Here is a 57671-nt window from a genome sequence, read left to right on the forward strand (position 1 = left end):
GTCATCGTATTTGAACAATATTTTGTGAGAGAAAGTAATTTATATGACTAGTGAAAAATCCTATAGCGTTCTTAACGAACTTATGAATATAGAATTCAAAGCTCATTATTATTACATGCAAGCCGCATCTTGGGCTGCATTCAAAAACCTTGAAGGATGTCATAATTTTCTCTTAGGACATGCCAAGGAAGAGTACTCTCACGTCATGAAAATATTCACGTATTTGATGGATCTAGGTGGAGAAGCAAATTTTTCTGGCTTATCACAACCTGATATTGATGCTAATGATATCGAAGGGCTTTTCTCGCTAATATATAAACACGAATGCGATGTAACAAAAGCGTATGATGAAGCTGTTGCAGTTGCCTTGGAAGAAAAGGATAATCAATTGTTGTTCTTTTTGCAATGGTTTGTCAGTGAACAAGATGAAGAAATGATCCTTTGCCGTAAAATATTAGACAAGATAAAGCTAATAGGATCTGGTCCTCATTCTCTTTATCTATTCGATCAGGAAATGGCAACACTCGCGAATAAAAGTTAATACTTCTATAGGTTAAACGTTTTACTCAATAATAATCCTAGAATATAGAATAAGAATATTTCTATAAATGATTGTTGGTTTTTAATAAAATAGGAAGAACAATTCTAACTTTTGTTGCAATATAAACAATATTTAATGAATTTACTGAATATTGATCTCTAGGAATATTGTTCTCATAAAAAATGCACGCCTTCTCATCTATAGGTTATTGTTTCAAGGTATCCATAATGTTCAATACTGCTGGACCGAGAATAATCAGCATTAGAACAGGTAAAAAGAACAAAATCATCGGAACAGTCAGTTTAGGCCCTAATGAAGCAGCTTTTTTTTCTGCTTCCATTAAACGATCTGTTCTTGTTTCTGCAACTAAAACACGCAAAGCATCACCTATTGATGTTCCATAACGATCGGATTGCATCAAAGCTTGCATCACATTTCTTACACAATCCATTTGAGTACGATTATAAAAGTTTTCAAATGCCACCTGTCTATTAGGCAGGAATGAAAGCTCCGCTACAGTTAACAACATTTCTTCAGAAAGAGGAACTGATTGCCCCCCGATTTCATCCGCGATACGACGAAAAGACTGCTCTATAGAAATACCCGATTCAACACATATTAATAATAAATCAAGAGCATCTGGCCAAGCGCGCCTTATAGAAGCCTGTCTTTTATGAACAATATTAGAAATAAAAGCAGCTGGAGCATAGAATCCAAGGTATCCTATTAAAATAGCTGCTCCTACACGAGCTGGATAAGGATATTTAACTAATTTATCAAAGGCAAATATCCATATAATTCCACCAACAAGGGCAATTATTGGGAGAATCAAACGTACAATCAACAAAACATTCAATGCATATTCTGATCGAAAACCAGCGGAACGTAATTTATTTACTATCTTTTTGTCAACCAGAATTTCTTTTAGATTAAATTTTTGCACAAATTGTCGTAAGGAAATATTATCGTGAGTACGTAGCTTAGAAGACTTCTTCTGCAAATACTCTTTTTGTTTTTGGCGTAATAAATCTTCTTCAATGGCAATGGATTTCATACGTTTCTCCAATTCATTACCACCTAACAAAGGAAAAATAACTGCATAAAACAATGAAAAAACCGAAACCGCAGTTGTTATGGAAAATACGATACTAGCGGCATCCAAAATAGAGAAAAAATCAATCATCTTATACCCAAAGATCAAATATCAAAATTAATCATAATCCGCATAATCATAATACCTAAAACCATCAAAAAAGCCGCAACCCCAAGGATCATATGTCCTCTCGGATCCGTTATAAGAATACCAATATATTCTGGAGACGTAAAATGTACAAGAAGAGACACAAAAAAAGGCAAAGATCCTATTATCCATGCTGAAGCTTTCGCCTCCATCGAAAGAGCCTGAACTTTTGCTTTCATTTTTTTCCTCTCACGCAATATTCTCGATAAATTGGACAAAGCCTCCGAAAGATTACCTCCTAATTGCGCCTGAACAGAGATAACTGTGGCAAAGAAAGACACTTCTTGAAGAGGCATGTAGCGAATCATACGAGACACACTCTCAGAAACACTCAATCCTAAATGTCGCGCCTCAACCACACGACGAAATTCTGATCGAACAGGATCAGAAGACTGACTAACAATAACAGAAATAGCATCTGAAACCGGCAATCCAGTGCGCACTGAACGAACAATAATATCTAGAGCATTAGGAAATTCTTCCAAAAAACTAGCAACTCTTTTCTTTATTACATATTTTAAAAACAAACGTGGCATCACAAGAGAACATGAAATGGATATACAAAATGAAACAAATAAACTACCGGTCATTGCCCAAAAAACAACGCAACATACGAATGCTAGAACACAACTGCCAATGTAATAATGTTCTTTCGAGATAGGTAAACCTGAATAAGATATTAAAGAAGATAAACTTTTGGTATTACCGGTTTTTTTCTTGTGACTTACTTCTATATTTTGTATTGCCTCTCGCAATGCTTTACGACGTTTTATATTAGCAGAAGAAGCATCTTTATCCGCGACCAAAACCTTTGAAACATCTCGCGAACCAGAGGTGGATTTCTTAGATAGAAAACTGCTTATTGTATACAAAAAAATGAATACTGATAAAACAACCGAGCCTACTACAAATAATTGCATTGCATCAAAACCCATTTAATTCCCCCTATGCACCACTTCGTTTGTCAAGAGATTCGAGAACTTCCGCTAAATTACTCTCTTCACCATACTGAGCCGCTCTACTCCAAAACTGCGGACGAGAAATGCCAGAACCGGTATGACAACCAATCAATTTACCCGTTTCATCTTCTCCAACCACCTCATATTTAAGAAGATCTTGAGTAATGATAACATTTCCTTCCATTCCAACAATTTCACAAATATTTGTAATCACCCTAGAACCATCTCGCAAACGCTGTGTCTGAATAATCACATCTAAAGAAGAAGTGATAATCTCTCTTACCATCTTGGATGGGAAAGTAAATCCACCCATAGCGATCATTGCTTCGATCCTACCAAAGCTCTCACGAGCATTATTGGCGTGAATAGTACCCATAGAACCATCATGTCCCGTATTCATCGCTTGTAACAAATCCAATACTTCTGGACCACGAACTTCTCCCAAAATGATACGTTCAGGGCGCATACGCAAACAATTCTTCACCAAATCACGCATGGTAATCTCACCCTCACCTTCAATATTAGGAGGTCGTGTTTCCAAACGAACCACATGCGGTTGCTGAAGTTGAAGCTCCGCTGTATCCTCACAGGTAACGATCCGCTCATCTGTATCTATATAACGAGTCAAGCAATTGAGCAAAGTTGTTTTTCCAGAACCAGTTCCACCTGAAATCAAAATATTACACCTAATACGTCCTATAATTTGCAATAACCTCGCACCCTCAGCTGTCACAGCACCAAAGCGAACAAGATGATCCAAGGTAAGCTTTTCTTTTTTAAATTTACGAATAGTTAAAGTCGGACCATCAAGAGCAAGAGGTGGAATAATAACATTTACACGAGAACCATCCAACAAACGTGCATCACATATAGGACTTGCTTCATCTACACGACGACCAACTTGATTAACAATGCGTTGACACACCGTAAGGAGCTGTTCATTATCTCGAAAGCTAATACCCGTTTCAACAGTTTTTCCATTAACTTCGATAAATACTTTTTCTGAACCATTAACCATGATATCCGCAATATCATCTCGCGCAATAAGAGGCTGAAGAGGCCCATACCCTAAAATATCATTACAGAGATCTTCTAAAATATCCGTTTTCTCCTCAAATGATATAGCGATATTTCTAATAGAAACAATCTCATTCATAAGAGTCGATATTTCTTCTCTCGCCGATTCCGTATCGTATTGGGAAAGCTGAGTTATATCTATCATTTCAATCAAAGTTGCAAAGATAGTTGATTTAATTGCATAATAATTCGAATCACGCTTCCCTGAGTTAACAATATCTCCGTCTTTAAAGTATGACGATACTGGCACAGTTTCTTTCTGATCATTAACTGAATTTACAGCTACTTCACCTAAAGAAGAGCGGGGCGCTTCTTTTCCTGCTGATTCTGTGAAGGTCTTGTTCCGTCTTCCAAACATATATGGCTCCTAAAGCATGATCACTTCATATTAAAAATATTCTTGATCTTTGTGTATATAACATTTTGAGGTTTAGACATAGTTACTCGATCAGTAAGAATGCGCGAAAAATCTACAAATAATTCTGCAATAGAAGATTTAGGATCTACTTCACGTATCATTTTACCTGAATTAGCTGACATGCCAAAAACAGAACTATCAAAAGGGATAATAACAGAAGGCTCTATACCCAATGGCGCACAAAAATCACTAACAGAAATTTCAGGTTTTTTAGGAGTCTGAGTCTGATTGAGAACAAGATAAGGAGTCTTATAATTCGGCCTCAATTTTTTTAAAACATCAATTAAATTTTTAGCATTACGCAAACCAACAAGATCAAGAGAAGAAGTAATGACCACTTTATCACTTGTAGAAAGAACTTCACGTGTCCAAGAATTCCAAACATGAGGAACATCCAGAATCGTCAATGGAGACATCTTCTGCAATAAATTAATGACTGGCATAATCTTTTTTTCATCAAAATCATAGGTACAATCCAACATAGTCGGAGCCGTTAAAATTGAAAGATTCTCCACATAGCATATAAGTAATTGACTAATAAACGCTTTATCAATTTGCCTTTGGGAAGAAATGGCACTTATAATACTATCCATTGGATCTTGATCGAAATTAATATTAACTGTTCCATATGGAAAATCTAGATCTGCCAAAATATTTTCCATTGCCAAAACAGACGCAATACTAAAAGCACAATTATGAGCTATAGTTGAAGAACCCACCCCCCCTCTAGAACCTATGAAAGATATTGAACAACATAATTTAGGTGCTTTTTCTTTTTCTGTTTCTCGGGATTCTTTTTGAATAGTAGTAGATGTAGATACATCACTAATGGATTTAATAATGTCAGAAACAGATAAAGGTTCAATTAAATATTCAGATACACCATTAGCTATTAAATCTCGATAAAGCATTATATCATTAGTATCTCCTACTATAATAACCTTCGTATCAGGGTCACAAACATCCGCTAAAGGCTCTAATGCAGAAAGCACTTCTCTAGGATTTACTTGAATTTGAACAATAATAATATTAGGCGTAGGATTATGACAAAAAAAACTCGCTGCTTCTGCGATTGACCCTTTAGTAATTTGCATATTGACGAAATTCCTCCGATCGTCAATTTTAGATCTTTCTACCACAGAATAAAGAGTATCTGTGATACAAAAAACATGCACCGATATCAGTGGCAGAGGACATGTTCCCCCAGAATTTATACCATCATTTCCTTTAAGGGAATCCGAATTATTTACATTATACTCATTCATAAATCGTTCCCCCCCTTCTGTGAGCTAGATTTCCCAGATTGATAATTCCGATAATTATCAACAGATCGATCACGATTATAGGCATCAGGAGGAGTCATCGCACGTGGAGAAAATAAATCAGAAGGATTCACTACTTGAGCTGCTAAATTATTTTGAGATGCACATCCATAATTAAACCAATTATCATTCTCTGAATAACTTCCTAAAATATCTTCTGGCCAAAAACCACACTTCCCAGCACTAGGCTTAACCGCAAAATAACTTATTCGAATAGTATCAATGTCCAATCCATAATCAGCATCATATAGTCTTTCGGAGATAGATTTAGATGCAACACCCCTAGCAATGATAATTTTGCGTATTTCTTTTACAGCATTTTTTATAGAAACAGAAGAAACCGTCGGACTTGGAATCATTAACAAAAGAACACCGGCGTTATCCTTTTGATATTGATCTAAAAATCCATTGATCGTATCATGAATAGGGTACTTTATTAACCCTCTTCCTGCCAATAGAGGTATGTCGACGTATTTCTCTACTTTTTGCATCAAAATTGGATGTCTACTACGGTAATCATTATTGCTTACAAAAGAATATGATGGCGAACTCATTCCATAAAACAAGACGATAAAAAATGAGACCCTTAGAATCAAAGTTTTCATAAAAAATACCTTTCTAAGGATTGATCTCAAAAAAATAATAAGCTCTCTCATTCTAATTAACCTTTTAAAACAGGCACCTCCGAACAGATCCTTCATCATACATCCCATCGTCATTTATAAATAAAACCAATCGCACCTTTGTAATTATTACTCTCAATTTCTTCCCTAGTCCCATAAATCTTATTAACCCGATTAAGGAAAAAAGACTTGGAATCATTTTCAACTGCATAATGATCATCCGGACGATCTAAAGAATTCATTGCAACAGGTCGAACAAGGAAAGGAGTCGCCGAAATGAATATTTCCGCTTCTTCCCTAACAAAATCACTTTGCCTGAACAGAGCTCCTAAAATAGGAATTTTCGATAACAATGGAACCCCTTGCCTCGTTTGCTGTATATCATCTTTTAACAACCCTGCTAAAACTATTGTTCCGCCAGAAGGCAATTCAACAGTAGTCTCAGCTTTACGCAGACGAAATTCTGGCACCTTACCTGCACCAATACTCATTGAAGGCTCAGAAACTTCTGTTTGAATCCGCAATCCAATACGTCCTGGAGATAAAACAGTCGGAGTAAAAGTCAAAGAAACACCATATTTATGAGAGCTCAAATTAGCGACACCATTTCTATCCTGACTTTGATACAAACGCTCTCCACCAGATCTAAAACTAGCACTTTGGCCTGAAATAGCCGTCAAAGTTGGCTCTGCTAAAGTACGGATAGCATTTGCTCGTTCCAAAGAACGCAAAACACCCTCAAAGGCAAATTTATCAAGAAAACCCGCCACAGAAAAATTACTGAATCCTGCTTGATCAAAAAAAGCACCACCTTTCCCTGAGCCAGGAGTGGCAGAACGCATAATATTATATTGAAATCCTATTTGTTTTAATATTTCTCTCCTTACCTCTGCAATGGTAACTTTAAGGGTGACTTGATCTTCACCTGAAATATTTAATAGGTTAATTACTTGGCTACGGTTATGATTGCCCCCTATATTATTAACAGAACTCCGATGGTTTTTTGCAAAGTAAGTCTCAGCAAGTTCAACAGCTCTCTGAGAATCCTGAATATTACGCACGACTCCATGCAAAACAACACTACCAGAAACCATTTCAACATTGATTTTCGAATCAGGTATAAAACGTCGCAAAGTCGCCTCAAGATAGACAACATCATGTTCCACTGTAATATCAAGGTTCAAAATTTGCTTACCATCATGCCCGAGTAAAATAACATTCGCTTGACCTATATCTTTCCCAAAAAGATACATAGTATTTGAAGAATGCATAACAACATCTGCTTTACTTGGATCAGAAACTAAAACATCTTGTACAACGGATGGTACGCGTAAAATAACCACCTTATTTAAACCGACATTTAATCGTTTACTTTTACCTATATCCGCATAACTGATGTTAATGACAGTATTATTACCATCCTTAATTGGTGGCAAAACTGCCAACAAAGAATCAAAACTGAAGAGGAAAATACTAAGTATAGTAAATAATGTGCGTAGAAAATACTTCATTGTACCACCCCGTCAGCATCTTTATTAAAAATAACACCAGATTTGATAATTTGAATATCTCTCACCATCTGAGCTTCCCCATTAGAGTTAGCATCCTTTCCGCCCTTAAAATCTGCCACAGATCGCAATGCTAGTGACAACTTCGCAGCCATTTGTTGTGCCCCAATGAGCACACTTGTCTGCGCAGACGTCAATTCTAAAGTAGCAACAGATCCAATAAGAGCTACCTGACCACTCTCTGAATTAATATTTTGATCTATTGCAAGAACACGTATATTATTAAGAATCACTTCTACCTTCGGATGCCTTTCAGAAGACGAACGAACCATTAATATATCTACACGATCATTAGGCTTAATCATTCCCCCAGCTGCACTAGAAGGAGAAATATCGATAGAAAAAGCACGATTACCTTTTGCAAGAAGAGAAGAAACTCCGCCGTTTCCTTGTGACGTTAACCTCTCTACGCGGATCGGATCACCTTTAAAAATATGATCACGGACCATTAAACCCTCTAATTCGCTTATCGCATTAGGCCTGTGGACATCATCTATAAAACCATCGAATACATTATCTTCCGGTAAAGCAACCCATTCTAGAGAATCAGATGATACCATTGCCCCCATTTCTAAATTATACTTAGCCATTAAAACGTTAACAAACTTCATAGAAGGTTGAGAAACAATTTCGTCTTTTTGAACATGATGATGAGATACAAAATGCATTGCCACAATACCTGCTAAAAGAGCAAAAATACCTGACACAATCATACCCGTCATTCGAGTGAATTTCATTTATCTGCCTATCAAATAAAAAATAAATATAATTAATTAACTAATAACAACCATTACAATAACATAACTCAACCTAAATATGGTTAAAAAAATAAAACTATGAGGAAATCCCTATCAAAACAACTTTAAAAAAATATGAATCTGGATAACAAATTAACCCGCCTATAGATATCGCAATACCATAAGGGATTTTACCTTTCATAAGAAAACTTTTTGGAATAACAGCATAAAATAAACTGCTATAACCATTAATCATCCTAATGAGCAAAATGCCAATAGATAATACCCCCCCCAGAATAGCAACATAAAATACAAAGTTTAATAAAGAGATCGTCCAACCAAACCAAATAGATGTTGCCGTCAATAACTTTACGTCCCCTCCCCCCATAATATTAAATATAAATAAAACAAAACAAACAATAAAAACAAGCAAACCAACCAACAAATGTAGAGCTATTAAATGATACGCCATACCTTCCCAGAAAGCGATTAATATAAAAGAACTCATCATAACAATAGAAACCCGATTAGGTATCAATGCCTCGAAAAGATCAGTTAATGCCGCCAAAATTAGGCAAAAAGGAGGGATAATAAAAATAGCAGAAGCAATCATTTTACTCTTTCTCGTAAATTATATTTTAGTGCATGATTATGTACAAAATATAATCAAAAGGAACTTTATAATCTTGAATTGATAAAAATATCAATAAAAATATCAATAAAAATAATGAATATTATATAAATCAAAATATCCTTTAAACAAGAATATTTTGAAAAAATTTTTTATTACAACAACTAATATACACGGTATTTTATCAAAAATTACACAAAGAAATTCCTATACTCAAAATAAAAAAATAACATACCTAATATCATTCACATCCTAATAGTTTTTTAATAACATCAATCCCTCTCAGACGTATTAGTCATTATTCTATGTTAACCTTGAAAAGAATCATGTAGCAAACTTATTTTAATTCTTCTTACCAACATACTTTTACCTATTCTTTTTACCCCTCTTTGTATTATTCTTTCCATTACTCTTTGTATTATTCTTTCCATTACTCTTTGTATTATTCTTTCCATTACTCTTTGTATTATTCTTTCCATTACTCTTTGTATTATTCTTTGGAGGCGTATTTGAAGCTTTATTGGGTGTAGAATTAGAAGTCGATTGATCACCGATTCGAGCGCGAGGATGTTCCTGCCCTTGCAAAGCATTAGAAACCACCTTAAAATCGCCCTTCAATACTTCTCCAATCTTGGTAACAGCACTAAAAATCACCACAGCAATAAGAGAAACAAGCAAACCATATTCAATAGATGTTGCCCCTGATTCATCCTTTAAAAATTTTTGTATAATATTCATTGAAAATATTCCGAATTAAAATAAAACTAACTTTAAAAATTTTTTAATCTGCTATATCATATTTATTACATGCTGATGTATAATTTTAAAATTCAAATGCGTGTAAAATAAAAAAAAATTCAATTAATTTTATATGCCATAGAATATATCTAGAAAAACAAGATACAACACAGACACAATCAACATCTGTTCGCTATACTGGATTCACGAATTACTCTTCTACATTTTGGAAAGAAACAAAATATTCAACAAACAGACATATAAATGATAAAAAAATTCTGCTAAAAGTTAAATTTAAGATATTGCGAATAGTTACAATAACATTATGGTTGTCATTGTAACTATTGGCTATAAATTACTCTAATTTAGTTGTGAATATCCGCTAACTTGCTAGCAATATTTGAGAAAACAGTAGTCAAATTACTTCCAAGAGTGGTAACAGCTGCAATGATTGCTACTGCAATAAGAGAAGCAAGCAAACCATATTCAATAGCCGTAGCTCCCGATTCATCCTTTAAAAATTTTTGCATAATATTCATTATCATAAAAAAATATTCCCAATTTAAAATAAAATTACTTTTAAAAAAATTTTGATACGCTATAACTCATCAAAATAGGTTCGTACGTAATTTTAAAATGTAAATAGTTGTAAAATACGCAACACAAAACATATAATTAATTTATTATGCAATCTATCACTATTAAAAAATGAAAATAATTCTTATTTATCATTGCGTTACTGTATAAAAAGATATTGTGATAATACTGAGATGATTCCACCTAAAGCACCACTAAAAATCGTAAAAGTAATAAAAAACAGACACACTAAGCATCTGTTAACTATAATAGATTAACGCACTATTACTCTTCCTCACTTGGAAGAAAACCAAAATATTAAACACATATGAAGGATAAAAATACGGTTAAAAGTTAAATTTAAAATATTGCGAATAGTTACAATAACATTATGTTGTCACTGTAACTATTGGCTATAAATTACTCTACGTCTTTAGTTTTTTGAGGAATCCGATAACTTGGTAGCAATATTTTTGAAAACACCAGTCAAATTAGTTCCAAGAGTGGTAACAGCTGCAATGATTGCTACTGCAATAAGAGAAGCAAGCAAACCATATTCAATAGCCGTAGCTCCCGATTCATCCTTTAAAAATTTTTGCATAACATTCATTATCATAAAAAAATATTCCCAATTTAAAATAAAATTACTTTTAAAAAAATTTTGATACGCTATAACTCATCAAAATAGGTTCGTACGTAATTTTAAAATGTAAATAGTTGTAAAATATGCAACACAAAACATATAATTAATTTATTATGCAATCTATCACTATTAAAAAATGAAAATAATTCTTATTTATCATTGCGTTACTGTATAAAAAGATATTGTGATAATACTGAGATGATTCCACCTAAAGCACCACTAAAAATCGTAAAAGTAATAAAAAACAGACACACTAAGCATCTGTTAACTATAATAGATTAACGCACTATTACTCTTCCTCACTTGGAAGAAAACCAAAATATTAAACACATATGAAGGATAAAAATACGGTTAAAAGTTAAATTTAAAATATTGCGAATAGTTACAATAACATTATGTTGTCATTGTAACTATTGGCTATAAATTACTCTACGTCTTTAGTTTTTTGAGGAATCCGATAACTTGGCAGCAATATTTTTGAAAACACCAGTCAAATTAGTTCCAAGAGTGGTAACAGAAGTAATGATCACTACTGCGATAAGAGAAGCAAGCAAACCATATTCAATAGCCCCCACACCTTTTTCATCTTTTAAAAATTTTTGTACAACGTTAATCATAATAAAAATTACCTCTAAAAAATTAAATAAAATACGTTTAATAGCAACCATACTTTATGGCAAAGATCAATAGTCCATACAATAAAAAAATCACAAATGTGATATCAATCCAGTTGTTTGAAAATATAAAAAAAATTGTGCAAAACCGCTACAATCAACATCTAATCATAATATAAATAGATTCACGAATTACTCTCATGCACTTGGAATAAAAAACATCAAAATATCTCAATAAAAATCATATAAAATGCGAATAGCTACAATAAAATTGTAGCTATTCGCTGTAAATTACAACTATTCAATGTAAATAGAAATGTTGTTATTAAGATTTCTATTTCTTAATCTCGGTTACTTTGAGACTATCACTAATCCCTCCAAAAACCGCCTTTAACTTCTCTCCTAGCGCAATAACAGAACTAATAATCGCTAACCCCAAAAGAGAAGCAAGCAAAGCATATTCAATAGCTGTGGCCCCTGATTCTTCTTTTAAGACTTTTTTCAAATAACTGATCATGTATTTTGACTCCTTAATAAAGAAGCGCGCAAAACCATTCGCTATAAACTACATATTGACAAATACAAAATATTTGATTATCCAGTCCAATGGTAGCACACATGTTGTGTCTAGCAAGGGGAGATCATGATTTTATAGTTGCATGATGAGCACATATCGCAATTAACAGTCTTCGAACACCTATGCGACGTGATTTATCACCAACCGAGAAATCATGTACTGCCCCGTTTACTTTTTCTACCCTAAGTATTGTATATAAAACGTTTAAAAGACGTTAAAATGATAGAAAAAATAGATAATACTGTTTTATTTTAATACAATTAAACGCGCATTATTGGTGATTAATAGTCGTTATTTGTAACACAATTAGTAATCATTGTTTATATTTGAAGACATCCTTTGGGGAACATAGATATTAGTGTGCAAAAGATAATATCTGCAAATTTAGCGGTTGAACAGCTGGCTACATTAAAGATTCATAAACAATACTTAGCGAATGAATAATTTGATTTCTAAGAATAACATATATTCGTAAAACACGTAATTATTCGTTCAAATAGAAAAAAATATTAATGATATAGTATATAGTTGACAAATAACGTAATGGATTGTGTTATCAAAGAATCTTGAGAAATTTACCTCAATTTAAACAAAGAAGGTTTACAGTCTTTATACCTATATATTAACGTCTTATTTTATAAATTTTATTTTACAGGCTAAATTTATGGCAAATATTCGAACTACACTGGCTTTATCTATTTTTATTTTTATAGTAGCGCGCATTTATCCTGCTTTCCCGCAAGATCAAATCCAAAAAGCCCCTCCCCCAATACCAACACCAAACTATCCCATACCAGATAAAAAAATAATAAAGCAAAAACCTCCGCTACTCCCCACACACCGAAATCATCAAGAAGCAATAAAACATGCGAATCCAAAAACAAAAGTAAGACGAATACCACCGCCACATTCGCCAATCAACAAAACTCTTCCAACAAAACCCCACGAAAAAGAAGAGGCCAAGAATCTTCGTGTAGCAATCGGACAGTCACTTATATTGGGATTCAATACTAAGATCACAAAAGTAGTTGTCGGAAATGAGAAAGTAATAGATGTCTTAGCCTTGGAAACAGAAAACAGCGTAGTAGTTACAGGGAAAGAGATTGGAATAACTAATCTCATCGTTTTGGGGAAAGACAACAAGGTAATCCTTGATATAGAGGCGACAACGTTTGCAAACGAGAAAAACACCGTACGCGTTTACTCTCCGGGGAACAAAGCTTTTTTATCCTGTACGCCAAGATGCCTTCCTTATACCAACACTTGGAATGATATAATGACTAAATAACAAAAATACTAAAAGTATTCCCTTGCCAAAGAAAAATTCCAAATAATCGCCTTAACACGGCAATTGTTTGTAAATTTCTCTTTGTTTTTTTATTTAATATTTCACTTCTAATTATTATCAAGACTCTGGAACAATCATATTAAATAATAGATGCGCCAAATAACATCGGCTATACACGAGATACTCTTTTGAAATAACCTTCTACATTTTAAAATAAGCGTAAGATCACTTTTTGTCCAGTAATCCCAAATCTATGTCGCAAGTATATGCATTACTAATAATCTATTGAATCCTATTATTCATGTGAGAATAATCGCTTGTAAGAATAGTTTTCATAATTGAAATCAAAGTCTGAACACGAGATCTAAAATCAGGAGCCTCTAATAACGCTTGTTTTTCCTCTTCACTGAAAGGAGAAAGCATCGCAAGTGAATTCACTAGCACCTCATTACTCGCACCTTCAATACTTTCCCAATCCGATTCCAAATTATTAGCCGCTAAATAATTTCGAAAAACTTCCAACAAAGCTATCCTATCAACACCATCATTATCATGACCAATAAGATCAGACATAAATGGAGCAATATAAAAACAACGCCAAGGATTCAATTGATAGGATTCTTCTAATAATCGGAACCGACAAACGCCTGTTACAGTCATAACATAATGACCATCATCTGTTTCCACAAAAGATGTGATACGACCAATACAACCAATTTGGGATAAACGATTATCGCTATTTGTCAGGAAACCACTTATCGCTGGCTGCACTAACCCTATTAATCTATCCCCAGCTAAAACGGAATCAAACATAGCCACACATGATCTCTCATAAACGCTAAAAGAGAAGCGACTGCCTGGTAATAATAACATACCTAAAAGAGGGAAAATCGGTAATAAACATGGTAAGTCTTCACGATTTTTGTATACTGTATTACCAATTTTCATCAATATCACCACTCGCACATGCATATACCATTATTATAAAGAGTAATATAATAATTTAATTTTTTCACTAAAGAACGTATGATAGACACATCTATTATCAAAATACAAGGACTAGCAAAGTCAAAAACGCTATTGTATACAAAGTCAGGATGTTGTTGGATGAATTTTGCAAGATATAACATAATATCAAAAAAATGCGAACATTATGGATATAGTTCCTAGTATCATAAAACATAATATAGGTCTCAGAATAAAAATGTCAAATGATTGATTTTACGAAAGATTTTTAAAACATCATGATTAAAACGCCTTACTATTTAATTGATAAACAAAAACTTTTGAATAATTTAGAAGTAGTTTCACGTATTCGAAAAAACGCTGGAATAAAATTACTTCTAGCGCTCAAATGCTTTTCTACATGGGGAATATTTGACACGTTAAATCAATATATGGATGGGACAACTTCTTCATCTCTCAATGAGGTTATACTAGGACGTAAAAAATTCGGCGGAGAGACACACGCTTACAATGTAGCATATAAAGATTGTGAAATTGATGAGGTTCTCTCTCATTGCGATACCATAATTTTTAATGCCGTTTCTCAGCTGAATAAGTTCAAAAGCAAAGCATCTAAATTTAAAAAAAATATTGGATTGCGCATCAATCCATCCGTATCCTATTCCAAATTCATCCTTGCTGATCCAAATCGACCTTTTAGTCGCTTAGGAGAAAAATGCAAAGAAAAAATCGAATCTGAAATAAAAAATATTAATGGATTGATGTTCCACAATAATTGTGAAAACAAATCTTTTCCTTGTTTCAGTGCAATGCTAAAAAATATCGAACAAGAATTTGGTCACTTCATTTCCCAAGTTGAGTGGATTAGTCTCGGTGGAGGAATTCATTTTACAGAAAAAAACTACCCAATAGAAGATTTTTGTCGACAGCTCAAAGAATTATCAGAAAAACATTCTGTTCAAATATATTTAGAACCAGGAGAAGCTATTGTAACCAATACCACAACATTAGAAACCACTGTTCTTGATATATCCGAAAACATCAAAAACCTAGTCATTGTTGATTCCTCTGTCGAAGCTCACATACCTGATTACTTACTTTACCAAGAATCCGCAACTATGTATCCCAATACAGGCCCTTATACTGCTCTAGTATGCGGAAGATCTTGTCTTGCAGGCGACATATTTGGTGAGTTCAACTTTGCGAAACCAGTCCAGATTGGAGATAGAATATCATTTGAAGATGTTGCAGGTTATAACTTAAACAGGAAGAACTGGTTTAATGGAATAAATATGCCTACAATCGCAGTAAAAGATTTAAACGGAACAATAAAGACTATACGCGAATTTTCTTATGATGATTATTATAAAAATCTCTCCTGATAAGGGATACAATAGCAAATCAATACATCCATATATAGAGAAATTATACCATGATGAAAAAAAATGTTTTAATTATTGGGGCCGGAGGTGTTGCACATGTCGTAGCTCATAAATGTGCAGAAAACAATGACATTCTCGGAGATATCAATATCGCATCACGCACACTCCAAAAGTGCTCACAAATAGCTGAAAACATCCACAAAAAGAAATCACTGAAAGTTCCTGGCAATCTTACAATACACCAAATAAATGCTTTAGATATTGAATCATTAATGGGACTAATCAAGAAAACAAATTCTCAAATCGTTATCAATGTCGGCTCATCTTTCCTGAATATATCAGTGTTACGTGCCTGCATTAACTCAAATGTAGCATATATTGATACTGCGATTCACGAAGATCCTCTTAAAATATGCGAATCTCCTCCTTGGTATAATAATTATGAATGGAACATGCTTGATGAATGTCGTGCAAAATCTATTACTGCTATTCTAGGGATAGGATTTGATCCTGGAGTAGTCAACGCTTTTTCACGTTTAGCCAAGGATGAATACTTCGATGAAATAACAGATATCGATATAATTGACGTTAATGCTGGAAAACATAATAAATACTTTGCAACAAATTTCGATGCAGAAATCAATTTGCGCGAATTTACAGGAGTGGTTTATAGCTGGCAAAAAAACCAATGGTGCGTCAACAAAATGTTTGAAATAAGCAAAACATACGACCTTCCTATCGTTGGAAAACAGAAAGTTTATTTAAGTGGTCACGATGAAATACATTCTTTATATAAAAATATGAAAGGTGCCGATGTACGATTTTGGATGGGTTTCAGTGATCATTACATTAATGTATTCACAGTATTAAAAAATCTGGGACTTTTATCAGAACAACCAATAAAAACCGCAGAGAACATCGAAGTAGCGCCCTTGAAAGTAGTAAAAGCTGTATTACCAGATCCTTCTTCATTAGCAGAGCATTATCAAGGAAAAACCTGTATTGGTTGTCTAATAAAAGGAGTATATCATGGAGAAAAAAGAGAAATCTTCCTGTACAATATTTGTGATCACCAAAAAGCATATCAAGAAATAAATAGCCAAGGAATATCTTATACTGCTGGAACGCCTCCCGTGGCAGCCGCTGTTTTAATAGCAAAAGGAATTTGGGATGTTGGGAAAATGGTAAATGTCGAAGAGCTTCCCCCAAAGCCATTTCTAAGCGTCCTTCAAAAAATGGGACTTCCCACATCGCTCCGCATAAATAACACAGAACACTTGCTACAATTTGATGAATAAAAGATTCATCAATAGCTTCCTTAGCTCTAATAAAAATCTGAAAAAAATTTATTCTTATTTTTCTACAGCTACATTAAAATTAGATTTTGATATAAAAGACTCTTTCCTCGACGAGAACAGCTTTGAAAAGTAACGACGTAACTTCTAAACGCACATTATCACAAGAGCAACTCTTAACAACAGCGCTCTTTTATGCAGATTCTGGAGTCTATTGGCTTTTTGATGAACTTAGTCTTGATAAAGAAACCTACAATCTACAACAAAAAGAAAGCCCTATTAATACCATTACACAACCAATAGAAAATATTTTTCATGAAAATAATCCTTTAGTGCAAAACGCTTATTCAATCGCTAAAAAAGCTTGCTCATTGCACGAACTAAAATCACTCCTTTGTTCTTTTCATGACTGCCATCTTTGTAGCACGTCTCTTTCTACTATCTGCGATACAGAACACGACGAAAAACGCGACGTCATGATTATAGGTTATACACCTAGCGATAGCGATAATATTAGCGGAAAACCTTTTTCTGGAAAGACTGGGAATATATTAGATAAAATGCTCCAGTCCATCGATCTCATGAGACAGCAAACACATCTATCTATGATTTCCCCATGGCACCCTTCAGGAGACAGAAAACTTTCTGACATAGAAATGGAAATATGTCGCCCTATCATAATGAAACAAATTGAGTTTATATCACCTAAAATTATTTTTTTGCTTGGGAATAAGACGACTAGTTTTTTTTTCAACAACGGTGATAAACCAACCTATCAAAATCTTGGAGAATGGCGAGATATTCACATCCAAGATCGCATTATCCCAACATTAGCCACAGTACATCCCCAAGAACTTATTCAATATCCTCTTATTAAAAAAGCTGCCTGGAAAGTTTTGATCACCCTCAAGAAAACACTAAACGAATTATCATAAAGCATCCATCTCGTGAGATAATGCAATTTATGCATTACTATTATCCATTAATATCACTTCTTTTTTTGATGTTATTTATATATCATATTGCTGTGTTTATTGAGATTTTAGTGATAATAAATGTAAATTGACCTGTTTTTCTTTAGTTTATTAGATTTTTTATAATTGAATTTAGTAAAGCTTAAAATGATGAATTTTTTCGTTTTGTATATTTTTCACGAATGTAATAATTATTTTTAGTAGTTCTATATAACAATAGATTTATATAAATTATTTTCTATATCGTATATTATAGATGTTTTATATTTGTAGTAAAGAATTTTTTCGATTTTTTTCTCATAAATTTTCATAAACAATTTTTATAGTATGTTTTTATCGCGCATGAGGACACCTAACAAGGTGTCCTCACTTTAATAATTGCAAAAACGTTGCCTTTGTAAATCATATAAAACGCTTGGCCCTTATCTTAATATAAGCGCCTCCAGTAGATTTTCTCTATAATGCAAATCTATCCCCCAAGTATAAACGTCGCACATCTTGATTATCTATAATTTCTTTCACTGTGCCATGCGCGAGAACCCCTCCTGCATGAATTATATAAGCACGATCAATTAATTTTAACGTTTCATATACATTGTGATCTGTTATCAAAACACCAATTCCACGAGCAGCTAAACCTCGAATGAGAGTTTGTATGTCAGATACAGCAACAGGATCTACTCCAGAAAATGGCTCGTCAAGCAATATGTAAGAAGGACAACTAACAAGAGAACGAGCTATTTCCACCCGTCTTCTCTGCCCCCCAGATAGCAATGGCGCTAATACATGACGCAACTCGGTAATTTTAAATTCTTCTAAAAGGTAATCTAATCTTTCACGACGCTTTTTGGGGTCTTTTTCATGCACCTCCAAAGCCGCAAGAATATTTTCTTCAACAGTTAATCCTCGAAAAATAGAAGATTCTTGTGGCAAATAACTAATTCCAAAACGAGCACGCCTATACATAGGCATTTGGGTCACATCATTCCCATCAATCTTAATTGAACCATTATCCGCCGAGATTAAACCCGTTATCATATAAAAAAAAGTAGTTTTACCTGCTCCATTAGGACCAAGCAATCCCACAATTTCACCGGTTTTAACATCTAAATCTACATTTTTTACCACATATGCTGAATTATATTTTTTAGTTAAAGAACGTGCAGACAAACAGTTTTCTTGTACCATATTACTATGCTGAGATTCTCGCATCTTAAATTCCTAATCAAATAATAGCCGTCTAATTATAATGGATTATAGATTTTACCTGATCAGATCCGCATCCTTGCAAATTAGCAAGATTCGTATCTAGATTCACAATTAACTTACATCCCCAAAATGTATTTTTATTTTCTCGTAATACCACTTTTTGTCCATGATCCCCAACCAATACCATAACCCTCTTTTGAAAATCAAAATAACCATTACTAGCCATGCTTGTAATGTCTCCTGATTTTATAACAATATTCCTTTCTATATCCATGCGATCAATTTTATTCCCATCATTATGATTCTTATTTTGATAATAAACAGTCATTTTTTCAGATTTTAAGACAAAATCACCTTGCGTTACCAGGACATTCCCCAAAAAAAGAGCCTCTCGAGCCACATCCTTAATCTCTAATACATCACTTTTAATATGAATTTTTTCATTTCCAAATACTTTAAATCTTGTCACATAAGGATTTGATGCTTGAGATAAATTAAATGTCAGTAATACAAATGCTAAAGTTACTAAATGTTTCCGTATATTATTCAAAAAAAAACTCATAAAAAAAACACTTTTATGCCCTAATTATTTTTTCCTCTGCAATATTTCAGGTTTCATTATGACCGACACATCCCCTACAAAAATTGCATTTCTAGAATTTTTGTCTATTTTGACGGATTGTGCGGAAATTACAAAATCTGAATGTGTAACTATCACAGGACTCGCACTACTTATAGCCAATTTATTAATATCTAAATATGCATTTTTAAAATCTAATTGAACATTATCCTTCAATATTATTTTAAAAGGTTGAGTAATATCCAAAACATTATTACGTAAATCAAGATTAGCAGAACTCGCAACAACCATCATATTATCATCTTTTTCTATAGGAATGCTTAGTTCAAAATTTTTTAAAAAAACAATATTTTTACTATTAAAACCAATTTTAGCATGCTCTGCCATCAATGAATATCTAACTTGATTTTCACTATAATCAGATAGAATAAATTTTTTCATAACCATCGGCTCAAAACCCAAAAAATCTACCAAAGGTTTAGAAAAATTGCGTGCATATTCCCACGAAGAAAAAGAAAGCCAACATATCATAAATATGGTTATAACAGGCAAAAAAAAATTCAAGAACCCAATAAACTTGACATGTTTACGATATTCCCTTCTTTGCGACGATATTTTACCTATTCTATCCAATTGATCTACATCATTCATGGTCATGGAGATAATTCCCTTAATGCCGTTGCGGTTACCTTTTTCAGTTATCCATATCATAATCGGAAAATTTAAAAATTTAAAACTTCAAAATAAAATTTCAAAATAAAATCAAGAATAATAACTTCAAAATAAAATCAAGAATAATATATGTGCAGAAAAATAAAATTCTTAATTTTTCATTCATGATACTGTGGCATGCATGTACACTATCATAGAAAAATTTTTGAACCACAAATAGGCGAGTTTTTTTTACATGAACATGATTTTAAAAAAAATGAAAACCCGACATTTCATATTCCTGTTAATAGCACTAGGAATATTGTATACCTTTCGGAATTCAATTATTGAAGATAAGACTCCCCATGTGGCAAAAATTACAATAGAAGGATTAATCGAAGAGAACAACGAATTATTAGATAGAATAGACAAAATTGATAAAGACGATTCTGCAAAAGCTCTCATTATATCCATATCATCCCCGGGAGGAAATGCATATGCAGGAGAGACAATATTTAAAGCCATCCAAAAAGTAAAACGTCATAAACCAGTAATTTCGGAAATTCGTGGCGTTGGGGCATCTGCTGCGTATATGATAGCTTGCGCCGGCAATTCTATCATCGCATCCGATACATCAATAGTTGGATCTATCGGAGTATTAGTCGAATATACAAATTATAAACATCTCTTCGACAAATTAGGAATATCACACAATTCCATTAAATCATCTCCGTTGAAAGGTGAGCCTTCTCCCTACTCAGCGGAGAACCCAGAAGCAACAAAAAGGATTCAAGAGATGGTCAATGATTGCTATTATTGGTTCGTGAAAATTGTTTCTGAAAGTCGTAATATTCCATATGATAAAGCATTATCTTTGTCCGATGGACGTATTTGGATTGGATATAAAGCTAAAAAATTAGGACTAGTAGACATCATAGGAGGACGTAAGGAAATCTGGGGAAAATTGAGAGATCTAGGACTAGACAAGAATGTTAAAATAATTAGACAATGGGATCCTCCGCAAAAATATTGGTTTTCTGGTTTGAAAAACCACTTAACATCCGCCCTAAAGGATGCTATCCCTTTTTATAAAAGTACAAATACTACGGTACTATTGGCGTTATGGAATCCTCAAGATTCGTGATATTGTTTAAAATAGGAAAATTATTATGATAAAGTCGTCCTTAATAGAGACAATTTCAAAAAAAAATCCTAAAATAAATCTCCTCGATGTTGAAAAGATAGTGAATATGTTGTTGGAAGAGATGACAAAAGCTCTCGCGAGTGGTGGACGAGTTGAAATACGAGGATTTGGAACTTTTTCTATCAGAAAGCGTGCTGCAAGATTAGCAAGAGCTCCACTCGCTAAAAAAGTAATCTCTGTTGAAGAAAAAATGGTTCCTTTTTTTAGATCTGGGAAAAATTTAAAAGAACGTCTCAATTGCTCAACAGTGGATAAGAATAAAAATTAGATACTTGTTGAATAATTTACGTTTACTCAACTTTATCTCAAAAAAGTTGAAGCAATAATTGCTCTAGTATGGTTTTTCCTCTTAGGTGTATACATCAAATGAAAATTTAGTTTCATCCCGGATTTTTTGTGCTATAAAATTTTCCGTCAAGATAGGATTTTCATCGAAAATTATTGATAAATATTAATCTGAAATTGGGCATAGTTACTGCAAAGTACTTTAAAGGTTTTGTAAAATGATTTCTAATCGTCGGATAATAATTTTTTCTCTCATATTTATTCTTTTGACATTAGATCAATCAAGTAAAATAATAATTAATTCTTATTTTAACTTACATGATCCTAAGCATATTTTCCCTTTTTTTACTTTGTATTTAACACATAACACTGGCATATCTTTTTCAATGCTTTCAAATATATCACCTATAATAATTGTAGGTATCCGCATTTTAATAATAGCTCTCATTATTTTTATATGGAATAAAAATACTACGAACAGAATCGCTGATCTAGGATACATCCTTATCATAGCTGGCGCATTGGGGAATATAGTTGACCATTGCTTATATGGTTACGTTATCGATTATATAATGTTACATACCAAAACATGGTCTTTTGCAATTTTTAACCTTGCAGATCTTTTAATATCTCTCGGGGCGTGTTCTATTTTGTATAATGATCTTATTATTAAACACAATCAAAAAGAAAAAAGCACTTCCCATCATTAAAAAATTGATTGTCAAAGAACAAATTATCGAATTGTTCCTTTTCCAGATTACCCCCCAGATATACAGGAAAAATTATCATATATGACAAATGATTTTTCAGATCCACTAAAATTTGTCTCCCAAGCAATGAATCAAGAAGACTTAAAATCTTCGACGCCGATGATGCGTCAGTACATCGAAATAAAATCTATTAATCCTGATAGTTTACTGTTTTATAGAATGGGAGACTTTTATGAGCTATTTTTTGATGATGCTTGCGTGGCATCTCGTTGTCTTGGAATAACTTTAACTAAAAGAGGCAAGCACTTAGGAAAAGACATTCCAATGTGTGGAGTTCCAATACATACCGCGAATCACTATATTCAAAGATTAATTAAAACAGGATATAGAATTGCTATATGCGAACAGATTGAATCCCCTCTTGAAGCAAAAAAACGTGGTAATAAATCTTTAGTGCAACGCAGTGTAGTTCGTCTTGTAACACCTGGTACAATTACCGAAGACCAACTACTTTCTCCAACAGATTCTAATTATCTAATGGCCGTTGCTCGTATTCGAACAGAGTGGTCCATTGCGTGGATTGATATATCAACAGGAACTTTTAAAACATCAAAATCAAATCGCCATAGATTAATTTCAGACATCATGCGCATAGATCCACGGGAAATAATTTTTTCTGAGAAAGAACTGTCGCATGCTGAATACAAGTCACTCTTTGAAACACTGGGGAATATCGCCATAGCACAACCAAATGTGTTTTTCGACCATTCAATTGCTGAAAGGCGCATCGCTGATTACTATAACATAACAACAGTGGATACTTTTGGGTCCTTTCCTCCGGTTGAAAAAACAGCAGTAGCAGCAGCAATTTCTTACATCAAAAAAACACAATTGGTAGATAAAGCAACTATTGGATATCCTGAACGAGAAGATATAAATTCTACATTATATATTGATTCTGCTGCTCGTTCCAATTTAGAAATCCTACGCACTCTTTCAGGAAATCGCGAGGAATCTCTTTTAAAAACCATTGATTATAGTATTACAGGCGCTGGAGGAAGGCTTTTTGCCGAAAGAATTGCATCACCTTTAACTGACTCTAAAAAAATTAATACTCGTCTTGATTCAATTGATTTTTTTATTCAAAATCTAATGCTAGCAAAGTCTATACAAAAAATATTAAAGTCTTCACCCGATGTTCCAAGAGCTCTTTCTCGTCTCAAAATTGGACGAGGAGAACCAAAAGATCTTGCTGTCATCCGCGATGGTATACGTTCTGGAAGGGATATTCTCAATATCCTCTTAAACAATAACCTTCCAGAAGAAATACGTGACGCAGTGGAAACATTAAAAAAGCTACCTGAATCTCTGGGAAAAATACTATTTTCAATGTTATCTGATAACTTACCAACTTTTAAAAAAGATGGGGGATTTTTACGCGATGGCGCAGATTCAACCCTAGATGAAACACGGTTGCTACGCGATCAATCCAAACGTATTATTGCATCTTTACAATGCAAATATGCCGAAGAAACAAAAATTAAAAATCTAAAAATAAAGCATAACAATCATCTAGGGTATTTCATTGAAGTAACTTCCAGTAATGCGAATATTTTAAAAAAAACCTCAGAACCTACAAATCGCTTTATACATCGACAAACTATGGCTAATTTAACTCGCTTTACCACCCTTGAATTGATTGACCTAGAGAATCGTATTGCCAATGCCATAAATAAAGCTCTATTAATTGAACTAGAGGCTTTTGATGCGCTCTCTAATGCTATAATAGAGAAATCAGCCGAACTGATCAATGCCTCACAGGTGATATCTATCATTGATGTATCTATTGCTTTAGCAGTATTAGCTAATGAACAAAATTATTGTCGCCCTATCATTGATAATTCAACAAAATTTATCGTACAAGATGGACGTCATCCAATAGTTGAAAAAACATTGAAAAAAAAATTTTCCAAACCTTTTATAGCTAATAATTGTGATCTATCCTGTCCTAAAAACAAAAATTGTGGAAAAATTTGGCTTATAACAGGACCTAATATGGGAGGAAAATCCACTTTTCTACGCCAAAATGCTCTTATTGTTATCATGGCACAAATGGGATCTTATGTCCCTGCGTCTTATGCCAATATTGGTATAGTAGATAAATTATTTTCACGCGTCGGTTCCGCAGATAATTTAGCAACTGGACGCTCTACCTTTATGGTAGAAATGATTGAAACAGCATCTATTTTAAATCAAGCAACCAATCAATCATTTGTTATTTTAGACGAGATTGGAAGGGGGACCTCTACATTAGATGGACTTTCTATAGCGTGGGCTACTATAGAATACTTACATGAAACTAATCGCTGTCGTGGGTTATTAGCAACTCATTTCCATGAATTAACGGATTTATCAAAAAGCTTAGAAAGATTGCATAATGCCACATTACAAGTTAGCGAAAGCAAGGAGGAGCTCATTTTCTTGCATAAAGTAATCCCAGGGATTGCTGATCACTCCCATGGAATACAAGTAGGAAAATTAGCAGGATTACCTTCTACAGTTATATCACGAGCATATGATATTTTGAAAATATTTGAAAAGTTATATTCCCATGATCAAAAAGAGATACATCCTCCAAAATATCAGATAACGGAATCGCAAAATGACATATCAAAAGAAAGCTCTCTTTTCATCGAAAAAATAAAAGAAATAAACCTTGATGAACTGACTCCGTTACACGCATTAAAAGAATTATACTCTTTAAAAGAGTGGGCTTTAGAAAAGTATCCCCAAGAAAAAAATTAAAACCACTTGTTCCATCTCTAAAAATCTAAACTACAACACACCATTACGAGATAGAAAAATATTAGTTACACTTGGTACAATAAAAAATAAATCATCCTATAAAGAGAAAGACATATTCCTATCTTCTAAATATCTTCTTCTCATGAATGTATAATTACTCTCCTTAATCCATATTATGTGCGACGTGTCCACCATCTTGTTTTCTTGACAGTAGAATCTGCACTATAACTAACATTATCCGTATCGGAAGTATTATCCAAAGTAATCGGCATAACATCAGAATTTTCTATCAATTCATGTGTGCTCTCTTCCGACAAAGAATGATTTATAAAAGCAGAAGGCTCAACCTCTGGCATATCGAATGAATCATCGACGACATTTTTAACAGAACCTAGCACATCAGATGCAACAACATCACCATGATCCACGACAGGACGTTTACGTCTACGTCTCCTTCTTCTTTTACGCACAATACCCGTAGATTCCTCAGATAAATCTTTCATATCCTTTAAATCTATATTTTGATCATTTGTACCTTGAATATCTTCCGATGGTTCTAAATTAAAAAATGGCGATAACATATCATCTTGCTGCGAACATTCAATGTTTTCATTATCCTGTATAGAACAGTTCTCTAATATTTGAGAATCAAAAAAATCAACCGTTTTATGCTCAATCGTTTCCGGAGACTGAACAGGAGAACCTTTTTCAATATAAAAAAGCTTATCGTCTAATTTTATATCAATCACAACATTAATTGAAACACCAAATCTGTTTTCATATTCAAAAATTGTAGCACGCTTCTGATTCAGTAAATATAAAACAACATCCGAATACGTATGGACAATAATATTGTGTGTGGCGCATCTTAGCAAATATTCTTGTATGCTTCTTAAAATACTTAATGCTATAGAAGATTGCGAACGAATATATCCCGCCCCTTTACAATTACTACACACTTTGGTGGTACTTTCTAAAACGGACGACCGAGTACGTTGTCGAGACATTTCCAAAAGTCCAAAATGAGATATAGATCCTATCTGAACACGCGCTCTATCCTTTTTCAAGCTTTCTTTAAACTTCTTTTCAACAGCACGATTATTCCTTTTATCCTCCATATCAATGAAATCAACAACTATTAAACCTGCTAAATCCCGGAGACGCAATTGACGCGCAATTTCTTCAGCCGCTTCTAAATTAGTTTGAAGAGCCGTGTCTTCTATACAATGTTCTCTGGTCGAACGACCTGAATTCACATCTATAGCGACAAGCGCTTCTGTCTGATTAATGATAATATAACCTCGCGATGGAAGCGTAACTTTCTCATGATGAAGAGAATCCAATTGAGCCTCAATGCCAGAACGCAAGAAAATTGGATGTGTCTCTTTATATTGCCGAACTATTGTAGCATAACTAGGCATTAAAAGCTTCATAAAATCCTTTGCTTCGCGATATCCCTTCTCTCCCGACACAATAATTTCTGATATATCTTTACAATAAAGATCACGAATCGCTCTCTTAATTAAATTACCCTCCTCATACACTAAATAAGGAGCAACAGAACTAATTGCCAATGCACGCACATTATCCCAAAGACGCATGAGATACTCAAAATCACGCTTTATTTCAATCTTCGAGCGTGATGCACCTGCTGTGCGCAAAATCACTCCCATACCTGCTGGCAACTCAAGTCCGCGAGCAATTTCTTTAAGATTATTACGATCGATAGGATTTGTTATCTTACGAGAAATAGTCTCTCCTTTAGGAGTATTCGGCATTAAAACAGAATAACGTCCTGCCAAAGAAAGGTATGTCGTAACGGCCGCACCCTTGTTCCCACGCTCTTCCTTAACGATCTGTACCAATAAAATTTGACGATTTTTAATAACTTCCTGAATGCAATATTGTCGCCTAAGCTTCTTAGAAACATTCTCTAAAGAATCATCTAGAACATCTTCCCCATTAGGAGACAAATTATTGTTTGTGCATATTGGAGATTCTTCCTGTGTTTCCTGAAGAGGGTTCGTTGCAGGAGTAATTCCCTCCAATTGATGGTCACTACCCAATTCATCGGGTGTATTACCATCATGAACTACATCATCACTATCCACTTGCGTAATATTGGACACTTTTAATAACGCCTGTCGATCAGAAAATGGTATTTGATAATAATCAGGATGAATATCAATAAAAGGAAGAAAACCATGACGATTTCCACCATAATCCACAAAAGCTGCCTGTAAGGAAGGCTCCACACGTGTCACTTTCGCTAAATAAATATTTCCTTTTATCTGTTTTTTATGCTCAGATTCGAAATCGAGCTCTTCGATGCGATTATCTCGCAAGACGACAACGCGTGTTTCTTCAACATGCGAAGCATCAATAAGCATCTTATTAGCCATAAATTTATCTCTCCTATGCATCAACCTATAAAAATCTGTTATATTTAAATAATCAGAAAAACGATTGATAGCACTTGATAACAAAGATATTTTGGACCTCAAATGCGCACTTAGTTAAGACACAAGGCACCTCCTTTTATAGCGCCACACAACTCCAAAAAACTCATGCGCATGAGTCAAACTAACTTGTAAATATATCCAAAGACCTTCCTAGCGGAAAAATCCAACGAAAACCTTCCTATCAACCATCAACATAAAGAAGACAGGAAACCCGATTTTTACATCGGGGAAACTCTTAGAAAACAACATACCACCTAAAAAAAAATGTTTCCAGATACCATATGTAGCCTAGTCGCAAAGGTAAATCCTTACTCTTTAAAATAACCACATAATTTTACCAATACATTGCTAAAAATAACAAAACCACTATCTACTAGTAAGTTCTATGTCCTAATATAGCAAGGGGGAAGAGACGTTTACTGATTATCAGGAATTTAATTGATTAATTTAGCAATAATTCTTTTACATAAAATTAAGGCTGTACAACAAGATATAGGGAAAATATTGTGTTTTTCTTGACAATCAAGCATAAAAACCTATCTTGGATAAAAGGCTACTATGGAATACCTAATATACAATTACATTGAACAAAACTTAGTTTTTAATCAAATACTTGATACCTTTGCAATCAAAATACTTCGGAGAATTTATATTGTATTCCCGTATAATTAGTTTCGTTGGATATTTTTTTGGATTTGCTACTTATTCTATTCTAGGTGCCATATTAGGGGCCAGTATTTATATAGCTAAAATTTCTCAAAATCTCCCTGATTATGCCGCTCTTAATTCGTATTCACCTTCTGTAACCACCAGAATCCATGCAGGGGATGGATCCCTCATCGCAGAATATGCAAAAGAAAATCGTTTGTTTTTACCTATTCAAATAATTCCTTCGCATGTTAAATATGCATTTGTTTCTGCTGAAGATAAAAATTTCTACTATCATTCAGGGGTCGATATCTTAGCTATAATACGTGCATCACTCCATAATATAAAAAACATTGGCCATGGAAGACGCCCAGAAGGCGCTTCAACTATCACACAGCAAGTAGCAAAAAATTTTCTATTGACCTCTAAGCAGACAATGGATCGAAAAATAAAAGAAATTCTCCTATCTTTCCGCCTAGAAAAAGCCTACGATAAAGAAAAAATCCTGGAGTTTTATTTAAATGAAATTTTCTTTGGATTTAATTCTTATGGAATAGCAAGCGCAGCTCTAACTTATTTTAACAAATCGGTAAGTGAGTTAAACATCGAAGAAGCCGCCTATCTAGCCTCCCTTCCTAAGGGACCAAGTAACTATGACCCTTTTCGCAAACATAAAGCAGCAGTTACTCGACGCAATTGGGTCATTGATCGCATGGAGGAAAATGGTTATATCACCGAAGAACAAGCTAGTATAGCCAAGAGTAAACCTCTTAAGATTACAAGTAAACAACGCAAATCCCACCTTTTTGGAACTGAATACTTTTCTGAAGAGGTCCGCCGTCAACTTATTGATCGTTATGGCGAAAAGGCACTGTATGAGGACGGCTTATCCGTACGAACATCACTTGATCCACAATTACAATTCTATGCACGCAAGGCTCTTCAAGACGGATTAATTACCTACGACCAACATGATGGTTTTCGCGGTCCTATAAAGCACATAGATTTAAAAAAATGGGAAAATTCTTTAGCTTCCATTCCTACCTTGTATGATGTTCCTGAATGGAACATCGCCGTTGTTCTAGAAGTCTCCAATTCGCATATAACTATAGGAATCCGTCCAACTGTCGGCTCAAATGAAAAAGAAAAAAAAGGTATAATTGAAACAGATTCGATGCGATGGGCTTATAATTCTTCCCCTAAGGATCAAGCCCTCGAATCAGAAAATCGCAATATTTTATCTCCTGGGGATGTAATCTATGTAGAACATATTAATGAAGGATGGAGACTACGTCAAATTCCAAAAGTACAAGGCGGATTAATCGCAATGGATCCTCGTACTGGACGCATTCTTGCAACTATAGGGGGATTCTCTTATTCACAGTCAGAATTTAATCGCTCTACTCAAGCAATGCGCCAACCCGGATCTTGTTTTAAGCCAATTGTATATGCCGCTGCGTTAGATAGTGGTTATACCCCCGCATCGGTAATTATGGATGGTCCGATTGAAATCGTTTCTAGAGGGAAAATATGGAAGCCTGAAAATTACAGCAAACAATCTTCTGGCGCTTCTACTTTACGCTTTGGTCTCGAAAAATCTCGTAACCTGATGACAGTGCGTCTTGCACATAATATGGGTATGGGCGTTGTAGCCGAATATGCCGAAAACTTTGGCATTTATGAAAAAATGCTCCCTGTTTTATCCATGTCCTTAGGAGCGGGAGAAACAACTGTGCTACGCATGGTCTCTGCTTATGCGGTTTTTGCCAATGGTGGTAAGCAGATTCGACCTTCATTTATTGATCGTGTTCAAGATAGGTTTGGAAAAACTATATTCAATCACGAGCAACGAATTTGTGATGATTGCAATTATGAGACTTGGAATGGACAACAAGAACCAGAAATAATTGATAACCGGGCACAAATACTGGATCCCATGACCGCCTATCAAATCACCTCTATGTTGGAAGGAGTTATTAAGCGTGGAACTGCCGCAGGAAAAGTCCGATTAAATAGACCTATCGCTGGGAAAACCGGAACAACAAGCAATTATAGAGACACATGGTTTATAGGGTATACCCCTACACTCGTAGCTGGAGTTTATGTTGGTTATGACATACCATCTCCTTTGAAAAATCATGCAACTGGTAGCACTCTTGCTGCACCAATTTTTAACGCATTTATGAAAGAAGCAATAAAAAACATCCCTTCTTCTCGTTTTGTTGTCCCACCAGGGATGAATTTATTCCCTATTAATAAATGGACGGGAATGTTATCTAAAAGGGGAGATCCTGATACAATAGTCGAAGCTTTTAAACCTGGAACAGGACCTGCAGAAACTTACACAGTCATTGATGACAATAGCAATGTTTCTTCTGATGAAATAATTCGTAGATCTCCTCAAGCTAATCAAGCAATTAATTCTGGTAGTGAAGGGCTATACTAAATATCTGTATATACGTACTATTATAAGAAAATAATTGCGAACCTTTTAATGAGTATAGAAAAAAATATGGCATCAAACGATACACAAAATACAATAAATGAAATAAAGCAAGCAATTGAAATCCTTCGGAGGTCTCTTTGACTGGGATAATGCAGTACAACGCTTAAATTTTCTGAACACCAAAGCCGAAGATCCAGACTTATGGCAAAATGTGACAGAAGCTAGGATGTTAATGCGCGAACGTCAGCATCTAGAGAATGCGATTTCTTCTATAAAAGAAATGCAAAATCAGCTTGATGATAATATCACACTTTTAGAATTAGCCTCGGAAGAGAATGACTATTATATACTACAAGAATCCTTCGAAAATCTCAAAACACTCAAATTAGAAGTAGAATACAAACAATTTGAAAGCCTTCTTTCTGGAGAGGCTGATTCTAACGATGCTTATCTCGAAGTGCATGCTGGAGCAGGAGGAACAGAAAGCCAAGATTGGGCAAACATGTTACTCCGAATGTATATGCGATGGGCAGAAAAACGAAAATTCAAAACAGAGACTATCGATGTTCACGATGGAGAAGAAGCCGGAATAAAATCAGCCACTTTACTCATCAAAGGACCTAGTGTTTATGGATGGCTAAAGGAAGAACAAGGAATCCACAGGCTAGTACGAATATCTCCTTATGACAGTAACTCCCGTCGCCATACTTCTTTTTCTTCGATATTAGTATATCCAGTTGTAGACGAATCTATCGAAATAGATATAAACGAAAGTGACTGCCGTATTGATACATATAGAGCTTCTGGAGCAGGAGGACAGCACGTCAATACAACAGATTCAGCTGTGCGCATTACACATAATCCAACAGGTATAGTAGTCCAATGTCAACAAGAGCGCTCTCAACATAAAAACAAAGCACAAGCTTGGAACATGTTGCGAGCTAAACTCTATGAGTTTGAACTACAAAAACGTGAAGAAATAAACAACATCAAAGAATCTTCAAAAACAGAAATTGGCTGGGGAAGGCAAATCCGATCATACGTCTTACAACCATATCAAATGGTCAAGGACTTGCGCACTAACATAGAAAAGTCTTCTCCTTTAGATGTTCTCAATGGAGATTTAGATGATTTTATGAAAGCAGCACTTGCAATTAAAAAATAATTTACAACGTATTAACTAGGAAATTGTGCAGCGAGTATCCGATCTGAGTAAGATTTATTGGGATCCGAGAGAACCCGCATGGTCACATCAAAAGACTGAATTACCTGAATTCGTGATACAGGCTCAATAGCCAAACGATCCGCAGTAGCTATTACAGGACGTTGTTCCTGTTCTAAAACCTGAATCTCTATCATAACATCATTGGGAAGAATAGCGCCATGCCAACGACGTGGCTTACACGGGCTCACTGGGGTGAGAACTAAATGAGGAGATCCTAAAGGTAAAATTGGCCCAAGTGCAGAAAAATTATATGCCGTTGAACCAATCGGAGTAGCAATAATCAACCCATCACAAATAATTTCGGGCAACCTTACTTGATTGTCTACTATTACTTTTAATTTTGCTGCCTGAACCAGTTGGTTATGATTTGGTTTTCTGATAATAGAGACTTCATTAATTGCAAGAATATTTTGTGCACATATAGAATTATTCTGATCAAAAATTGTTATGTTTAAAGGATGAAAAATATATTCTATAGAACTAGACAAACGCTCTATAAGATTATCTATACGATATTCATTCATCAGAAAACCAGAAGAACCACAATTCATTCCATACAGAGGTTTTCCACATTTCTGCGATTGATGCAAATTCTGGAGCATAAAACCATCTCCCCCTAATATGACAATAACATCCGCCTCTTCATAAGTACTATTGCCATAAATATTCACAAACTTATCATATGCTTCTTGTGCTTTTTCAGCCTTAGATGCTACAAAATGTATCTTCTGTATATTCCTATCCATAATAGACCTCTCATCATATCCTGTTCATGCGGGAAAGAAAAATGGCATCAATAAATAGCCTAACAATGGTAATATGGAAAATAACTTTGAAACAACGTGGTTCTCTACCTATGAAAAAATGTGTCTTTTTACAAAATACCTACACAAATACAGACCAATACTCTTGCAAGATCATCTAAAAGTAAGCCAGAAAACATCATGCTAATTAATTGTTTACTATCAAAATAAAATCACCCTATCACACACATACTCATGTTGTTGTCTTTAATGAAGACGCCGAAGACAGAAATCCACCACTTCTATCAACGAAGATTTCCAACGGTTATTCGGTAAACATTGCAAAGAATCTTTTGCTTTCTGACCATAATAAAATGCTCGACACTCTGTATCCGCTAACGCATTACTCTCTCGTATTATAATAATAGCTTTTTTGAGATTTTCTATACCAATTTCCCCATCATCATTAATAGTAGATTTCCAAAAATTCTTTTCCTGCTTTGTTCCCCTCTGAAACGCCAGAATAACCGGCAAAGTAGGCTTGCCATTACGAAAATCATCCCCTACATTCTTACCCATTTCATTGACCTCTCCTCTGTAATCTAGAACATCATCCACAAGTTGAAAAGCAATTCCAAGATTCATTCCATAAGACTTAAGTGCTTTTCGTACAGAATCATCCACCCCTGCAATCAGCGAAGATACTTCCAAAGCAGCAGAAAATAACACAGCTGTTTTAGATCTTATCACATGGAGGTAATCTTCCTCTGTAATATTAATATTTTTAGATATTGATAATTGTCGCAACTCACCTTCCGAAAGAGTGCATGCCACTAATGATAATGCTTCTAATGCTTCCTGTGATTTGGTCTCAATTACCATACGGAAAGCTTGGCTTAATAAAAAATCTCCCACAAGAATGCTTGTTTGATTCCCCCAAACCAACCGAGCAGCCACTTTTCCTCTTCTCAATTCACTATCATCTACAACATCATCATGCAAAAGAGTTGCCGTATGAATAAATTCAATAGCACATGCCAACAATATATGACTATCTCCACGATATTCAAACATCAACGCTGTTGCTAAAGTCAGCATAGGACGTAATCTTTTCCCTCCTGAAAAAATAAGATACTTTACAACATCTGGAATAATTCCAACATCTGAATTAATCCGTTCTAAAATAAGAGAATTTACTTTTTCCATATCCTTTGCAGTAAGGTCTTTTAACATTTTCATAAAAAATAACGTACTCCTCTTTATTTGCAAAAAGAATCCTTCAATAATATGCACAATTATAAACTTATATGATATAAATCAAATTGTGTCATAAATATCCGTATCAGATAGTCAAATATTGTAGAACAATAAACGTTCTGCTGAAAAATCTTTTTAGTACAAAAATGTTTAACAATACTAAAGTAAAAAACGTAGAAAATGAAACAGTAGATGCTTTTTATCAAGGTAAGTTTTATCTAGTACAACCATTAACATGCGGACACCGTGCTGGAATGGATGCGATGATTCTAGCGTCTTTAGTTAATGCAAAAGGCCCCTTCCATCTCGCAGATCTTGGGGCAGGAGCAGGCGCTGCTGGACTGGCTGTCGCATCTAGATTACATGAAGCACAGGTTCTATTAGTTGAACGATCTCCATTGATGGTAAACTACGCACGTAAAACTTTAGCATTATCTGCTAATAAAAAAATATCTAACCGCATTTCTCTGATTGAAGTAGATGTTACATTATCTGGGAAAAAACGCATTCTTGCCGGATTAAAAAATAATTTTTATGACCATGTTATTATGAATCCACCTTTCAATGAGAGAATCGGGACTCTTACCCCCGACAAAATAAAAGAAGAAGCACACGTAATGCTTGAAGATGCTTTTGAAAAATGGATCCGCACTGCTTGCGCTATAATGCGACCTGGAGGGCAACTATCACTGATTGCACGACCTCAATCACTAATGCAGATTATTAAAGCATGTACAAAGAGAATCGGATCTTTGGAAATTATCCCTCTTTATCCTCGAAAAGGAGAGTGTTCCTCTCGTATTTTAGTTACAGGTCGCAAAGGCATGCGCGGAAGCTTAAGCTTTCGCTCTCCTATTTTCCTCCACGAACCCAATAGTCAATCTTATTCACGTTTTGTCACTGATCTTATTAACGGGAAAACTACACTAACACGCTTATAGAGACAAACTCCTCACTCTCAAAACAGGGTTTTCATTTACTGAACATATCTTCAATTATCTGTTATCCTTAATTTAAAACCTAGAAATTTACTGCTATCTGTAATGTAGGTAACAATAAGAATTGAAATACACAAAAAAGCAAACCTTGCTATATAAAAAATATTGAATATTTTTATTATATTATGCAAGAAACTCTCCTAGTTAATCAGCAATCAATACTTTTGAGAGACTATTGTGGACGAAAGGTATTATATGACGCCCATTCATGATAAAATAAATGATCTTTCTTTTCAAAATATCATATTAATTTTAACGCAATATTGGGCCAGAAAAGGCTGTACTATTTTACAACCTTACGATATGGAAGTTGGAGCCGGCACTTTTCATCCATCAACCACTTTACGAGCACTCGGACCGCTACCTTGGAAAGCAGCTTATGTTCAACCATCGCGTAGACCCTTAGATGGACGCTATGCTGAAAATCCAAATCGTTTACAACAGTATTATCAATTTCAGGTAATTATAAAACCCAATCCACTCAATTTACAAAATCTCTATATAGAATCTCTCCAAGCCGTAGGAATAGACCCTCTAGTCCATGATATACGTTTTGTTGAAGATAATTGGGAAAGCCCAACTCTTGGGGCTTGGGGATTGGGGTGGGAATGCTGGTGCGATGGGATGGAAATATCGCAATTCACCTACTTTCAACAAATATGTGGCATGGAGTGCTCTCCCATATCAGGAGAGATTACATACGGTCTCGAAAGACTTGCAATGTATGTGCAAAATGTCAATAGCGTTTATGATATTGTTTTCAACACTATTGAAGGGAAAAAAGTTTTTTACGGAGATATATTTACCCAATCAGAACAAGAATATTCCCGTTATAACTTTGAATATGCTAATACTGATATTTTGCATAATCATTTTATCGATTATGAAAAAGAATGTTTGTCTCTCTTAAACAAAGGCGCTCCCAACAAAAATCATCGCCATCACTTATGCGTCTTTCCTGCTTATGACCAATGTATCAAAGCATCCCATATCTTTAACCTTTTAGATGCGCGTGGCGTAATATCTACAACAGAACGCCAACGTTATATTCTTCGAATCCGATCTTTAGCAAAATCTTGTGGAGAAGCATTCTTAATGACTCCTAATGGAGGATGCCAATAACATTCATAGCATTATTTTTAATTAATCTTGATTATAACTTAATGTGTTTTAACTCTTGCAATAATATTCAATATCTGAAATAGACTTCTGATATTGGAAAGCCATTACATGGTAAAGGAGATTCTATGTCTAAGTTATCTTTTCATATTATACAGGTCACTCCCTTTAAGCAAAATTGTACGTTTTTATTTGATGAAGAAAGCTTAGACGCTGTTGTTGTTGATCCTGGCGGCGATCTTGATATCATAAAAGATGTTATTCAATCTCGTAACTTTCATGTAAAACAAATTTGGATTACCCATGGACATATTGATCATGCGGGAGGAGCCGCTCAATTAAAAAAAGACCTATCTTTACCAATTATAGGCCCGCATAAAAATGATGCTACAATGATGGAAAATCTGGAAGAACAATGTAAATTACTATCAATCCGCATGGACGTACGCAATACTTCATCAGATAGGTGGCTAAAGGACGGAGATACTTTAAATCTTGGCAAACATATCTTCAAAGTATTTCACTGCCCAGGCCATTCACCTGGCCATGTTATTTACGTAAATTTTGAAAATAATTTTGCTCATTTAGGGGATACATTATTTAGAGATCATATAGGAAGAACCGATATTCTCTACGGAGATTATCAACAATTAATCGACTCGATCAATAATAAAATACTACCCTTGGGAGATGATATATCCTTTATTTGTGGACATGGCCCTAACAGTACTATAGGAAGAGAACGCCGTTTAAATCCTTTTTTACAATCTAATATATAAGTTTCTGAAAAAATATTATTTCTATTATAACAAATCAACTTGATTATGAGAGAACACTAGCAGAATACCGCTACAATTCATAATCTTTATTATGCGTTGTAGGAAGAAGGAAAATGAGAAAAGTTTTTTTGCATCCTGATAAATAAACAAATATTCCAGACTATTTTATCATAACAAGCTAGTGTATATATATAAAAATCAAGGCATCCGTAGCTCAGCTGGATAGAGTATTGGATTCCGATTCCAAGGGTCACAGGTTCGAATCCTGTCGGGTGCACCAATATAATTATAACACATTGATTATACGTTGTTTTTAATATTATTTGGTCTTACCTTTTTAAAGGTGGGACTAGCCCTATCAACAACATCTCGGCTTCACAATCTCTATAGCGCCCTTCCCCATTTTAACTATTCCATAATTAAATATCCTTAGGAGTTGACAAAGATAAGTTAATCCTGTCAAATACAACTATGAATTTTATATTATATGTCGAGAGGATCCTTAATAAATATGCGAGAATGTTCGTTAGGGTTGTTATTATTATTGTTGATAGCGGGAAGCGCTAATGCCGATGAAAAAAGATTGGGCATACAATTGAGTTTATGAGTAGTGTTGTTTCCCTTCTTGTTGGTTCTCAGGAGAATGCTTCCTCCGAGGATGTCGTTGGCATGGTCGTACCAATATCAATCCTATCATATTCAATCGAGGATACTTTCGGGAAATTATGTGTACGTTCTACTGCAATAGTAGGCAGTGCATTAGGTGTGGGAGTAGCGAAAAAAAATAACTCATGGAATGCGGCGCATGAAGGCTCATCGGTATTTGCCAAATATCAGGGCAACATTGGTACAAGATATAACCTAACTTTTGCTCGAAACTATCTTTCAGAAATAGGAATAGACGCATCGGTACGCGCCGATATAAACATTATCCCCCATCTATCTAGTAGTCTTTCGTATGTCATTAGTCCGTACGTTAACATAACCTCAAAATTATCAACAGGATTGAAATTTGTAGGATCAATTACAGATTCAACAGAATCACCAGGATCGGAAATTATAGATAGGTTGACGCCTATTTCTGCTTATATTAAATATGATTTTACTGATAGATTGTCCGCATATTCGTCGGTTGCGATGAGGATACTAGATGACCGAGGTGCCGCAATGACAAGCGCAATATCCGTGAGATACTCATTTTAACATCTACCCTCTCCTCTTCTGCACTATTTTATCGGTGTACCAGAATCCTAGGATACAAGCGATAATCTCTTGGGTGAACGGGGCAAGGATCATCAAAGGATCAGTGGATAATATCCCTTCTTTAACTAGATAAAGGACCAACAACGGATAAACAATAATCCAAAACAACGTTGTTAAAGGTCGAATAAGAGCGTTAAAGCCATCTATCCACTTAACGCCACTCTTGATGTTCCCAGCTTTAATCCTTGCCAATCGGATGGGCTTATCCACTTTTAACTCTTCAACGTTGGCTTTGATCTCAGCTAAATCGATCTGTAAAGAACTTTCTATTTTTGCAACTTCACACTTCCATTTATCGTATTCTATAGAGCGTTTTTGTAGTAGATGTTCCGATACAACATCAACAATCTTCTCAAATACTGAGGGAATAAACCGAAGAGCAAATCTAAATATGCCACCCGCAAGAAACGACTGTATCACTGTTTAAGCCATCCTTTGAGATTATAAAGTGCGTAGGTAATAGCAGACAGAGAAGCGGTTATTGCACCAGTCGTTTTAATAAGCAAAACTACTCCTCTTGAGGTATTAAGAATATGCAGAATGTCTTTAATAACCGCTTGCTGTTCGTTGTAATGGCTCTCAAAAGCCCTACAATGCTTAATCAAACAATCAACTTTGGTGTTAAGGGCGTTAAACTCTTCCCTTCTTACGTATTGTTCTTGTTTCTTAGTCATCCTATATAACTCCTGCTCTGACGCAGTTCACGATTCATCGCAAGCCTTTCCTTATACCCCTCGTTAAAGTACTCACAGAGGTTGTCTATCACCATCTTCTGAAACGCCGCTTTTATATAAAATAGGTTCTTTAAAGGGATATTATTCGCAATCTCCCTCGCTAATTCAGCATTGGCTCTCTCTGACTTTTCCTCATCTTCTCCAAAGATAGTTCTTGCAACTCCCAACCCTGCATCTCCCAAACCAATAACGGTTGAAGCTACAGGAACGGATTGTAGTATGTCTTTGAAGTCGTCATGATATTCGTTGAAAAATCTATCATAGTGGGTAAGGGTTCTGGCCGTGAGTGAAACTAGCGTTTTAGGATCGGTATAATCATCAAGTTCTTGACCTGAAATAGCTTTCCTTGCAGTACCTGCGACAACCCCCTCCAAAATAATACCAAAGGCTAAAAACTTCGCCCTATAAGACCAAGCAGATATACCATTTGCACCGCCTTCAAGCGTTTTAGGAACAGCCCATAAATGCTTCTCCGCCATGGAAATCGGAGTGGTTAAAAACTGTGTGACAAGACTAAGACCTGGAATACCTCCCCTGCTAGATGTATATTTTGTATCCCTTAAAGAAGAACCAACCGATCCTCTTGCGTTATCTTGTATCTGAGACCAGATATATCCGCTCATCTTACTTGCCAAATCATCCATCATTCTTTCGACAGACTTATTTTGAGAATGTCCGATGGCGATAAGATCAGAATGTCTACAATCTCGGATACCATCAGGCGTCAACAACCTCCCAGATTCAAGATCAACCTTAGACAGGGCATGCATATCGGATTGGGTAAAACCATAATCTTCAACTAGTGTCTTGAATGCCTGCTTCCCATAACGAGCTTTAAAATCTTCTAGGCTCTTAAATCCCCTGGTTACTTCTCCCATCCACGCAGACGTAAAGCCAAAAGTTAGATTTTGCTGAAACTTATCTAAGGCTTTCAGACCTTGCCATTTAATTGTTTTATCCGCTAATACCTTCAATCCAGAGACAAACCTCGATTGATTGTGAAACTCATTCATCATTCCTGTAATAGCCATCTCGCCAGCAGGGGCAAATGCTCGGATTGACGCTTTGTAATCGGCATCGGTGAGTTGTTTTCTTAACTCTGGTAACGCATGTGACCAAAACGACATCCCCTGCCTATGAGAACCCATAACCATACAATTAACGGTCTCTGGCATAGCAGAGAATACCTGAGACCCAAAACTCTTCGCTACTTGAAATGCCATAAACCCTGATTTAAGCTCTCTTGCTTTAATTTCAGTGGAATCCAACTCATGATCAAGCTTCTCGCTGGAGACCGTCAATCTCTCCCAAAGGGTGTTGACTTCTTTTTGTATACCTTTCATCTTTTCAACGTCGCTTGTCGTTTTAGTAGTCTTTAAATCATTTGTGAGAGCCTGTGTGATCACCCAGTTAAAATTGGTATCAGCGTTGACACCATAATTACGTGCTATCTCAATATCACGAATGAGAGGATCAATCGTCATTCTCACTAGATCTTCAGCGTTTAACCCCGTTTTACCGAATGCCTTATTGTAATCGCTATAATGCTCATCTAAAAGAAAAAGATGCCGTGGATGCTTTCTACTACTGCCAACAGCGGATCTTCTCACCGCTTGTTGTTCGCCCCCTGAAGCCAGTGTCTTATTACGACCTTCACTTTCTTTGGTCTCCCAAACATGTCCTAGGAATTCTGTTAAGTCCTTACCATAAATACCCTTCTGATCGTATACCTTCTTGTCAACCCAAGGCATGATCGTTTCAATCCACTTTTGCTTGCCTACTGCCCTTAGCTTTAGTGCATCGTCGGGTTGCGGACTTTTCCAATTGTCTAGAGGATGGAGAAGCCCCATTTTTCCCGCAGTAGCTGTAAGCTTGTCTCTTATTTGGCGATAGGCTTTTCCAAACTTATTAACTTGTGGGTCATCCGTCTCCACCCCTCTTAGGGATTTGGTGAGCTTTTCATTCGTTATTGGATCCGCCGAAAAACCCATGTTTTTTGAACCTAAATCTTCAAAATCCGCAAAAACTTTCCGAGCATTCGCTTGTTCCCCCTTAATCCTAGCCTCTACAGATGCTGTCGTTTCATATCTGAGAAGATTTTTAAGAGTGTTCAGTTGCTCCCCCTGTTTAGCCCTACCCACTACATTCAGCGTTTCTGACAGTGCAAAAGCACCATTCTCTAAAAGAAGATGATTGGCTTTCTCGGTCAAAACCTTAACTTTGTCTCTACCTTTAAGATCCTTAAAACTCTCATTGAGTTCTAAACCAGATAAGGCAAGTTTTGCTACACGGTCAATCTCTTCTATGTCTTCTGATGTTAATGCCCAATCACCCGCTTGCTTTTTAATTCTTTCAATACATTCTGGATGCATTACTTGCCCCCTCTCTCATAAAAACAAGATAATGCAGTCTCAATGAGGTTATGTTTAACGATGTTAATGTCTCTCTTAATATGATGTGGCATCGCACTTTCCCCATCTTGAGAGTTGGAAAATTTCTCTATACTCTCAACCGCCTTCGCTATCCGTTGATCAGAAGACCATGAACGAGGATCAATCCTCTCATCCCCTAAGGGAGACCGTCCCATTTCAATCTCAGGTTTCTTAATACTTCCACGCTCTAGTGATTCTGCATTGTCGAGGGTCATACTAAATTTCTCCCCCGAAGTTAAAGAGCTCTCCGCCTCCGCTAATGTATTCATATGAGCGTTATAGGCTTCCTCGTTTACAGGGATATGATCATTCAAAATGCAAGATGCTGTTAATTCAGTTTTAGCCCCAGTGGCAATATCAACTTCAGAAGGGGTGGGTTTCATCCCTGAAAGGTTTTTGTTTCTTCTAGCATTCTTAGCATGCAACCCCCCAAAAGCCATTCCTAAAACAATATCAGTTGCAACAGAAATGCTGTCCATCTCTGAGGCATGTTCTGCTAGTTCGTCATAACCGTTAGTCTTTAGTATAGCGTAATCACCCATTCTATCCAATGTGCTGAGACCGAGATTAACGCCTACACTGGCTAAGACACTTTTGACGATATTAACCCCAAAACCAGCAGGAATTACAGCCCCTCCTCCAGAAATGATCCCTGACTTTGCCCCTACCGCAGTGGCTGTCGAACTGTCTTGCCCCTCATCTCGGGCATTCTCAAAAGATCTTCGAGCTTCGGCTAAAGCCACCGACAAAGCCCCTCCCGCCAAAGATCCAATGGGCCCTCCTACCGCACCACCGATTGATGCCCCTATACCAAAGGCAGATACAGAATGTAAGAAACCATGAGATATCTGACCAATCATTCCCGTCTGTTCTGGATCAACGGTCAAAGCGTTTTTCTTCAAAGGATCAGGCTTATATTCCCACGGCGTAACAAGAGAAACCAAATCTGCAGGAGCTTCTAAGACACCAGAAATAGAAGCACCAAGTGCATTATCCCATAGACTAGGAGACTTCTTAACAGGGGGAGAAGTCTTATCGTTTGCGAGAGACTCCTTCTGCTTGTTCAAATCAATTTCATTCGTGATAAAAAGCATGTTACCGTCCTATTTATAATAGCTTAATCCGTCTTGTATTGAATCAAGAATAGAAGGAGAATTAAACTTTGGTGGAGGCATAGTGTCGAAAATATCAATGATGATAGGATTTCCTTGATGGTCTTTTTTCACAACACCACCCATCGTTAAACTGTATTTACCGTCCCCTATTGTCTGGTAGCCGTATAACTCTGGATATCGGGCTTGACTTCTATCACCAAAAAGACGAACAAGCTGATCGGAAGTACCCCTATACAACTTATCCCCAAACTCCGTGTGAGACATATTCCGAGGAGGAAGGATGTAAGAGCCGTTATAATTGTATACAGTATTGCCTAATACAGCTTTGACAGAATCCTTCACAATATCAGAACTTAACTTCACCGAACCACTCTTTTTCATAGAGCCACTACTATGGTGTTTGATAATTTCCGCATCTCTTTTATAGCTCTCATCCTCCGAGCTATATAACTTCCCAATCTCTTTGTTTATAAGCCGATAAAAATGGGCATCAAAATCGCTACCCAATTGAGATTTATATTGAGACTTGACATCCTCGTATCTCTTTTTCCCCACTGCTATTGTTCTCGCTACTTCTCTTTCTTGCTCCTCCCCCAGAGAAAGAAGAGCAACCCCAGCCAAAGACCCGTCCTTAAGGTGGGATAAAACATGTTTTGCCCGTTCTTTATCTTCCCGACACAACCCATCGGTTTCCGATTTAAAGAACTGTACAAAATCCGAAGCCTTCGTACCCCACAATCGATCACTCAGTTGTTTTTCCCCAGAAGCACCGATCCCGTTGACAACAACACCGTGCTTCTTCTCCGTCTCTTGGGCAAAAAGACTATAAGACACTAAAGAATCCCCCAATTTCCCCGTCTCCAGATTAAGAGGCTCAATTTTCCTAACCTTTAATCCCCACGAATGAGGATCTTTCGCTCTTAACTCTCTCGCTTCTTTATGCTGGTGGCTAAGCTTCAATGACGCTTGAGCGATCAGGGCGTTGATTTTCGGATCTCCCGTTGTATCCGAGGTGTGGAGATCCACAAGCATTTTCTCAAATTCATCTTCCGTCCCCGCCTGTGCAATAGGAACATAAGAAGCAATCTCCTTCGTAAATTGCAAACTACGATGGAGGGCTTCCGCATCCGCAGGATTATAACCCTTGAGTAAATTAGATAAGGAACTAACAGTGTCAAAATCCTCCGTAACTACTCCATCATAAGCATGTTTAGTAATTCTTTTAATATCATTGTTTAGTTGCCTTCGACCTTTTGCTAACTCACGGTTCGTTTGTTGCATCTGTTCCCTCAAAAGCGTCCGCCGTGTAGCTTGGTCAAGCTCATTCCACCCAGCTACCCCGCTAATGTTAGAAATATCACCATCTTTCAATTCAACTCTTCGCTCTCCTGCCCCTTCAACTACCTCCACTGGATCTAAAGAGCCTTCAACATAAGTTGACCGATCACTGACAACATCCAAAGTACCTTCAAAAAGATCTGGAGAATAAGAGAGCATCGCACGGGCTTGAACTTCATTGAGAGTCCTGTGCAAACCTCTTTTCTTCTCCTCCTTCTCAGCTGGGGATAAACGTGAGCTATCAATGATAGCGTCCCCACGTGCTAAGAATGTTAATCTATTCTCATCAGAGGGATTAGAAGCTAGGGATGCCGAAATACTAACAACCGCCTTCTGAATGCGGGTGATGGCGTTTTGATCCATCACACCCAAACTATACTGCAAACCAGCGTGCTTCATATTAGATAAATCGTGATTATTCAGATACCGTAATTGATCTCTTGCCCCCCTATCATTAACAGAGTCAATGAAGTTACCCATTTCTGCATGTTTCTTTAGGGCGTAGCTATTAATTTCTTTCCAAAGAGTAGCATCATCACTCGTGTTTAACGTCCTAATATGCTTGTGATAATCCGCTGTGTTGGTGGCAGATTTCTCCAAAAATTCACTCATTGCTTGAGATTTGATGCTTTCCGATAACCGATCTTGATACGTCTTTTGCAGAGCATCTAATCCTTGAGCAACAGTCGTCAATCCACCAAGAGGATTAACCTTGTCACTAACAGGGTCTTTATCTGGTGCAAGAGGTTCTATCGCTGTTTTTTTAAGATCAAGGTTTGCCATTTATTTTAGTCTTTCCATAAATCACTACCAAGCGTCAAAGCCCGCCCAAAAGCAGATACTTTGCCCGAAGAAGCACTGTTTGTAGCGTTTTGCCGAGACCACTGTTGTTCCCTTAAAAACCTCTGAACAACAGAAGAACGAGTGCTTTGTGCTGTCTCAATTTCCTTTAATGTATCCCCTTGCCTTTGCCTATTCCACATCTCAGCAGAAACACCCGATAAACCAGAAGCATCCATTCTCATCATGAATAACCCAACATCTAACAAACCCTCTTTTTTGAGCTTCTCAGCTCTCTCAAGATGTAAAATACTCCCACGTCTGGCGTTTTCTTCCGCTAATGACGCACGATATTTATACCCTTGTGCCGTTGATTTAGCCGTTGAAAGATCGGAAGAAACTCCCGTAACAAATTTAGCAACGGATAGTAAATCCTTTTTAAAATCTTTATTGCTCATCAATTCTCCTCTACGTTTGCGTGGATAGTCACAGACGTTAGATGAAAATAAGGACACTCATAACTGTGCTTGATAACCAACTCAGGCATGTACTGATGATCACTGTATACCAAAAAAGGAAACTCTCCTGTCTTTGGAGAACCTTTAAGCTCCTCAATAGGGTGTAAGGTTTCCCCATAAACACCAACTTCAACATCCCTCGTATTGATGACAGTGATTGACCCTTTGAATATCCGCATTTTCTTCCCTTTTAAGCTATTGAAAGCCTCTCCAGTATCAATCGGAGGAAGTCGAATAATGCAATCCGTGCTATGTTCAGTTTCAGTATAAACCTCATCACGATCATGTCGTTTTGGAGGTTGTATATCTTGCTGACTTTTTGGTGGATACAAGGAAGGAGGATCTAAAGACAATACCTTAAACGACTTAGAATCCTCAGGAAGCTTAGAAGATTCAGAAGGCTTAGGCTTCCTACGTAAATTCTCAAGACGCTTGATAAGATCGTCCGAAAGACCTGAATTATCATCCGCAAAATCACCACGTTTCAATCTTTGTGTATCTTCGAACACGCTAACTAGTAAATCTACGTCCTTTTTCGTAAATATAGTATAGTCACGACCTCTGTATTCCTCCGTCTTTTTCTCTCTTTTTTCATTCAAAACACGCTTGCGTTCAGATATAAACATCTCTTTCAGCTGTCCCTGAGGGATCTTGAGATCTTCATACAATTCTAAAAAAGAATAAATGCGATTGTATCCAGAATTATACGCACAAATAGCTTGTTGCTTGGCATAAGATGGAAGAGACGCCCACCTCTCTTGATGGGATAATTGGTTTGCTTCCCACGATCGTTTTCTTTTTTCCCAATTTTCCTGATCCTCCAGATCCGCCATTAAAAGACGATCAAGAACAGTTAAATCCCCATCAAATAACAATTTGGGATCTTCAACGTCTTTTTTTTTGAAGAATTCAGCAATAAGATCAAACTTTTGGGATAATTCCTCATCAGACATCTTATCCCAACGCTCAATGTCCTTTTGAGCCTTTGCTTCTTGCCGTGCTATGTTCTCACTTTTAGCGCTTAACAACCACGCATTGAGTGCCGCTTCTCTTTCCTTTTTGGTTTCCGCCCTGTCTAATTCTTCTTTTGTTGGAGGATTAACATTACCCTCAGAAATTGCATTCGCTATCGGTGATTCCAACTCTCCAATCGGTGGTTTAGGCTCACTAGCCTGCGGAGGAACAAAAGTCTTAGCGGTTTCTTTCTGCTTTTCGTCTTTAGGCTCACGGCCTATTACAACAGGGGCAATAGGAATAGAGGGTAACCCTAAATCAAAATCATCCTCCTCAACCAACGGCTCTTCTTCGGCTTTTACCTTTTCTGGAACTTCCCGCTTTCTGGCTTCTTGTTCTTCAGCTTCTGGTCTTGCTTTAACCAATCTTTCTCTTGCGTCAAATGATGGTATACTCTCCCTCACTCTATCTACTAATTTATTTAATTCCTTAGATATATCATTATGATAAGCAAAATAACCACTCGTTTTTTCTAAACCAATTCTATAAAAATCATCCTCCGCTAAATCAGCAAGATACATATCACGCTTAATAATATCCCCGTGTTTGTTAACTTTTTCAGTCAGCCACTCTACAAAGGTTTTGTTACCTCTTGACTTAACAAAATCCCAAAGACGTTCGAATTTTTCCTTAAACCCAACACCATTACTCCATACACTAAACTTAGCATCAAGTTGTTCCACAATTCTCGCTGCTTCTCGCTGGTGAGCCTCAACCTGATACCGTAGCATACGAGCCCTCGAGTGATTTTTATTCTTGAGGGACGCTATGTATTCGTCATGGAGTGCTTTACTCTGGCTTAAATGCTCATTTACTGTATTATGAACTTTCTCAGGATCGCTAAAAACCTTATCTTTATTCCGCTCTGCTTGCTGTTGATACGCTTTCTCAAAAACCTCGTTATGTAAGAATTCTGGATCACGAAACACCGCGTAAAAATCAGCAATAGACGCTAAAATATCAGGAGTGAGGACAAAATCCTTCCCTTGCTTCTCCTCCAGCGTATTGATTAACTCTTTAAATGCTGAATCAAATCGCATCCTTGCATCTAATGCACGCTCTGCATCCCTAACTGCATTATCAGCATTGTTCTTGACAGACGTTTTAGTCGTGTTAAACAGCTCCTCATGCTCCTGTTTAAGGCTTTTGAGGTTTTTAACTTGCTCGTTTAGACCATCAATAAAACCCTGAAGCTCCTTAGCAACTTTGCCATCCAGATAATTAATCATCATCTTAAGATCATTAAGAAGAGAAATGCCCTCACTGTCATCCTCTTTGATCTTATCCTTGGTCTTGTCATACTGCGATTGTAATTCTGCTCTTATCTTTTGACGCTCATTGTGCGTATCTGCCATATCAGCATTGTAATCTTTGTGAAACTCCCTCCTCCACGCAATCCGATTGTCAGAAATATTTTTCCTAATATTCTCCATAGCCTTAATGACATTAGATTCATGCTTGTTTACATTGGTAGATAAATCAATCCCAGCAACCTTAATATACGCTTGAGATAAATGCTCTAACGCATTTTTTATATCCTCTGACGTACGATTATCTTGCTCATAAATACGTTGAGACTCCTTAATATCTCTGTTTGCACCATCGATAATATCGCTCAATGCAGTTACAGCGTTTGCGTGCTTTGTCGACTCTTCTAATTCCTTTTTTCTTTTCTCATAGGCTTCATCATCGGCGTCCGCAAGATGCACCATTGTAGCTAAATTGGCTGTATACCCCGCTACGAATGCAGCCAAAGGAAAACCAAACCCTGTCGCAGCTAAAGCCCCAGTAGCAGTAGACCCTACAACCGTTACTGCCCATTTACCCAACTTCAACCAAAAACCCATTAGTTTATTCCTCCAATATTCAAGCTGAAGTCACCAAGTTTCTCTAAGTGTGTGCTTTTGATGTCGTGTTCATCCGTTCGAACGACCAGCATCCAAAGAACCGTTTCACCTTGATCCTCGCTTACAGCAGAACTAAGAGAAACAATCTTAATTCCTTCCCCTAAAAGTTTATGAACATGCCAAGATCCAATGGCTTTAAAATCTTCATGAACACTACAGCATAAAAGCTCATTATTATTATTAAGCACCCATAAAAGAGAATTAGGATCTTCTTGATAAACCATTTGTTTTACTCGGTAGGTAAAAAGGTGACTAACGTATTGCGTGAGTTCTAAAAATCGAAAACCTTGCTCACTTGCACCGCCTAAACGCTTAATCTTTCGTCCCGCCCCTTGCACAAAAAGCAACTCATCTCTAATAGTCAAAGGAGGAGCATCGTAAACACCAATCCCTGCTAATCGTCTTGAAACCAGATTAAAACCTCTCTCAAAATCAAGAATAACAATCCATAATGAGGTATCCGTTCCAACAACAAGCCCCTTTTCCATCGGTCTAAACCAACGGATCTCAGACATAGCGTCATCCGTTATCGCAACAGACAGAGCTTTGCGATAATCAAGGTTACCCTCAATCGTATCAGGGCTAAAATCATTAAAAGTGTTGTATCCAGAAAGATAAAGTGACTGTGGATCATACTCAGAACCAGAAAAACACAACCTATTGTTATAAAAAGATACATGAGCAGGATATCCTTCGTTTTCTCCCCATGCACTCAAATTCCAAAAAGAGGTTTCACTTTCATCAGTTACACAAAAATCCTTGTGAAGGCGGATCACAGCACTCTTTTTTCCATTAACTGCGACGATTTCCCCCCAAACATAATAAGGAGTTCGGTATTTTCCCCCTGTGCCAAGTATGGGCTTGCCGTCCTTACCAGTGCTTAATTCTTGCGAAGAAGCGATAACTTTCCATGTAACTTTGCCATCTTTAATATACGTATCTCTCGGGTTGTCTTTCCATTCATCTCCCGATACTCCGCCTGTGATACTCTGATAGACCTTGCCAAACATCTCGATAAAGGCATTCTCAGGATATAAAGTCTTTTCTTTCCAATTCTTTGGAAGCCACCCAAGACGAAGCATTCGCCCGACATCACTTTCCTTAAATAAAGGAGATGTAGATTTAACAGTCATTTTCCCTTTACGTGTTGAGGGTAAGGGATCAATGTACAATTTAGCATCGTGCTTTTTCCCATTAACTTGACACCGCCCCAACCATGGAGGAGGCTCAAAGACCATCGGTTTAAAAATAACATCATCGGCGGTGAACTCTATTTGATAAGGAGGATAACGAGAGTGAACTAAAACGATAAGATCCCCCATACGGGCAAAATCTAGATGCTCCACATCATAAGCATGATAGGGTGTATCATAAGGGCGGACATATTGCGGTGGTTTTATTCCATTAACCGTCGCAATCATCATCTTCTTCTGACCAAAAACGAACAAAGCAGTCTTATCACCTCCTAGCGCAAAGGAAATTATCCGACGGGATTTAGGAGGGATACGAAGTGAACTGTAGCAATGATTTGAAGGTCTCCGCACCAAAGACCCATCAGATAACACAATAGTATTAAGAGCCTGCGACAATCCTTGTGCGTAAATATCACGATCACTACACGATTGAAGTACCTGAGGCGAAACTTCTCCACCTGCAAAAGAACGCTTTGTAAAAGCTATATTAGCCATCTTGATACGACCTCTCTTCAGGAATTTCTATACCATCCATGTCAATAGCAGTCGCTAAAACTCTATCGCTTTCGCCTTTCAAATAAGATCGCAATTGATCATCCGAGATTAAAGGTGGACAAAGTTCACTCGCCAGTTTTAAGGCAAACGCCTCTTGATAGAGAGGATCACAATCTTCTAGCGAAACTTCCTCAATATACTTAATGGCTAGGGGACGAGAAGACCTAACTTTGACAACGATACAATCTCCCTCTAATGCTCCTACCCTATCTATTTTAAGGACTTTAAGACATTTATTAGGAAGACCATAACGATCCTCCTCGCCCACTATTGGATCTAAAGCAGACAAACAAGCAGTTTTCGTCGCAAAACTCCATGCAAAAGAGCGAAGTAAGCTTTGATGAAGCGGGCGGAGAAGACGCTGACAATAGTCCGCTTTAATCCCCCCCTCACTGAAATCTTTTAGGGGAGTTAGCCCAATCTTCAACAACGCCCAATTGCATACCTCAAGTTCAGTCATTATTTAGCCCTAGCAACTTCTGAAAGGGTTTTGTGGACAGGAGCTGTTGCTTTTGATGCCTCTTCCTTGATTCTCGCTATAGTTTCAGTGCTTTTTGGTACTTCCAAACAAACAATCTTGTTAGGCTCAAGACGAGATGCACCCATAGACGCTTCTACCAAAATCTGTTGAGCATTGTTATGGGTTGGCAATCTGTCATACGTCGTGTTGAGAGACTCCCACATCCCAAACTGAACCGAAGATGCACACCACATCGGGCAATAGTAGTTCTTTTCAGTGTCCGTGCCGTCTATCGTAATGTGCTTAGGAAATTGAGGATCTCCGAGAACTTTCTTGTAGAGAAGAATTTCAACACCTGCAAGATGGCGAACACGACCCGCGTCTAAATTAGCCTGCCCAACATAGTCCCTATTAACAACTTCCTCTATATCAAATAAGCCTCTATACACCGTAGGGGGTACAGCAAGAATAATACGCTCACGATCAATATCAACGCCTTTCTCAGCTAACCAAACTATCCCGTCTAATATCAAACCCGCTAAGGTGTCTTTCAGTGCTGTTTTAGCACTCGCAGTCGCAGAAATCGGAGGAAGTCTAAGTACGTTGCTTTTAGGAAAGTATTCTGGAGTCCCCCCGTCTCTCCCTGTCATGTTCTTGCCCAGCATCCCTTCCATAATGACGGAATCTTGGTAACGCTTAAAAGCAAAAATCGCAGATTTAGCATAAGAAATAAAAGGGTCAATGCTTTGTCTTAGGTGAATAAAAGGATTGACCACTTCAGCCCACGTCGCAGTCTCAAAACTAATCCAACGTCTCTCTTGTTTTGTGGCGTTGTATCGGGTTTCTGGTAAAGTGACGTCGCTATCAACCTTGTAAACTTCAGTGGGACTAAAAACCTGCAAATTCGCTATTTTGTCCCCATGATAGGATTTAGTTTGAACACGAGGGCTTAAAAGGGACTGCTCTTGCTGAAGCCCTAAAACTACCGTTTCCTCAAATCCGATGATATCGGCGGTTTTCTGTTGTGATAATGTAGACATAGTATCGTTTCTCCTTTAAATGTCTAAGGTTTGTTTGCCTTGATAGTAGCGTAATCCATCATTCTCTTTTGGGCGTCTAAATCTCCATCGAGTAGTTTCTTTAAAAACCCATCTTCGCTCATAAAGTCTCTTGCTTTCGAACTCAATGATCCTCCTCGTGATCCCTCCTGTCGTGTAAAAGTATCTCCGACAGAGGACTCCTTATTCATCTGAGCATACACATCAAAAAACTTAAATGTCTTCTTAAATCCCCATGTAGAAACCAGTGATTGTACATCAGCGTCTTCAATATTCATATCTTTAAAATACCGATATATGGCTCGTTTTCTTTCAGAGTACTCCGCACCCAACTCTGACTTTAAGACACTCGTATCCTCCTCTAACGCCTTCTGCAGTCTCTCTAAAGATTGCGTCTTGTTCATCTCACCGTGAGCAACAAGTCGATCTATAACTTTCTGTGCCGTCTTGGAATCAATGCCCGCTTCCTTAAAAGCCTCACAATGAGCTTTAACCTCTTCTTCCGAAACAAAATCAGGACAGTTTAGAGTATAGTCTTCACTAGGTGGTTTGGATTCTTCAGCTTCTTCAGCTGATGGTGAACTTGAGAAAGGATTAATGCCTTGCGGATCAGAGTGTACCGTTTCTTCCTTCAAAGATGGCGTATTAGCCACTTCTGGTCTTTCTACTTCAGTCGCTACCGGTATTGGAGCAGGTGTTGTTAACTTATCGATACCATCTGTCATTATTCATTCCTTATTATCGTGGGTTATCAGAGTACATTTGTACTACTTGTTCAAAACTAAGTCCTAAATTGGAGGCTATACGAACCGCCATAGCTCGTTTGCCCTCACGGTGAGCAAGAATTAGTGAATGTTCAGTGTCATGAGAGGATAAAAGCCCACCTTCAATCATCAAATCTGTCAAAACGAAACGACCTTCAGGAGTGGCAAAAATGCTTTTATACGATCGAAGCCTTCGCTCGTCTTCTTCCAGTTTTTCGGCTAAAACAATAGGATCAACGGTGTAGCCACGGGAGAAAACTTTGTTTTTAATCGTCTCCGCAAGCCTCATAAAATCAATCATAGCTATTCTCCATCATGTCCCGCTCAAGCTTCTTCTCCGCAACCCTACCCGCTACTTTAGCCCCTACTTCTATGCCCATTTGTTGAGCCTGCTGTTGGGACTGTTGCTCTTGCATGTTTTCCATTTGAACTCTCCTTTTTTGGCGGATCTCCTCCACTTCAGTGCTATCACGGATAAGGATAGAAGGGGTGTTGCTCGCCCACAAAGCAAAACGGGAAACCTTATCAATATCAATATGATCCATATAGCTTGGATCCCCCGTCTTAGCCCCCAATTCTACAAGGGTGTTTGTCCCTTGAAGAACACTCGAAACACTCTCGGCTTGCTGGTATTTAAATAAGGGAGATGTGTACTCAACCTTTAATACGGAAACAGAAGGAGGAGCATAGCCCTCTAATTCAGGAATCTTGTTCTGAGAATCAAGAATATCCAACTCACGCCTAATCATCGAGCCGATAAATTCCGATTGAAGACCACCAATAAGAGGTCCTACAAACGCCCCTTTCTCCCTCGTCTTCTCCATCGATTCCGCAGCGGAACGTGACGCCTTGTCATCTAACACTTGAAACAAATCAAGCAAAAATAAACTATGAATAGAGCTCTCTATCCTCTTAATCTCCTCGTAAAAAGGAAGAGGATTGCCAAATTGAATCGGTTGAAAAAGAGGTCGTCCTTCTTTACTCATAGTCCCTAGATTCGTATATCCAGCTTTAAACTTAAATTCACGTTGCTTTGCATCAGAAGGTGCAAGAAACGGTGGATTGAGGGCAAGACGAGCGTATTGGGCAAGTTCATTCGATATCTCGTTTGAACGTCTAATCGCAGGTAACGCTTCCATCGCTGGAGATTTACCGTATATTTCATCAGCTCTTACCCGATACCGCCCGATAACGTAAGGAAGGGTTCTTAATTCTTTCTCTTCAAAAAATATACTGTCATCTACACCAATAAATTTAGAATAAAAGTTATTCCTTCCCTGACCCCGCTTCTTCTTCTCCGAGTTTCTAAAAGGATAAACCGCATGGATAAATTTAAACTTGTCCGTATCATTACGCTCTAGCGACGACCTCATCTGCGATGATAAGCTGTCCTTCCCCCACTTATGAGCCACCTGCTCAGCTGTAAACTCAAATTCTCGGTAAATACTATCTACTACGTTTTGATGATTAACGCTCAAATAAACACTAGATAAAGGGACAGAAATATAGCGTATACCATCTTCCAATCCTTGGGCATCAACGTCAGCTTCAATGTAAAAACACCCAGTCCCAAACTCGACAATACTAGTGTAAAAAGACTGCAGACAACTAACAAATCCAGAACCAGATCGCTCCCTAAAACCAAAAAGCGTATCCGTCAATTGATCACACCACTCTCTAATTTTTTTCGCACCTGCGTCCTCCTTATAGAGAAAAGCTTGATGGGCAAAAAAAGGCTCAGCTAATCCATGCCACCTCTGACCAGGTGGCGTAATCAGCGAAGAAAGCAACGAAGAAAGCTTAATACACGCCTCAGAGCCTGTCGTGTCCCACATAAGAGATTTAGAATTGTTCTTATAAGGATAAAGAAGGCTGGTTAACTCCTCCATCCGAGCGTTCAATTCACTTCTTTGGCTCTTAAGCTTATCAAACCTGTCCTGTATACGTTGTGCTGAAGAATTCATCAACTATAACCCCCAGAATAAAGACCTGAGAAAAGAGATGAGCGACGTTTCGATCTCGAATAAGTGTGCTTATCCATCCACAAGCCTTCTCTCTCCTGTTCCTCCTTCGTTAGAGTATAGGCAGGTTGAGCAACGATACTTTCCTCCTTTTTATCCTCATCCTCATCACCAGAAAAAAGATAATCTACAAACGTCTTACCCGCACCAATCACAGCACCTCCTAAAGCCCCCCAAGGATTAGCCGTCATTAAACCAGTACTAGCCCCGCTAAATACACTAGATAATCCTTCTCCTAACCACTGATTAGTCGTTTTTTTAGCCATAACTTAACCTCCGATCAATGAGTAGCTCATCCGCTTCATACTGGTACGATTGACACCGACTAAAATTCCTATCACTGCGTGCAGGACTAACCTCAAAGGTGTACATAAAAGCATCAAAATAATCCGTACTCTCCTTGCCATCCTTCCTCTTGGATGCAATCGCCAATTTACCCGTAGACTCTACCGTGTAAGATTCTAACGACCTCATGTCTCTCAGTAATTCAGCATGATTAGGAAGACAGCCATGTGCTAACCATTCCCTCCCCTTGACATGAAGCTCCGCACGTTTGTTTCTGCAGTAGTCAAGATCATAGGCTTTGCTTTGTCCTATTACCTCATGGAAGACAAAGCCCTCATGCCTCAAATAAGAACATACCGCCCCGCCTGCACCGCCGTTTCCATCAACAACAATTGCATCAGGATTATATTTATTAATTAAATCTTCTATCTTGTGGCTCGTAGCGTCTATGGGCAATCCAGACCAGTCGAAGATGTGTTCAATCATATCACCACGTCTCAACACAACAACTGTATTATCACCACCTTCTTCCGCTGGATCACACCCCATGATTAAAGGTGCACCAAGGTCAGATCTAGGGGGTCGCTCTAACGCTTCTTTGATCATTCGTTCAGGAATAAAACTATTAATCTCCTGTTGTGGAAATTGCCCTAATACCTCAACCCGTGTAACATCTGAATCTATTCCATGTCTGGCAATAATCCCCTCATGAAAACTCGGATCAATGCCCTCAACATCCCTCGTGTCAATCTGATAGCGCTTCCAATCATTTAAAGGCTTGTTAAATATTTCATAAAACCACCCTTCTAATCTTCGAGGATTAGACGTCATAACCCAAAAACGATTGGCGTTCTTCTCAGTGAAAAATCCTTGAATAGTTGTGTTTATAACACAGGGAACACCAGATGCCTCATCTTCAATAACAGCCATGCCATGAGTGTTGTGATGCCCTACAAAAGTGTCAGGACGCTCCTCCGAATAGGTCTTGCAGGTAATCGTATAATGCTTTGAGTCAATCCCAAAATTCTTTTCTAACGCCTCCGCATACCACACAGCTGGATGCAACGATAACGACTGCATCTCAAACCAATGTTTATTAGGAAGCAGTGAAAGCCATTTCGAAACCTCAGCCCACAACGTACTCTTCAGCTGAGTCTCAGAGTTAGCCAAACATATAACAGACATACCAGGTCTCGTCGATATCAACCATAACATCATCCAAGCGTTTAAAGTCGTTTTGCCAATACCACGACCCGCTGATACCGCTGATTTAAATATTTTAGGATTAGGATTGTTGCGGTTCTTGACACAATGATCATCCACCGCTTCCATAAAATCACACTGCCACTTACGGGGTCTAGAAAAATTTGCAAGCGATGTGCACCTCTCGCCCCAAGGGAAAAAGTGCAACACAAAGTTGGTGAAACTCAGCTTGAACTCTCTTGACCACATCAGATCAAAAAGCTCTTGTTCCGTTTCTGGAGAGGTTGGAAGTTCTCGGGACAATAAAACTATTCTCAATTCAATCAATTTGGTTTACTAACCGATAAGATTGAAGAGAATTACAGCCTGGACCTCCATAACTCTCTCCAATCCTATCGATCAAAGAAGACGTGGTTGATCCAGAACCATCATCTGCATACTACCATAACCCGATTCAGCATGCAAGCCTAAAATGGACAAAAACAGCCTTTAATTCATTTTTTCTAGTTTTATAGTGGTAACACAGTCTATGTCTAATTTAGTCATTGACATAGTGTTTATGAGCTTAAGAAGCGGTGTTGTGATTTTAAGTTATATAAAAATTCTCAAATATATAAAATTTTATAAAAATTGTCGGAGGGTAGTCTATATATTCTTCAAAACTTCTCTCTGGGGGGCTACCCCTCTCTCAAAACAAAAAAACACCACTAGCTCCTTAAGTTCCATAATCCACTAACTTCTTAAAAACTCCTTCAGCCTCTGAGCTTAACCCTTTAAAACAGACTGTAATGCCATCAGATTTACACCTTATTATTCTTAGTACCATTTTCCGTTGATTTATTACTGCTTCCAACGGTCTTTAATCCTTTAGCCCTAATGCTTTCTCTCACTCTATCCAATAAAGGCTTCAAATCTATCGTATGCTTCTGCTCGACAGTAACATGATTACCGTAAATCTGACTATTCAACCGCTCAGCTAACCATAATACGCTCTTTAGCCTTCTATCTCTCATCTTGGAGAAAAAAACAGGATTAGCTAATTCATGCTCTGTTGGCTCTGGTTCATTTGTAACATCTTCAATCATAAGCTCTAACTTCTTCACTCTTGCTTGGTGATAAGATTCTCTATGTTCTGGATATCTTGCCAACCAATCATAAAAAGCGTCAGCAGTCGGCATGTTAGGAGCTTTTAAGACTCCTTGCATCGTCTCACCGTTCGCTATTCTTGTTATTATATCTTTAGTCAGAGACTGAGAGTATTTAACAGTTGGCTTCTGTGGCTTTCTTTTCTTCAAATTGGATTTCATTAATAAATTATACCTTAAAATCAATTGGTTAGCAATGTTTTAGTGCGATTTGGAGTTTAAAAATGGGTGGTGAGTTCAAAAAATTCACACACAACCCGCCGATATTTTAACCAATTCAAAACAACAACTCCAATTCCAACACCACACCAATATACTATAATAGTATTATCAAACAAACTATACTTTAGTTTATACTATAACTTATACTATACTATACTTCATTTATACTTTAAAACATAGTCCAACAAAGCCAATGCATCGGCTTCATTATCATCAATTGGATTAAAGCCTAGCCCTTTAACAGCCAGAACAACCAATGCTTTGTTAGCGTTACCTTTTCCAGTGATGTGTTTTTTAATTGTTTGCACTGGCACACCTGAGTAGGCAATTCCATGCCTCTCACACCAAGAAGCAAGCACTGCAAGAAAACCACC

At 36.9% G+C, this 57671-nt stretch carries 52 protein-coding genes and 1 tRNA gene (1 of these 53 running past the window's edge); 16 read left to right on the top strand and 37 right to left on the bottom strand.

What is annotated here, in order from left to right; translation table 11 throughout:
- Nucleotides 1-43 precede the first annotated feature (43 nt).
- Nucleotides 44-541 (top strand): ferritin, encoded by a 498-nt coding sequence (locus tag G293_RS01890; protein ID WP_047264070.1) that lies wholly within the window; start codon nucleotides 44-46, stop codon nucleotides 539-541.
- Between the two features lie 205 nt (nucleotides 542-746).
- Here G293_RS01890 and G293_RS01895 read toward each other — a convergent pair whose 3' ends face one another.
- The 13 genes from G293_RS01895 to G293_RS01955 all read right to left on the bottom strand — a co-directional run bounded on the left by G293_RS01895 (nucleotide 747) and on the right by G293_RS01955 (nucleotide 12204).
- On the bottom strand, nucleotides 747-1724 hold the full coding sequence (locus G293_RS01895) for a type II secretion system F family protein (RefSeq protein WP_047264071.1): 978 nt from the start codon (nucleotides 1722-1724) through the stop codon (nucleotides 747-749).
- A gap of 14 nt (nucleotides 1725-1738) precedes the next feature.
- Nucleotides 1739-2716, bottom strand: coding sequence for a type II secretion system F family protein (locus G293_RS01900; RefSeq protein WP_047264072.1), 978 nt, complete (start codon nucleotides 2714-2716; stop codon nucleotides 1739-1741).
- Between the two features lie 10 nt (nucleotides 2717-2726).
- Nucleotides 2727-4175, bottom strand: a complete 1449-nt coding sequence (locus G293_RS01905) for a TadA family conjugal transfer-associated ATPase (protein WP_047264073.1) — start codon at nucleotides 4173-4175, stop codon at nucleotides 2727-2729.
- A 20-nt stretch (nucleotides 4176-4195) separates the two neighbouring features.
- Nucleotides 4196-5500 carry a CpaE/TadZ family protein gene (locus G293_RS01910; protein ID WP_047264074.1) on the bottom strand — a complete coding sequence of 435 codons (1305 nt, stop codon included), beginning with the start codon at nucleotides 5498-5500 and terminating at the stop codon, nucleotides 4196-4198.
- Nucleotides 5497-6162: a CpaD family pilus assembly protein gene (locus G293_RS01915; protein ID WP_244464442.1), complete on the bottom strand. Its 666-nt coding sequence runs from the start codon at nucleotides 6160-6162 to the stop codon at nucleotides 5497-5499. The genes G293_RS01910 and G293_RS01915 overlap by 4 nt, the downstream gene beginning before the upstream one ends.
- Nucleotides 6163-6272: 110 nt before the next feature.
- Nucleotides 6273-7691: a type II and III secretion system protein family protein gene (locus G293_RS01920; protein WP_047264076.1), complete on the bottom strand. Its 1419-nt coding sequence runs from the start codon at nucleotides 7689-7691 to the stop codon at nucleotides 6273-6275.
- Nucleotides 7688-8485 carry a Flp pilus assembly protein CpaB gene (gene cpaB, locus G293_RS01925; protein WP_047264077.1) on the bottom strand — a complete coding sequence of 266 codons (798 nt, stop codon included), beginning with the start codon at nucleotides 8483-8485 and terminating at the stop codon, nucleotides 7688-7690. Before cpaB ends, G293_RS01920 begins: the two co-directional genes overlap by 4 nt.
- A gap of 97 nt (nucleotides 8486-8582) precedes the next feature.
- The gene (locus G293_RS01930; protein ID WP_047264078.1) at nucleotides 8583-9098 is read right to left on the bottom strand and encodes an A24 family peptidase; all 516 of its coding nucleotides are present in this window, start codon (nucleotides 9096-9098) and stop codon (nucleotides 8583-8585) included.
- Nucleotides 9099-9482: 384 nt separating this feature from the next.
- Nucleotides 9483-9854, bottom strand: coding sequence for a Flp family type IVb pilin (locus tag G293_RS06045; protein ID WP_052775011.1), 372 nt, complete (start codon nucleotides 9852-9854; stop codon nucleotides 9483-9485).
- A gap of 365 nt (nucleotides 9855-10219) precedes the next feature.
- A complete protein-coding gene (locus tag G293_RS01940) occupies nucleotides 10220-10399 on the bottom strand; it encodes a Flp family type IVb pilin (RefSeq protein WP_047264079.1) in 180 nt (59 codons plus the stop codon).
- Nucleotides 10400-10863: 464 nt separating this feature from the next.
- Nucleotides 10864-11046, bottom strand: a complete 183-nt coding sequence (locus G293_RS01945) for a Flp family type IVb pilin (protein ID WP_047264080.1) — start codon at nucleotides 11044-11046, stop codon at nucleotides 10864-10866.
- A 464-nt stretch (nucleotides 11047-11510) separates the two neighbouring features.
- Nucleotides 11511-11690, bottom strand: coding sequence for a Flp family type IVb pilin (locus tag G293_RS01950; RefSeq protein ID WP_083965972.1), 180 nt, complete (start codon nucleotides 11688-11690; stop codon nucleotides 11511-11513).
- Between the two features lie 331 nt (nucleotides 11691-12021).
- Nucleotides 12022-12204 (bottom strand): Flp family type IVb pilin, encoded by a 183-nt coding sequence (locus tag G293_RS01955; protein WP_047264081.1) that lies wholly within the window; start codon nucleotides 12202-12204, stop codon nucleotides 12022-12024.
- A gap of 724 nt (nucleotides 12205-12928) precedes the next feature.
- Between G293_RS01955 and G293_RS05420 the strand changes: the two genes are divergently transcribed.
- Nucleotides 12929-13552, top strand: coding sequence for a pilus assembly protein N-terminal domain-containing protein (locus G293_RS05420; protein ID WP_052775012.1), 624 nt, complete (start codon nucleotides 12929-12931; stop codon nucleotides 13550-13552).
- 282 nt (nucleotides 13553-13834) lie between these two features.
- Here the strand turns inward: G293_RS05420 and G293_RS01965 are convergent, their stop codons facing one another.
- The gene (locus tag G293_RS01965) at nucleotides 13835-14500 is read right to left on the bottom strand and encodes an LON peptidase substrate-binding domain-containing protein (protein WP_047264082.1); all 666 of its coding nucleotides are present in this window, start codon (nucleotides 14498-14500) and stop codon (nucleotides 13835-13837) included.
- 296 nt (nucleotides 14501-14796) lie between these two features.
- Here G293_RS01965 and G293_RS01970 point away from each other — a divergent pair, with 296 nt between their 5' ends.
- The 3 genes from G293_RS01970 to G293_RS01980 all read left to right on the top strand — a co-directional run bounded on the left by G293_RS01970 (nucleotide 14797) and on the right by G293_RS01980 (nucleotide 18130).
- Nucleotides 14797-15900, top strand: a complete 1104-nt coding sequence (locus G293_RS01970; protein WP_047264083.1) for a type III PLP-dependent enzyme domain-containing protein — start codon at nucleotides 14797-14799, stop codon at nucleotides 15898-15900.
- Between the two features lie 53 nt (nucleotides 15901-15953).
- Entirely contained in the window at nucleotides 15954-17198 is a 1245-nt protein-coding gene (locus tag G293_RS01975) for a saccharopine dehydrogenase family protein (protein WP_047264675.1), read from the top strand.
- Nucleotides 17199-17320: 122 nt separating this feature from the next.
- Nucleotides 17321-18130, top strand: a complete 810-nt coding sequence (locus G293_RS01980; RefSeq protein WP_047264084.1) for a uracil-DNA glycosylase — start codon at nucleotides 17321-17323, stop codon at nucleotides 18128-18130.
- Nucleotides 18131-18625: 495 nt separating this feature from the next.
- Here G293_RS01980 and lptB read toward each other — a convergent pair whose 3' ends face one another.
- Genes lptB through G293_RS01995 form a run of 3 tightly spaced genes read right to left on the bottom strand, consistent with a single transcriptional unit; the run spans nucleotide 18626 to nucleotide 20615 of the window.
- Nucleotides 18626-19381 carry an LPS export ABC transporter ATP-binding protein gene (lptB, locus tag G293_RS01985; RefSeq protein ID WP_047264085.1) on the bottom strand — a complete coding sequence of 252 codons (756 nt, stop codon included), beginning with the start codon at nucleotides 19379-19381 and terminating at the stop codon, nucleotides 18626-18628.
- 28 nt (nucleotides 19382-19409) lie between these two features.
- Nucleotides 19410-19940 carry an LptA/OstA family protein gene (locus G293_RS01990; RefSeq protein WP_047264086.1) on the bottom strand — a complete coding sequence of 177 codons (531 nt, stop codon included), beginning with the start codon at nucleotides 19938-19940 and terminating at the stop codon, nucleotides 19410-19412.
- 24 nt (nucleotides 19941-19964) lie between these two features.
- The gene (locus tag G293_RS01995; protein WP_244464444.1) at nucleotides 19965-20615 is read right to left on the bottom strand and encodes a hypothetical protein; all 651 of its coding nucleotides are present in this window, start codon (nucleotides 20613-20615) and stop codon (nucleotides 19965-19967) included.
- Nucleotides 20616-20931: 316 nt separating this feature from the next.
- Between G293_RS01995 and sppA the strand changes: the two genes are divergently transcribed.
- From sppA to mutS, 4 genes are all read left to right on the top strand, one after another.
- Nucleotides 20932-21753, top strand: coding sequence for a signal peptide peptidase SppA (sppA, locus tag G293_RS02000; protein ID WP_244464445.1), 822 nt, complete (start codon nucleotides 20932-20934; stop codon nucleotides 21751-21753).
- 25 nt (nucleotides 21754-21778) lie between these two features.
- Nucleotides 21779-22081: an HU family DNA-binding protein gene (locus tag G293_RS02005; RefSeq protein WP_047264088.1), complete on the top strand. Its 303-nt coding sequence runs from the start codon at nucleotides 21779-21781 to the stop codon at nucleotides 22079-22081.
- A 235-nt stretch (nucleotides 22082-22316) separates the two neighbouring features.
- Nucleotides 22317-22808, top strand: coding sequence for a signal peptidase II (lspA, locus tag G293_RS02010; RefSeq protein WP_047264089.1), 492 nt, complete (start codon nucleotides 22317-22319; stop codon nucleotides 22806-22808).
- Nucleotides 22809-22889: 81 nt separating this feature from the next.
- Entirely contained in the window at nucleotides 22890-25613 is a 2724-nt protein-coding gene (gene mutS / locus G293_RS02015) for a DNA mismatch repair protein MutS (RefSeq protein ID WP_047264090.1), read from the top strand.
- A gap of 173 nt (nucleotides 25614-25786) precedes the next feature.
- Here mutS and G293_RS02020 read toward each other — a convergent pair whose 3' ends face one another.
- Nucleotides 25787-28015 carry an Rne/Rng family ribonuclease gene (locus G293_RS02020; protein WP_047264677.1) on the bottom strand — a complete coding sequence of 743 codons (2229 nt, stop codon included), beginning with the start codon at nucleotides 28013-28015 and terminating at the stop codon, nucleotides 25787-25789.
- 724 nt (nucleotides 28016-28739) lie between these two features.
- On the opposite strand from G293_RS02020, the gene G293_RS02025 reads away from it, so the two are divergent.
- Both G293_RS02025 and prfB read left to right on the top strand, forming a co-directional pair.
- Nucleotides 28740-31169, top strand: a complete 2430-nt coding sequence (locus G293_RS02025) for a penicillin-binding protein 1A (RefSeq protein ID WP_047264678.1) — start codon at nucleotides 28740-28742, stop codon at nucleotides 31167-31169.
- A gap of 66 nt (nucleotides 31170-31235) precedes the next feature.
- Nucleotides 31236-32334, top strand: a protein-coding gene (gene prfB, locus G293_RS02030) for a peptide chain release factor 2 (RefSeq protein ID WP_102030492.1) whose coding sequence is annotated in 2 segments (ribosomal slippage) — nucleotides 31236-31307 and nucleotides 31309-32334 — 1098 coding nt in all. Because the reading frame shifts where the segments join, the coding sequence is not laid out codon by codon here.
- 11 nt (nucleotides 32335-32345) lie between these two features.
- Here the strand turns inward: prfB and G293_RS02035 are convergent.
- Together G293_RS02035 and G293_RS02040 are read right to left on the bottom strand one after the other, a co-directional pair.
- Complete coding sequence (locus G293_RS02035) at nucleotides 32346-33140, bottom strand: NAD kinase (protein WP_047264091.1); 795 nt, start codon at nucleotides 33138-33140, stop codon at nucleotides 32346-32348.
- Between the two features lie 264 nt (nucleotides 33141-33404).
- Complete coding sequence (locus tag G293_RS02040) at nucleotides 33405-34376, bottom strand: polyprenyl synthetase family protein (protein ID WP_047264092.1); 972 nt, start codon at nucleotides 34374-34376, stop codon at nucleotides 33405-33407.
- 164 nt (nucleotides 34377-34540) lie between these two features.
- Here G293_RS02040 and G293_RS02045 point away from each other — a divergent pair, with 164 nt between their 5' ends.
- From G293_RS02045 to G293_RS02065, 5 genes are all read left to right on the top strand, one after another.
- Nucleotides 34541-35335, top strand: coding sequence for a tRNA1(Val) (adenine(37)-N6)-methyltransferase (locus G293_RS02045; protein ID WP_047264093.1), 795 nt, complete (start codon nucleotides 34541-34543; stop codon nucleotides 35333-35335).
- 252 nt (nucleotides 35336-35587) lie between these two features.
- Nucleotides 35588-36514: a glycine--tRNA ligase subunit alpha gene (locus G293_RS02050; RefSeq protein WP_047264094.1), complete on the top strand. Its 927-nt coding sequence runs from the start codon at nucleotides 35588-35590 to the stop codon at nucleotides 36512-36514.
- A 125-nt stretch (nucleotides 36515-36639) separates the two neighbouring features.
- Nucleotides 36640-37290 (top strand): MBL fold metallo-hydrolase, encoded by a 651-nt coding sequence (locus G293_RS02055; RefSeq protein WP_047264095.1) that lies wholly within the window; start codon nucleotides 36640-36642, stop codon nucleotides 37288-37290.
- Nucleotides 37291-37493: 203 nt separating this feature from the next.
- A tRNA-Arg gene (locus G293_RS02060) sits at nucleotides 37494-37570 on the top strand.
- 323 nt (nucleotides 37571-37893) lie between these two features.
- A complete protein-coding gene (locus G293_RS02065; protein ID WP_047264096.1) occupies nucleotides 37894-38493 on the top strand; it encodes a hypothetical protein in 600 nt (199 codons plus the stop codon).
- A gap of 3 nt (nucleotides 38494-38496) precedes the next feature.
- Here the strand turns inward: G293_RS02065 and G293_RS02070 are convergent, their stop codons facing one another.
- From G293_RS02070 to G293_RS02150, 17 genes are all read right to left on the bottom strand, one after another.
- Nucleotides 38497-38973, bottom strand: a complete 477-nt coding sequence (locus G293_RS02070; RefSeq protein WP_047264097.1) for a hypothetical protein — start codon at nucleotides 38971-38973, stop codon at nucleotides 38497-38499.
- Complete coding sequence (locus tag G293_RS02075; protein WP_047264098.1) at nucleotides 38970-39227, bottom strand: hypothetical protein; 258 nt, start codon at nucleotides 39225-39227, stop codon at nucleotides 38970-38972. Before G293_RS02075 ends, G293_RS02070 begins: the two co-directional genes overlap by 4 nt.
- Entirely contained in the window at nucleotides 39224-41221 is a 1998-nt protein-coding gene (locus G293_RS02080) for a hypothetical protein (protein WP_244464446.1), read from the bottom strand. The genes G293_RS02075 and G293_RS02080 overlap by 4 nt, the downstream gene beginning before the upstream one ends.
- A gap of 437 nt (nucleotides 41222-41658) precedes the next feature.
- Nucleotides 41659-42813: a hypothetical protein gene (locus G293_RS02085; RefSeq protein ID WP_047264100.1), complete on the bottom strand. Its 1155-nt coding sequence runs from the start codon at nucleotides 42811-42813 to the stop codon at nucleotides 41659-41661.
- A 9-nt stretch (nucleotides 42814-42822) separates the two neighbouring features.
- Complete coding sequence (locus G293_RS02090; RefSeq protein ID WP_047264101.1) at nucleotides 42823-44955, bottom strand: hypothetical protein; 2133 nt, start codon at nucleotides 44953-44955, stop codon at nucleotides 42823-42825.
- A gap of 5 nt (nucleotides 44956-44960) precedes the next feature.
- Entirely contained in the window at nucleotides 44961-45410 is a 450-nt protein-coding gene (locus tag G293_RS02095) for a hypothetical protein (RefSeq protein ID WP_047264102.1), read from the bottom strand.
- Nucleotides 45410-48331: a single stranded DNA-binding domain-containing protein gene (locus tag G293_RS05800; RefSeq protein ID WP_047264103.1), complete on the bottom strand. Its 2922-nt coding sequence runs from the start codon at nucleotides 48329-48331 to the stop codon at nucleotides 45410-45412. The genes G293_RS02095 and G293_RS05800 overlap by 1 nt, the downstream gene beginning before the upstream one ends.
- Nucleotides 48331-50079, bottom strand: coding sequence for a phage tail protein (locus G293_RS02105; RefSeq protein WP_047264104.1), 1749 nt, complete (start codon nucleotides 50077-50079; stop codon nucleotides 48331-48333). Before G293_RS02105 ends, G293_RS05800 begins: the two co-directional genes overlap by 1 nt.
- The gene (locus tag G293_RS02110; RefSeq protein ID WP_047264105.1) at nucleotides 50072-50599 is read right to left on the bottom strand and encodes a phage connector family protein; all 528 of its coding nucleotides are present in this window, start codon (nucleotides 50597-50599) and stop codon (nucleotides 50072-50074) included. The genes G293_RS02105 and G293_RS02110 overlap by 8 nt, the downstream gene beginning before the upstream one ends.
- Complete coding sequence (locus G293_RS02115; RefSeq protein ID WP_047264106.1) at nucleotides 50599-51639, bottom strand: phage capsid protein; 1041 nt, start codon at nucleotides 51637-51639, stop codon at nucleotides 50599-50601. Before G293_RS02115 ends, G293_RS02110 begins: the two co-directional genes overlap by 1 nt.
- Before the next feature lie 23 nt (nucleotides 51640-51662).
- Nucleotides 51663-52382 (bottom strand): hypothetical protein, encoded by a 720-nt coding sequence (locus tag G293_RS02120; protein ID WP_047264107.1) that lies wholly within the window; start codon nucleotides 52380-52382, stop codon nucleotides 51663-51665.
- Between the two features lie 13 nt (nucleotides 52383-52395).
- On the bottom strand, nucleotides 52396-52722 hold the full coding sequence (locus tag G293_RS02125; RefSeq protein WP_047264108.1) for a Bbp19 family protein: 327 nt from the start codon (nucleotides 52720-52722) through the stop codon (nucleotides 52396-52398).
- Nucleotides 52715-54385, bottom strand: a complete 1671-nt coding sequence (locus G293_RS02130; protein ID WP_047264109.1) for a portal protein — start codon at nucleotides 54383-54385, stop codon at nucleotides 52715-52717. Before G293_RS02130 ends, G293_RS02125 begins: the two co-directional genes overlap by 8 nt.
- Nucleotides 54385-54708: a hypothetical protein gene (locus tag G293_RS02135; protein WP_047264110.1), complete on the bottom strand. Its 324-nt coding sequence runs from the start codon at nucleotides 54706-54708 to the stop codon at nucleotides 54385-54387. Before G293_RS02135 ends, G293_RS02130 begins: the two co-directional genes overlap by 1 nt.
- Nucleotides 54701-56233, bottom strand: coding sequence for a terminase large subunit domain-containing protein (locus G293_RS02140; protein ID WP_047264111.1), 1533 nt, complete (start codon nucleotides 56231-56233; stop codon nucleotides 54701-54703). The genes G293_RS02135 and G293_RS02140 overlap by 8 nt, the downstream gene beginning before the upstream one ends.
- 497 nt (nucleotides 56234-56730) lie before the next feature.
- On the bottom strand, nucleotides 56731-57237 hold the full coding sequence (locus G293_RS02145; RefSeq protein ID WP_047264112.1) for a terminase small subunit-like protein: 507 nt from the start codon (nucleotides 57235-57237) through the stop codon (nucleotides 56731-56733).
- A gap of 218 nt (nucleotides 57238-57455) precedes the next feature.
- Nucleotides 57456-57671, bottom strand: partial view of a crossover junction endodeoxyribonuclease RuvC gene (locus G293_RS02150; RefSeq protein WP_047264113.1) — the 3' end only. It continues 270 nt past the right edge of the window; 216 of the gene's 486 nt are visible here — the last part of the coding sequence; its start codon lies off the right edge, out of view — the gene reads right to left on this strand; its stop codon occupies nucleotides 57456-57458.

Source organism: Candidatus Liberibacter africanus PTSAPSY (genome assembly GCF_001021085.1).
In the GTDB taxonomy this organism is placed as follows: Bacteria; Pseudomonadota; Alphaproteobacteria; order Rhizobiales; family Rhizobiaceae; genus Liberibacter; species Liberibacter africanus.

Coding starts and splice junctions, on each gene's coding strand:
- G293_RS01890 (WP_047264070.1), top strand. CDS start 44: ATGACTAGTGAAAAATCCTATAGCGTTCTTAACGAACTTATGAATATA.
- G293_RS01895 (WP_047264071.1), bottom strand. CDS start 1,724: ATGATTGATTTTTTCTCTATTTTGGATGCCGCTAGTATCGTATTTTCC.
- G293_RS01900 (WP_047264072.1), bottom strand. CDS start 2,716: ATGGGTTTTGATGCAATGCAATTATTTGTAGTAGGCTCGGTTGTTTTA.
- G293_RS01905 (WP_047264073.1), bottom strand. CDS start 4,175: ATGTTTGGAAGACGGAACAAGACCTTCACAGAATCAGCAGGAAAAGAA.
- G293_RS01910 (WP_047264074.1), bottom strand. CDS start 5,500: ATGAATGAGTATAATGTAAATAATTCGGATTCCCTTAAAGGAAATGAT.
- G293_RS01915 (WP_244464442.1), bottom strand. CDS start 6,162: ATGAAAACTTTGATTCTAAGGGTCTCATTTTTTATCGTCTTGTTTTAT.
- G293_RS01920 (WP_047264076.1), bottom strand. CDS start 7,691: ATGAAGTATTTTCTACGCACATTATTTACTATACTTAGTATTTTCCTC.
- cpaB (WP_047264077.1), bottom strand. CDS start 8,485: ATGAAATTCACTCGAATGACGGGTATGATTGTGTCAGGTATTTTTGCT.
- G293_RS01930 (WP_047264078.1), bottom strand. CDS start 9,098: ATGATTGCTTCTGCTATTTTTATTATCCCTCCTTTTTGCCTAATTTTG.
- G293_RS06045 (WP_052775011.1), bottom strand. CDS start 9,854: ATGAATATTATACAAAAATTTTTAAAGGATGAATCAGGGGCAACATCT.
- G293_RS01940 (WP_047264079.1), bottom strand. CDS start 10,399: ATGATAATGAATATTATGCAAAAATTTTTAAAGGATGAATCGGGAGCT.
- G293_RS01945 (WP_047264080.1), bottom strand. CDS start 11,046: ATGATAATGAATGTTATGCAAAAATTTTTAAAGGATGAATCGGGAGCT.
- G293_RS01950 (WP_083965972.1), bottom strand. CDS start 11,690: ATGATTAACGTTGTACAAAAATTTTTAAAAGATGAAAAAGGTGTGGGG.
- G293_RS01955 (WP_047264081.1), bottom strand. CDS start 12,204: ATGATCAGTTATTTGAAAAAAGTCTTAAAAGAAGAATCAGGGGCCACA.
- G293_RS05420 (WP_052775012.1), top strand. CDS start 12,929: ATGGCAAATATTCGAACTACACTGGCTTTATCTATTTTTATTTTTATA.
- G293_RS01965 (WP_047264082.1), bottom strand. CDS start 14,500: ATGAAAATTGGTAATACAGTATACAAAAATCGTGAAGACTTACCATGT.
- G293_RS01970 (WP_047264083.1), top strand. CDS start 14,797: ATGATTAAAACGCCTTACTATTTAATTGATAAACAAAAACTTTTGAAT.
- G293_RS01975 (WP_047264675.1), top strand. CDS start 15,954: ATGAAAAAAAATGTTTTAATTATTGGGGCCGGAGGTGTTGCACATGTC.
- lptB (WP_047264085.1), bottom strand. CDS start 19,381: ATGCGAGAATCTCAGCATAGTAATATGGTACAAGAAAACTGTTTGTCT.
- G293_RS01990 (WP_047264086.1), bottom strand. CDS start 19,940: ATGAGTTTTTTTTTGAATAATATACGGAAACATTTAGTAACTTTAGCA.
- G293_RS01995 (WP_244464444.1), bottom strand. CDS start 20,615: ATGACCATGAATGATGTAGATCAATTGGATAGAATAGGTAAAATATCG.
- G293_RS02005 (WP_047264088.1), top strand. CDS start 21,779: ATGATAAAGTCGTCCTTAATAGAGACAATTTCAAAAAAAAATCCTAAA.
- lspA (WP_047264089.1), top strand. CDS start 22,317: ATGATTTCTAATCGTCGGATAATAATTTTTTCTCTCATATTTATTCTT.
- mutS (WP_047264090.1), top strand. CDS start 22,890: ATGACAAATGATTTTTCAGATCCACTAAAATTTGTCTCCCAAGCAATG.
- G293_RS02020 (WP_047264677.1), bottom strand. CDS start 28,015: ATGGCTAATAAGATGCTTATTGATGCTTCGCATGTTGAAGAAACACGC.
- G293_RS02035 (WP_047264091.1), bottom strand. CDS start 33,140: ATGGATAGGAATATACAGAAGATACATTTTGTAGCATCTAAGGCTGAA.
- G293_RS02040 (WP_047264092.1), bottom strand. CDS start 34,376: ATGAAAATGTTAAAAGACCTTACTGCAAAGGATATGGAAAAAGTAAAT.
- G293_RS02045 (WP_047264093.1), top strand. CDS start 34,541: ATGTTTAACAATACTAAAGTAAAAAACGTAGAAAATGAAACAGTAGAT.
- G293_RS02050 (WP_047264094.1), top strand. CDS start 35,588: ATGACGCCCATTCATGATAAAATAAATGATCTTTCTTTTCAAAATATC.
- G293_RS02055 (WP_047264095.1), top strand. CDS start 36,640: ATGTCTAAGTTATCTTTTCATATTATACAGGTCACTCCCTTTAAGCAA.
- G293_RS02065 (WP_047264096.1), top strand. CDS start 37,894: ATGAGTAGTGTTGTTTCCCTTCTTGTTGGTTCTCAGGAGAATGCTTCC.
- G293_RS02075 (WP_047264098.1), bottom strand. CDS start 39,227: ATGACTAAGAAACAAGAACAATACGTAAGAAGGGAAGAGTTTAACGCC.
- G293_RS02085 (WP_047264100.1), bottom strand. CDS start 42,813: ATGCTTTTTATCACGAATGAAATTGATTTGAACAAGCAGAAGGAGTCT.
- G293_RS02090 (WP_047264101.1), bottom strand. CDS start 44,955: ATGGCAAACCTTGATCTTAAAAAAACAGCGATAGAACCTCTTGCACCA.
- G293_RS02095 (WP_047264102.1), bottom strand. CDS start 45,410: ATGAGCAATAAAGATTTTAAAAAGGATTTACTATCCGTTGCTAAATTT.
- G293_RS05800 (WP_047264103.1), bottom strand. CDS start 48,331: ATGGGTTTTTGGTTGAAGTTGGGTAAATGGGCAGTAACGGTTGTAGGG.
- G293_RS02105 (WP_047264104.1), bottom strand. CDS start 50,079: ATGGCTAATATAGCTTTTACAAAGCGTTCTTTTGCAGGTGGAGAAGTT.
- G293_RS02110 (WP_047264105.1), bottom strand. CDS start 50,599: ATGACTGAACTTGAGGTATGCAATTGGGCGTTGTTGAAGATTGGGCTA.
- G293_RS02115 (WP_047264106.1), bottom strand. CDS start 51,639: ATGTCTACATTATCACAACAGAAAACCGCCGATATCATCGGATTTGAG.
- G293_RS02120 (WP_047264107.1), bottom strand. CDS start 52,382: ATGACAGATGGTATCGATAAGTTAACAACACCTGCTCCAATACCGGTA.
- G293_RS02125 (WP_047264108.1), bottom strand. CDS start 52,722: ATGATTGATTTTATGAGGCTTGCGGAGACGATTAAAAACAAAGTTTTC.
- G293_RS02130 (WP_047264109.1), bottom strand. CDS start 54,385: ATGAATTCTTCAGCACAACGTATACAGGACAGGTTTGATAAGCTTAAG.
- G293_RS02135 (WP_047264110.1), bottom strand. CDS start 54,708: ATGGCTAAAAAAACGACTAATCAGTGGTTAGGAGAAGGATTATCTAGT.
- G293_RS02145 (WP_047264112.1), bottom strand. CDS start 57,237: ATGAAATCCAATTTGAAGAAAAGAAAGCCACAGAAGCCAACTGTTAAA.